A 57671-nucleotide genomic window follows, 5' to 3' on the forward strand; every position below is an offset into this window, starting at 1 on the left:
AGATAATGATTTTGAAATGTATGCCGACAAACTTTCTTTTTTAATGGAAAATGAAGAAGTAAGATTGAAATTGGGTGAAAACGCAAAACTGACTTCGGAGAATTTTTCGGTCGAAAAGATAATGAAAGAATGGAAGGTGTTTTTTGAGAATACAATCCATTATAAATAGTATTTTGACGTTTCCTGCAAGGTTTTCAAAACCTTGTAGGTATTACATTTCCATTTTTTTAATTCTAAAGGTTGGAGAATTTTAAACCTACAAGGTTTTGGAAACCTTGCAGGTTAGATTCGATATTAATTATTTTTTAAAATACAAAAATAACCCAGTTTATAAAGATCAAACAGAAATAAAGAAGGTTTTTCGGAAAGTAAATTTTGTTCAATACTTCTTTTGTTTTTCCTGAAAAGGAAGGCCAAGAATGAAACTAATTTCAGTTTCGTTAAAAGATCAAAACTTTTAATTATTTTGCTGTCTTCACTGGAAATTTTGCCTGATTGATAAAGTAAAAATAAGTTTTCTATCGCTGTTTTTGTTTTCTCTAAAAAGATTTGAGAAGTTTCGAGGTTTAAATGAAAAGTAGGGTTTTCTATTCGGGTTATTTCGAAATTATTCTTTTTTAAAACAGAAAAGAAAAGTAAATCTTCATAACCATATTTTGTAATCGATTCATCAAAAGGAAATCTCATAAAAACTTCTTTTTTGATTAATAAATTAGAAGTCAGAATAGCCAAAGATTCTCTTTTTTGCCCGTAAAACCAACGTAAAAAATGTTCTTTTTGAGGTTTTTTATCTTCATAAATAATTCCTCCAAAATAGATGTTTTTCGCTTCTGAAATTACTGAAATATAGTTTTGAATAAAATTATCCTGAGCAGGAAAAGTATCGCAATCCAGAATTAAAAGCCAATCGTATTTTGCTTTTTTAGCTAAGGAATTGATGTTTTTTCCCCTTCCTAAATTGATTTCATTTATAAAAAACGCACCATTCGTAACAGAATTGATTTCCTGATTTAAAGTGTTTTCAGAAGAATTTGAAGCATCGTCCTGACAAAAGATTTCAAAGTTAATTCCACAGCTATTACATTGCTTTACAAGTTCGTTAACGAGAGGTAAAGCATTGTAATTATAAACCGGAATTAATATGGAAAGCATTACACGCTTCTTTGCACAACTTCGAAGATTCTTTCATCTTCGCATTTCAATGTTTTAGAAGGGAATTTCATCAATAAAGCGTAATCGTGTGTTGCCATGATTACCGTTTTACCATTTGCATTGATGGTTTTTAAAACCTCTAAAACTTCTGAACTCGTCTGCGGATCAAGGTTTCCTGTTGGTTCATCGGCTAAGATAAACTCAGGATCGTTAAGCAATGCTCTTGCAATCGCAACACGTTGTTGTTCACCTCCTGAAAGTTGGTGAGGCATTTTGTTTAAGAATTCTTTCATTCCAACTTTGTCCAGAACTTCATCGATTTTGTGCTCCATAGCACCTTTTTCAACCCAGCCTGTCGCTTTTAAAACAAAAAGCATGTTGTCTTTTACAGAACGGTCCGGAAGCAATTTAAAATCCTGAAATACGATACCAATTTTACGTCTCAAATACGGGATATCGCTTTCTTTTAAAGTAGCCAAATCAAATTCAACAATGTGACCTTCACCTTCAACCAAAGGTAAATCTGCATATAAAGTTTTTAAGAAACTACTTTTTCCGGAACCAGTTTTTCCAATGATGTAGATAAATTCACCATGTTCAACCTCTAAATTAATGTGAGATATAATTTTTCTTCCTTCTTGATATATAGTGACTTCTTTAAGAGACAGTACGGTTTGTGACATAGTAAAATTGATTTGAATGGTAAAAGTAATAAGATAACGCTTGGATTCAAAATAAATTTCAATGATTTCTGAATAAAATTGCTAAAAACTGGAATAAAAAAATAAACCATATAAGTTATATAAGTTCATTTTAATATGACTCAGTTCAAGCTTCTTGCTTATAATAACTTACATTACTTATATGGTTTGAAAAAAGCGTTTTTTGAATGTTTTGCAGTGTATATTTTACGGCTTAATATCTTGTTTAATAATAACAATTAAGCGTTTTGTTCATAATAAATGCCGGAAACGTTTCGTTATACACGGTATAAAATGATACATTTGAATACTAAAATATAATAAAAATGCGTAAACTCCTCTGGTTCTTTTTACTCCCAACAGTTCTTATTTCGACCACAGTTTCGGCACAAAAATCAGCTATATACACTTACGAATTAAAGGATTTTGATAAAGCGGTGGCTTTGTATAATGACAAGCAATATGCATCGGCACAACATATTTTTGAATACATAAAAAATAATACTGCACATACTGAAGAAGTAAAGTCAGATTGTGCTTATTATATTGCCAATTGCGCTATTAGAACCAATCAGCCAAATGCTGATGCTTTGATGGAAAAATTCGTAGAAGAATATCCAACAAGTACAAAACAAAATCAGGCATACATTGAGGTAGCACAATATTTCTTTGAACAGGGAAATTATCCAAAAGCTTTACAATGGTTTGATAAAGTAGATGAAAGCTACATGAGCAAATCGGATTCGGATAAATTTAATTTCCAGAAAGGATACAGTTATTTTAATGCCAAAAAGAAAAAAGAAGCCACAACGTATTTTAATAAAGTGGTAAATTCTCCTGAATTTGGTTCTCAGGCCAAATATTATTTAGGATTTATGGCTTATGAAGGCGATGATTATAAAGAAGCTACTAAATATTTTGACGAAGTTTCGGGAGAAGAGAAATACAAAGAGAAACTTTCGTACTATCAGGCTGATATGAATTTCAAACTTGGAAATTTTCAAAAAGCGATTGATTTGGGTCAGAAAGCGATGGCAAAATCAAACGAGTTAGAAAAATCAGAATTGAATAAAATTATCGGGGAAAGTTATTTCAATTTAAAACAATATGATAAAGCAATTCCATATTTAGAGCAATATGCCGGTAAAAAAGGAAAATGGAATAATACCGATTTTTATCAGTTAGGTTATGCGTATTATGAGAAAAAGGAATACGAAAAAGCCATTTCTCAGTTTAATAAAATCATTGAAGGAAAAGATTTCGTAGCCCAAAATGCTTATTATCATTTAGGTTTGAGTTATTTGAACACAGGAAAAAAGCAAGAAGCTTTAAACGCTTTCAAGAATGCTTCTGAAATGGAATTTAATGCTCAAATTCAGGAAGATGCAGCTTTAAATTATGCGAAATTAAGTTATGAAATTGGAAATGCTTACCAAACAGTTCCGGGAATTTTACTTGATTTCTTAAAAAAATATCCAAATAATTCGAGCAAATCTGAGGTTGAAAAACTATTAGTAGATTCTTATATTTCGACTAAAAATTATAAAGAAGCTTTAACTTTATTAGAGAAGAACAGAACGGCTGAGAATAAAGCAGCTTATCAGAAAGTTTTATTTTACAGAGGATTAGAATTGTATAATGAATCTAATTATGCTGAAGCAGGAAAGATGTTTAAAAGCGCCATGAGCGAACAAAAAACACCTGAGTTTACAGCACGCGCAACTTTCTGGAAAGCAGAAACAGAATATCTGGCTGATGATTTTCAGAATGCATTACTAACTTACAAACAGTTTGCAGGTCAGGCGGCAGCAAAATCTACAGACGAATATAAAAACATCAATTACAATATTGGTTATACTTATTTTAAGCTGAAAGAATATGATCAGGCGGCAAATTCATTTCAGGCTCAGATTGATAATTCGCCTTCTGATAAAACACGTTTAAACGATTCTTACTTGCGCTTGGGAGATTCGAGATTTGTAACTTCAAAATATGCTCAGGCTAATGAAGCTTACGGAAAAGCGATTGATGCAAAAGGAGTTGATGCCGATTATGCTCAATTTCAAAAAGCGCTTTCGTATGGTTTTATGTCAAAAAATGATCAGAAAATCAATGAGCTGAATAACTTCCTGAAAATGTATAAAAAATCAGCGTATCGTGATGATGCTTTGTTTGAATTGGGAAATACGTATGTAGCGGATAAGAAAAATGATTTAGCAATTAAAACATACGATCAGCTGATTTCTGAATATAAAGACGGTTCTTTTACTTCAAAATCGATTTTAAAACAAGGTTTGATTTATTATAATTCAGATCGTGACGAATTGGCTTTATCAAAATTCAAAAAAGTTGCTGCTGAATTCCCTAAAACACCGGAAGCTCTTGAAGCGGTTTCAACAGCAAGATTAATTTACGTTGATTCTGGAAAAGTAGATGAATACGCAACGTGGGTTCGTACGTTAGATTTCGTCTCAGTTACAGATGCTGAATTAGACAACGATACTTATGATGCAGCATTTAAACAATACAGCCAAAACAATAACAAAGCCGCTATTACTGGTTTCTCTGGGTATGTAAGTAAATTTCCAGCTGGCTTGCATGCGCTGGAAGCTAATTTTTATTTGGCACAATTAACTTATGCAGATGGTTCAGAAACGAAATCAATTTCAAATTATCAATATGTAATTGATCAGCCAAGAAGCGAGTTTACAGAACAAGCATTAAACAGATTGGCTCAGATTTACTTAAAAGCTAAAGATTGCGACAAAGCAATTCCGGTTTTGGTACGTTTAGAAAACGGTGCTGATTATCCTCAGAATAAAAACTTCGCACAAGCTAATCTGATGAAATGTTATTATGACAAGAAAGACTATGACAATTCAGTTATTTCTGCCGAGAAAGTTTTAGAAAATCCAAAAGCCGATGCAGGCGTAAAAGCTGATGCGCAAATTATTGTTGCCCGTGCTGCGATGCAGACAGGAAATGAAGACAAAGCAAAATCTGCTTATGCAAAACTGCTAACAACGTCTAAAGGAGAATTAGCAGCAGAAGCTTTGTATTATGACGCTTATTTTAAAACTAAAGAAGGCAAATTTGATGCTTCTAATACAGCTGTTCAAAAATTAGCCAAAAATTATTCAGCCTATAAATATTATGGTGCAAAAGGTTTGGTGTTAATGGCGAAAAACTTCTACGGATTAAAAGACAGTTACCAGGCCACATATATTTTAGATAACGTAATCAACAATTTTACAGATTATCCTGATGTGGTTGAAGAAGCTAAAAGAGAGTTGGGTGCGATTAAAGTAGAAGAATCAAAAACGAATTCGTCAATTAGTAAATAGAAGAAAGATGCAAGAAGCAAGACAGAAAAAGTCTTTTCTCTTTCTTCTTGATTCTATTCTTTCTGAAAAAAAAGAAAAAAATATGAGTTTACCTTTTTATATAGTTGACGTTTTTGCTGATAAAAAATATGCCGGGAATCAGTTGGCAGTTTTTATGGATGCAGAAAAATTAAGTTCAGCCGAAATGCAAAATATTGCCCGTGAAATCAATTTTGCGGAAAGCACTTTTGTAACTAAACTGGACAAAGAAAATAATAAAGCCGAGATTAGAATATTTACTCCGGCACATGAAATGCAGTTTGCGGGTCATCCGATAATTGGTACTTCGTGGGTTTTAATGAATAAGATTTTTGATAATGCTGCTGATGAAATTAAACTGGAAGTTCCGATTGGGCCAATTGCGATTCATAAATCAGAAGGATTGATTTGGTTAAAAGCCGCACAGCCAAAGTTCTGGGATATTTTTTCGAAAGAAGATTTCACATTATTCAGTAATCTGAAGATAAGCGATTTCGAAAATCAATTTCCAATTCAGGAAGTAACCACAGGAAGCGCTTTTGTAATGGTAGGTTTAAGTAGTAAAAGAGCTTTGGAAAATTTGGTTTTAGATAAAGATAAAGCAGATAACTGGATGAAGCAGCATTGTAAAACAGATCACAGAGGCTTATATTTTTATTATTTAGAAGGTTCAAAATTGTTCAGTAGAATGTTGTGCGTAGAACATAATCAACTGGTTGAAGATGCTGCAACAGGAAGTGCCAGTACATGTTTACAGGCTTTTTTACTAAAATATCATAAACCTGAATTAGAATTAACCAATCATCAGGGAGATTATATCAATCGTCCGTCTGAAATTTATTTCAAAGGAAAACTAACAGATGATAAGTATGATATTGAAATTGGTGGAAACGCTCAGTTTGTTGCCAAAGGAGAGTGGGAAGCTTAAGCTTTAGAAGCAAGAGTCAAGAAGAAAGAATTTAGATTTTAGAAAAGAAAATAGAATATAGAAAATAGAATATAGAGAATAGAACAAAGAGTTTGAGGAGACGAAAATAAGATAGGATTATATGTCTTTTCTCTTTTTTCTTTCCTCTATTCTCTAAAAATAAATAAATATGAAATTAAACTGCCGAAATAAAATATTCATTTTACTGCTGTTGTTTGTTGCTCAGGTTTCGTTTTCGCAAAAGAAGAACGAAAATATCGGAACAGAAACGGTAAACGTAGTAAAACCATACTCGCCAACAATATCTGATGCGTTTAAAGTGAAAGAAACTCCTTCGCTTGACGATGCAGGAAACCAGCCAAAAGAAACCATTAAATATAGTATTTTATCGGTTCCCGTTGCGTCAACTTTTACGCCTTCAAAAGGAAAAGCGGAAGGGGTTGAGAAATCTAAAAAAGAACGATTGTTTAATAATTATGCGACTTTAGGAGTTGGAAATTATGGTACTTTAAATGCTGAGTTATTTGTAACACAGGATTTGGGTAATAATGATTACATAGCGGGAATGCTTCGTCACCACTCTTCGCAGGGCGGAATTAAAGATGTTAATCTTAATGATGAATTTTACGATACTGCACTAAATGTAGGTTATGGCGTAATTAATCGTGATGTGTCCTGGGGCGTTGATTTAGGATATCAGAATCAGGTTTACAATTGGTATGGTTTACCTTCAGATTTCGGAATGACTTTGCCACCAGCTACGCAGGAAGATTTAATAAGAGGAATTAATCCAAATCACTCCTACAACACCATATCTTTAGGTGGAAATGTAGAATTCAACGAAGGGATTTTTAGTAAAATTTCGACAAGATTTACGCATTTCTCAGATAGTTTTTCTTCATCAGAAAATCGTTTTTATGTTAAGCCAACATTCAAAGTTGATGTAATGGATCAGGCGATAAATACCAATATTATTGTAGATCATGTTAGCGGTTCTTTTGAACATAATTATGCGTATGATAACGTAGAACCTTTGAAATACAGTCTGACTAATTTTGGAATTGAGCCAAGTTTTGTGGTTCATGAAAATGAATGGACGCTTGAACTTGGGGCTGGATTGTATTATGCATTAGATTCTGAAAATAGCGGAAACAAATTTTATATTTATCCAAAAGTGAATGCATCATACAAATTGGTTGGTGATTTAATGATTTTCTATACTGGAGTAAACGGAAGCTTAAACCAAAACTCTTATGCAGATTTTGTGACCGAAAATCCATTTTTGTCTCCAACTTTAAACATGAGGCCAACAAGTAATCAATATACTGTTTTTGCAGGGTTGAAAGGGAAATTGGCAAACAATATTAACTATAATTTGACAGGTTCTTACCTGAATGAAAAAGATAAAGCGTTGTTTAAAAGCAATGATTATACAGAAGATTTTGCGAATCAGAATTATGCTTTCGGGAACTCTTTTGGTGTAATTTATGATGATGTGAGAACATTTCGTTTTTACGGAGAATTAAAAGCAGATTTCTCTCAAAATGTTTCTTTCGGAATTAATGGAACTTTCAATAGCTATAAAACAGATGGTTTAGAAGCATGGAATTTACCTTCAATGAAATTAAGTTCAAATCTTGACGTTAGTATTACTAAGCAATGGTATGCCGGTTTAAATGTGTTTTTTGTGGGTGAGAGAAAAGATATGCAAACCAACCTGAATTTGGGTACAGATCCGGTTATTTCGACTTTAAAAAGTTATTTTGATGCCAATGCACACGTGGGATATAAATACAACGAGCGATTGACCTTTTTCTTAAAATTGAATAACATTGGAAATCAGGCTTACGAAAGATGGTTAAATTATCCTGTTCAGGGATTCCAGGTTCTTGCCGGAGGAAATTACAAATTTGATTTTTAATACAATTTTGTATCAAAGATACTAGGGCACAAAATCTAGTTTAAAAAATGTGCCTTTTTTTTTAGTCGTGAGTTCATGGATTTTTTGGAGTAAATTCGTGAATTCGCGACTAATTTTTTTAAATTTATTTTATGGAAATTAAATTAAGACAAGAAAATAAGGAAGATTACAAGAGTGTTTTTCAATTGATAGAAAAAGCTTTTGAAAAAGAAGAATACAGCGATCATAGAGAACAGTTTTTGGTAGAGAGATTAAGAGATTCTAATGCTTTTATTCCTGAACTTTCTATAATTGCCGAAGTTGAAGGCAAAATTGTCGGACATATTTTATTTACCAAGCTCGAAATTAAGAATCAATCCCAATCGTTTCAGTCTTTGGCATTGGCTCCGGTTTCTGTATTACCGGAATTTCAGGGAAAAGGTATTGGTTCAAAATTAATTTTGCACGGTCATGATGTTGCTAAAAAACTAGGTTATAAATCGGTTATTTTACTCGGACACCAGGATTATTATCCAAGGTTTGGTTATGAACTTTGTGAAAAACACGATATTAAAATGCCATTTGAAGTTCCTGCAGAAAATTGTATGGTAATCGCTTTGATAAAAGACGGCTTAAAAGATGTAAGAGGAGAAGTAGTTTATCCAAAAGCTTTTTTCGAATAAATCTTAGACAAAGAAAAAAACTTTGCACCTTTGTAGCTTAGAACCTCAGTACTTTAAAAAAAATGACTTTCAAAGAAAAAATATATTCCCATTATAATCAAATGGTCCAGGATCGAATCGATGTGTTCAGAGATATGATTTCAAATCTGACTGAAGATTCTAAAAATGATGCTAAAGGTTCTGCCGGTGACAAACATGAAACTGCTTTGTCGATGATGCATATTGAGCAGGAAAAACTGACCAACAAATTAAAAGAAGCAATTGCTCAAAAAGCAATTTTAGATAAAATAGACCCGCTTAAAAGCACAGAAAATATAGTATTAGGAAGTTTGGTAAAAGCAAACGGAATCTATTTGTATGTAAGTGTGGCGCTTCCAAAAATTGCAATTGACGGAATTAATGTTATTGCGCTTTCACCGCAATCTCCACTGGGAAATCATTTGATGGGGAATAAGGCTGGTTTTCAGTTTGAAATTAATAAAACACATTATACTATAGAAAGTGTAGTATAATTGTGGAATGAAATTATATTCTAGTATGGAAGTTTTTGGAATTGGTTTTTTAATGAGCGCTCTTTATTTAATGTTATTATTTGGTGTTTATAGATGGGCAAAAATCAAACCGCTGAAAATTTTACTTACTGCTATTTTTGTTTTGCCATTTCTGTCTATAATCTTGTTCTGTCTAAATGGCTTGGTTCGGTTTCAGGATAAATATCAAGGCCTGTTGAATGTTTATTCTATTTGGATAATGTCTGCTTTTACTTTTGCAGTATTACTGGCTGTACTTCTTTTTGTTTTATTTAAAAGAAGTTTTAAAGCTTAAAGAATATTGCCAAAGTTCTATTTCTAAGTTTTCTGTGTAAGCCTTTCATGATTGTATTAAATACAATTCAGGAACAACTTTTATGCTTCTCTTTACGAATCTTTCATTTGTAACGAAATAACTCAAAATTTAATTCAAAAAATGCGATTAAACTTTAAATTTTAAAGCGGTTTTATAGTCAAAATTAAAATTTTCAAGTTTAGAGCTTTTTTTTGCTTGTAAATTTTACATTTTATATGTAAAAAAGGTTTTATAGTTTTAAAATGTAATCGATATTGTGGTTTGTGTTTTTCAATTGTAACTAATATCACATCTTTGCCTTGTAGAAATGAAATTTATTAAAAATTAAAATATAAAATTATGTGTGGAATTGTATGTGCCTTTGACTTAAAGCAAAAAGCAGAAGCTTTAAGACCTCAAGTATTAGAAATGTCAAAAATCATTCGTCACCGCGGACCAGACTGGAGCGGGATATTCAGTAATGATAAAGCAATTCTTTCTCATGAGCGTTTGGCAATTGTAGATCCGGCTTCAGGGAAACAACCTTTATTTACAGAAGACAAAAAATTAGTTTTGGCTGCAAATGGTGAAATTTACAACCACAGAGAATTGCGTAAACAATTTGAAGGAAAATACAACTTTCAGACTGAAAGTGATTGCGAAGTAATTTTGGCACTTTATAAAGAAAAAGGACCACACTTTATTGATGAAATGAACGGAATCTTCGGATTTGCAATTTACGATGTAGATAAAGATGAGTATTTTGTTGCTCGTGACCATATGGGAATCATTCCATTATACATTGGATGGGATCAACACGGAACTTTTTATGTTGCTTCAGAATTAAAAGCTTTAGAAGGATATTGTACAAAAATTGAGTTATTCCCTCCAGGACATTATTTATCAAGCAAAGACGGAGAATTTGTACAATGGTACAAAAGAGACTGGACAGAGTATGATGCAGTAAAAGATAACGAAACAAGTATTCCAGAAATCAAAAAAGCACTTGAAGCTGCAGTTCACAGACAATTAATGAGTGATGTTCCTTACGGAGTTTTACTTTCTGGAGGTTTAGATTCTTCTATTACTTCGGCAGTAGCTAAAAAGTTCGCACAAAAACGTATTGAATCTGATGATACTACAGAGGCTTGGTATCCGCAATTGCACTCTTTTTCAGTTGGATTAGATGGTTCTCCTGATTTGGCTGCTGCACAAGTTGTTGCAAAACACATCGGAACAATTCACCATGAAATTAAATTTACTATTCAGGAAGGTCTAGATGCGGTAAGAGATGTAATTTACAACCTTGAAACATATGATGTAACTACTGTAAGAGCGTCAACTCCAATGTGGTTAATGGCGAGAGTTATTAAATCAATGGGAATCAAAATGGTTCTTTCAGGAGAAGGAGCAGATGAGTTGTTTGGAGGATATTTATATTTCCACAAAGCACCAAACGCAAGAGAATTTCACGAAGAAAACGTTCGTAAATTAGGTAAACTTCATATGTACGACTGTTTACGTGCAAACAAAAGTTTAGCAGCGTGGGGAATTGAAGGTCGTGTACCATTCTTAGATAAAGAGTTTATGGATGTTGCGATGCGCATCAACCCACAAGATAAGATGATCAACAAAGAACACCCGATGGAAAAATGGGTAGTTCGTAAAGCTTTTGAAGACATGCTTCCTGAAAGTGTTGCATGGAGACAAAAAGAGCAATTTTCTGATGGAGTAGGATACAGTTGGATTGACACTTTGAAAGAAGTAGTGGCAAAAGAGGTTTCGGATGAGCAATTAGCAAACGCGAAATACAAATTCCCATTGCAGACACCAACTTCAAAAGAAGAGTATTACTACCGTTCTATTTTTACGGAACATTTTCCAAGTGATGCAGCGGCTTTATGTGTGCCTCAGGAAGCAAGTGTTGCTTGTAGTACAAAAATTGCATTGGAGTGGGATGAGGCTTTCAAAAACATGAACGACCCATCTGGAAGAGCTGTAGCAAGTGTACATGATGATGCTTATGCAAAAGCTTAATACGTAATTTTTAGAATTAGTATATATTTAGAAAGACGTTCTCTTTAAGAGAACGTTTTTTTTCTTGTCTGTATTGGTTAAAATGTTAAATATTAATGGATTGAATTGGATTTTGCAGCATCATTGTACTTTCTTTTTTATATTTGACACTTACTGATGCAAAAAAGTTAAATCGCCTATATTTTAAGAGGTGTATCAGAAAAAAGCAGAAAATTATCTTTAGTTTTGCTTTGAAAATTAAAATTAGAATTAATTTTTCATTTAGTCGTTTCATGAGGGAAACGTTTAAAATATTAAAAAAATAGAATAGTATGTCTGGATTATTGGCCGTTATCGGTAAAGGTAAAGACCCACAACTTGTAAAAGAACTTTCGGAAAGAATGGCCTATCGTGGCCCTGACGAGAGTGATTTGCATATTATGGAAAATGGAAGCGTAATTTGTCACGAAGGCTTATCAATTATTGATTTGCAATCGGGAAAACAACCTATTCAGGGAACAAACACAGCCTGGATGATTCATGATGGTGAAATTTATAACTATGAGGAGTTAAAAAACACGGTCTTAAAAGAACATTCGTTTAGAACTAAATCAGATTCTGAAGTTATTGTTCATTTGTATGAAGAATTTGGCTATAAGTTTTGCAATATGCTTGATGGTGCTTTTGCATTTGTAGTGATTAACGGAGATGATTACATCGCGGGAAGAGACCCGATTGGTGTAAAGCCTTTGTACTACGGATTGGATGAAAGAGGGAGAATTTATTTTTCTTCAGAAATGAAAGCGATTGCAGATCAGTGTAAATCATTTTCAACTTTTCCTCCGGGACATTATTATACAGCAAAAACAGGTTTCGTTAAATATTACCAACCGGAATACGAAGACCATAAAAAAGCAGTCGAAAGTCTGAATTTAGAATTAATTCGTGAGACTTTAATCGAAGCAACGCGTAAACGTTTAATAAGCAATGTACCGTTAGGAGTTGTATTATCTGGTGGTTTAGATACTTCTTTGGTGTCGTCTATAGCTTCTAGACTTTTAAAAGGAAATGGAGAAAAATTACATTCATTTTCTATTGGTTTAGATGAAAATGCTCCTGATAATATTGCAGCAAGAAAAGCAGCCGCTTTTTTAGGAACAGAACATCATGAAATTCATTTTTCTGTAGAAGAAGGTGTTCAGGTTTTAGAAAAAGTAATTTACCATATCGAAACTTACGATGTTATCTCGGTAAGATCTTGCGTTCCAATGTATTTATTGTCTAAAGCTATTGCAGAGACCGGAATAAAAGTAGTGCTTTCAGGTGAAGGTGCCGACGAAATTTTTGGTGGATATTTATATTTCAGAAACGCTCCGTCAACAGAAGAATTTCAGGATGAAACAATAGAAAGAGTTCAAAAGTTGTTTACTGCCGATTTGTTGCGTGTGGATAAAACAACAATGGCTCACGGATTGGAAGCCAGAATTCCGTTTTTAGATAAAGATTTCTTAGATGTTGCGATTCGAATTAAAACCGAAGAAAAACAACCAAAGAATTATGACGGAATCGAAAAATATATTTTAAGAAAAGCATTTGATACACCGGAAGATCCGTATTTGCCGTCAGAGATTTTATGGCGCCAGAAAGAGCAATTTTCAGATGGAGTAGGTTATAACTGGATTGATGAATTAATAGAATATTGTTCGTCTCAGGTTTCAGATGAGCAAATGGCCGGAGCTGCTGCAGAATTTCCATATAATTCACCTGCGACAAAAGAAGCATACTTGTTCCGATCTATTTTTCATAAATTTTATCCACAGGTTAGTGCTGCTCAAACAGTACGTAAATGGATTCCGAAATGGCAGGATAATCAAGATCCGAGCGGAAGAGCAAATGCTGCACACGTAAAAGCCGGAACTGAAAGATCAAAATCTACAGTATAAAAAATAAAGATTAAAATTTTAAGAAGCACTCCAATTTGGGGTGCTTTTTTTTTAGAATTAAGTAAAAGAAGATTTGTCTTATTCTGTCTAAAATAAAACTTTTAGAGGATTTAGGTTTGTTTATATTTTTTATCGAGTTTTCTGTTGTAAAAGAGCTTTAAAAACCGAAAATATCTTGTCTAGCCCCAATAGAAGCGGCATCCTTTTGTGGTTCCCGATAACTATCGGGATGCCACAAAAGATATAGCGGATAGCGGGACAAAATGTGTAATGAAAACAGAAATTGATGCTTCAAAATTAAAATATAATAAAGATGATTTTTGTAAAAGCAGCAATTGATGGAATAAGAGATAAAGGGTTAAAGTAATCTCATCTTGTAAAGGGGAAATCTTATTGTGTAAATAGATTCAGTTTTTAATTTTCTAAAAGTAAGTTAATAGGAGATTATTGTATTTAAGAAAAATACTATATTTGATTACCAAGAATAACTAAATAACATAATTTATGAGAAACCTTTTAATGAGTGGAATTTTGTGCTGCTCGCTGGCAGCAATGAATTCAGTTTATGCCCAAAAAAAACCTGAACTACCCAAATACATTACAAATGTTGAAGGAATTAAAGAATATTCATTAAATAATGGATTAAAAGTTCTTTTAATTCCGGATGCTTCACAAAGCAATATGATTGTAAATATTGTCTACAACGTAGGCTCCAGAAATGAAGGCTATGGAGAAAAAGGGATGGCTCATTTACTGGAGCATATGCTTTTTAAAAGTACCAAAAATTTAGGCGACATAAAAAAAATGCTTTCAGACAAAGGTGGAAATGCAAATGGAACTACCTGGTACGATCGTACAAATTATTATGAAATATTTCCATCAAGTGACGAGAACTTAAAATGGAGTCTTGAAATGGAAGCAGATCGAATGATTAATGCCACGATTCTGCAAACTGATCTTGATAAAGAATTTTCCGTGGTAAGAAATGAATTTGAAATTGGCGAAAATAATCCTGATGGCGTTTTGCAGGAAAGAATTATTTCGACTGCTTATTTATGGCATAATTACGGAAATAGTACAATTGGAAGCAAAGAAGATATTGAGCGCGTAAAAGCGAACAGACTTCGTGTTTTTTATGAAAAATATTATCAGCCGGACAATTCTACTTTAGTGATCGCTGGTAAGTTTGATGAGAAAAAAGCATTGCAATATGTAGGGCAGTATTTTGCTGTAATTCCGAAACCTAAAAGAGTTTTAGATAAAACCTACACCATTGAGCCTGCGCAGGACGGAGAGAAATTTGTTGAACTGAAAAGAGCAGGTGACAGTAAAAATGTTGGAGCTCTTTATCATACTGCTCCGTATGCCGATAAAGATTATGCAGCAATTGATGCTTTGGCAGAAATTTTAACCGCAGATCCATCGGGATATTTGTATAAATCTTTGGTAGAAACTCAAAAAGTATCCAGCATATATTATTGGCAACCAACGGTGCGTGATGCAAGTTTTATGTATTTTGGAGTTGCGGTTCCAAATACTAAAGATATTAAAGCGACCGAGGATATTGTAAGAGCAGAGCTGGATAAAATTGCGACAACAAAATACACCGATGAGGATGTTAGCAGAGCTAAGGCAAAAATTATCAAACAAATTGAAGATGTAAAAAACAATACCATTTCATATGCCATTAATATTACAGAAGTTATAGGATCTGGGGATTTCAGACTTGGTTATTTATATCGTGATACGGTAGAAAAATTGACTAAAGAAGATATTCAGAGAGTAGCTGAAAAATATTTTAGAAGCAATAATAGAACAGTAGGTGTATTTATTCCTTCAAAAGAAGAAGCAAGAGTTAAATCTGTTGAATATACTGATGAACAGATAGCAGCGATCACTAAAGATTACAAAGGAAAAGCTTTAGAAAAAGAAGCCGCTCCTTTTGAGGCTTCGATTAAAAATCTAAAACAAAACTTAACAGAAGGAAAGTTAAGTAATGGTGTGAAATACGGACTAATTAAAAAAGAAATCAAAGGAGGAAAGGTTCAGGCAAACTTTAAATTTCCTGTAAGTAATGAGAAAGAATTAGCAGGAAAAGTTGATACAGGCGGGATTTTGGCTCAATTGCTAACAACCGGAACTACAACAAGAACAAAAGAGCAAATTCAGGATCGATTAGATCAGTTAAAATCAAGTATTAACTTTAATTTTTCAAGACAAATCCTTTCGGTTAATATTGCTACTTATAAAGATAGTTTTAAAGAAGTGATGGAGATTTTAGGAGATTTGTTGGTTAATTCTACTTTTCCCGAAAATGAACTGAATAAAACAATTACAGAATATAATACGTATCTCGAATCTAATCTGAATGATCCACAAACAATTGCAGTTACTGAAATTGCAAGACAAACTGGAAATTATAGTAGAGAGAGTATTTTTTATACGCCTACAATTTCAGAGCAAATAGAGGCTTTTAAAAAGATAAAACAGAAGGAGATAGTCGATTTTTATAAAAATATCTTAGGAGGGAATAACGGGGTAGGAAGTGTAGTTGGAGATCTGGATGCTAAAACAACAGCTCAGATTTTGGAAAATACTTTTGGAAAATGGAATTCAAAATCAAAATATGAATTAGCTAAACCAACTTATTTTGAAACCAGTAAACTAGATAAAGATTATAGTACTCCGGATAAGGAAAATGCTATAGCGCTGGGAAAAATAAATTTTAAAATGGATCGTAATAGTCCTGATTATCCTGCATTTGTGATGGCTAACGAAATTCTGGGCAGTGGAGGTTTCTTAAGTGCGCGTATTCCGATGCGATTGAGAGAAAAAGAAGGGATAAGTTATGGAGCGGGATCTTTTATAGAGGTGCCACTAACAAATGATGTTGCTTTTTGGGAATATTATGCATTGCTAAATCCTACAAAGAAAAATGCTGTTGAGGTAGCTGTTAAAGAAGAAATTTCAAAGGCTTTAAAAGATGGATTTACCGCTGAGGAATTAAAATCTAATTTGGTTAGCTGGCAAAATGAGAGAAAAACAAGATTAGGAAGCGATGATACTTTAATGAATTTGGTTAATACATATTTGCAGTTCAATGTTCCTTTAGAAGATTATGATGATCTTGAAAACAAAGTAAAAGCTCTAAAAGTTGAAGAAGTTAATACTGCATTGAGAAAGTATTTAAGTTTAGATAAAATGACTTCGATTTATGCAGGTGATTTTAATAAGAAATAAACAGAGAATTATTTTTTGAGTTTTAGATGTTGATTAAGCTTCTGAAATTTTAAAAAGAGTCAAATAAAAATCCGAAACAACATCTTTCTTGTTTGTTTCGGATTTTGCTTTTTTAACAGAAATTGGGATTTTATTTTTTTTTGAATGCTAATTTTTGGAATTTGGAATTTATTTTTTGATTTTTCACACAATTGTGTTAATAACTTAAGTGCTTTAAACAGGATTTTAAGACATATATAGTCTGCGTTTTTATATATTTGCGTGTTAGACAATAATTACATTTTTTTAGGATAAATTATATGAGCGAAGAAATCAAGAAGAACAATTATTCAGCAGATAGTATTCAGGCATTAGAGGGGATGGAGCACGTAAGAATGCGTCCGTCGATGTATATTGGAGATGTAGGAGTTCGAGGACTACACCATTTGGTTTATGAGGTTGTTGATAACTCGATTGATGAGGCGATGGGCGGACACTGTGACGCCATTAGTGTTGCAATCAACGAAGACGGTTCGGTTACAGTTGAAGATAATGGTCGTGGTATTCCGGTTGATTTACATAAAAAAGAAGGAGTTTCTGCACTTGAGGTTGTAATGACTAAAATTGGTGCAGGAGGTAAATTTGATAAAGATTCTTATAAAGTTTCAGGAGGTTTACACGGGGTTGGAGTTTCTGTTGTAAATGCACTTTCGGTTCATATGAAATCGACTGTATTTAGAGAAGGTAAAATCTACGAACAAGAATACGAAAGAGGAAAATCATTATATCCGGTAAAACAAATCGGAGAAACAGAAAAAAGAGGTACACGTCAGACTTTTTACCCTGACAATACGATCTTTACACAAACTACAGAGTTCTCTTATGATACGTTGTCAGCGCGTATGCGTGAGCTTTCTTTCCTGAATAAAGGAATCACAATTACGTTTACAGACAAGAGAGAAGTAGATGAAAAAGGAGAATTCAGAAGTGAGGTATTTCATTCTACAGAAGGATTAAAAGAATACATTCGTTATCTGGATGGAAATCGTGAGCCAATTGTTTCTCACGTAATCAGTATGGATCACGATAAAGGTGAAATCCCTGTTGAAGTTGCTTTAATTTATAACACAAGTTATACTGAGAATATTTTTTCTTACGTAAATAATATTAATACACACGAAGGAGGTACGCATTTACAAGGTTTTAGAAGTGGTTTGACAAGAACGCTTAAAAAATATGCGGATGCTTCTGGTTTGCTGGATAAATTGAAATTCGAAATTGCAGGAGATGACTTCCGTGAAGGATTAACAGCGATTATTTCGGTAAAAGTTTCAGAGCCTCAATTTGAGGGACAAACTAAGACTAAACTTGGAAACAGAGAGGTTGTTTCTCCGGTTTCTCAGGCTGTTGGAGAGATGTTAGAGAATTATTTGGAAGAAAATCCAAATGATGCAAAATTAATCATCCAAAAAGTAATCTTAGCAGCTCAGGCTCGTCACGCAGCGAAAAAAGCGCGTGAAATGGTACAACGTAAAACCGTTATGGGCGGTGGTGGATTACCAGGAAAATTATCTGACTGTTCAGAACAAGATCCAGCAAGATGTGAGGTTTACCTTGTCGAGGGAGATTCGGCTGGTGGAACAGCAAAACAAGGTCGTGATCGTAATTTTCAGGCAATTTTACCATTACGTGGTAAGATCCTGAACGTTGAGAAAGCGATGCATCATAAAGTATTCGAAAACGAAGAGATTAGAAATATCTTTACTGCTCTTGGAGTAACGGTTGGTACTGCCGAAGATAGTAAAGCACTAAACCTTGAAAAACTAAGATATCATAAGGTAATCATCATGTGTGATGCCGACGTCGATGGTAGTCACATTTCTACCTTAATATTAACGTTCTTCTTCCGTTTCATGAAAGAATTAATCGAAGAAGGTCACGTTTATATCGCAGCGCCACCTTTATACTTGGTTAAAAAAGGAAATAAAAAAGAATATGCGTGGAACGATGTTCAACGTGATCAGGCGAACGAAAGAATGGGTGGAAGTGCCGGTATTCAGCGTTATAAAGGTCTTGGAGAGATGAATGCAGAACAATTGTGGGAAACTACAATGGATCCTAACTTCAGAACTTTACGTCAGGTAACAATCGATAGTCTGGCAGAAGCTGATAGAGTTTTCTCTATGCTAATGGGAGATGAAGTTCCGCCACGTAGAGAATTTATCGAGAAAAATGCGGTTTACGCAAACATCGATGCTTAATAAAATGCAACATTCAATTCGTTTAATTGTTTAGATTTACTTAAACGATTAAACGAATTGTTGATTTAAAACATAAACAAATTAATTAATAACCGATAAAGTATAAAATATGAAAGTTACTATTGTAGGAGCAGGAAATGTTGGAGCTACCTGTGCGGATGTTATTTCTTATAGAGGAATTGCAAGCGAAGTAGTGTTGTTGGATATTAAAGAAGGTTTTGCCGAAGGTAAAGCGTTGGATATTATGCAATGTGCAACAAATACAGGTTTTAATACCAAAGTATCTGGTGTAACCAATGATTATTCTAAAACTGCCGGAAGTGATGTAGTAGTGATTACATCAGGAATTCCAAGAAAACCAGGAATGACACGCGAAGAATTAATAGGTATAAATGCAGGAATTGTAAAAACAGTTGCTGAAAATGTATTGAAACATTCTCCAAACACTATAATTGTTGTAGTTTCTAATCCAATGGATACTATGACTTATTTAGCTTTAAAAGCAACAGGATTACCAAAAAATAGAATTATAGGTATGGGAGGAGCTTTAGATAGTTCTCGTTTTAGAACTTATCTTTCTCTAGCTTTAGATAAACCAGCAAACGATATTTCTGCTATGGTTATTGGAGGTCACGGTGATACTACAATGATTCCATTAACTCGTTTGGCATCTTATAACGGAATTCCGGTAAGTGAGTTCCTTTCAGAAGAGGTGTTGCAAAAAGTTGCAGCAGATACAATGGTAGGAGGAGCAACGCTTACAGGTTTGCTTGGAACTTCAGCATGGTATGCTCCAGGAGCTTCTGTAGCATATTTAGTTGATAGTATTTTGAACGATCAAAAGAAAATGATTGCTTGTTCTGTATTCGTAGAAGGTGAATATGGTCAAAACGATATATGTATAGGTGTACCTTGTATAATTGGTAAAAACGGAGTAGAAGAAATTTTAGATATTCAGTTAAACGATAACGAGAAGGCTTTGTTCGCTAAAAGCGCCGATGCTGTTCGCGGTATGAATGATGCTCTAAAGGCTATTTTATAATAACAATTTTCGTAAAAAAAGAAAAAGGCTGCACTTTTGCAGTCTTTTTTTTGAGATTAATTAATAAATATATTGCTTAATCATTTCGAGAATTATATATTTGCTCGGTTTAAAAAAAATGTTGTAATTCGTGATCTCGATTTTTTAGTTTTAAAAACTCATGTCAGGGCTTATTTTATGGGAATTTAAAGCAAAAACAAACAATAAAACATAATTAATTTTTAGTAATAATGCAGAATAAAGGACTTATTAAATTTTTCGCAATTCTATTTGCATTGGTAAGTATTTACCAACTATCCTTCACTTTTGTGGCAAATAGTGTCAAAAGTGAAGCTAAGGCTTTTGCAGGAGACAATCCTGATAAAGAGCTAAAATATTTAGATTCTATTGGTAAAGAAAAAGTGTTTAATCTTGGTTTTACGGATTTTACTTACAATGAAGTAAAAAACAAACAACTAAACAAAGGTCTTGACTTAGAAGGAGGAATTAACGTAATTCTTCAAATTTCTATTAAAGACGTTTTAAAAGGATTAGCAAATAATTCTAAGAACCCAGTATTTAATAAATCATTAGCTGATGCAACTGCAAACTTAGAAGGAAACAAAACGTATTTAAATAAGTTTTTTGAAGCTTTTGAGGCTAACTCAAACGGAACTGTAAAATTGGCTTCGCCAGATATCTTTGCAAACAGAGGTTTACAAGGAGAAGGTGGAATTGATTTTCAAATGTCTGATGCACAAGTTCAAAAAGTAATTAAGAAAAAAGTTGATGAGTCTGTTGAAAGTGCTTATAAAGTATTAAGAGAGCGTATTGACAAATTTGGAGTAACACAACCTAATATTCAAAAATTAGGAGAAACAGGAAGAATCTTAGTTGAGCTTCCAGGTGCTAAAGATGTTGACAGAATTAAAAAATTATTGGGAGGTAAAGCTCAATTAGAGTTTTGGGAAACTTTCAAAATTGAAGAAATTGGTAACTTCTTAGTAGCTTCTAATGAGGCTTTGAAGAAAACTGAAGTTAAGAAAACAGAAACTAAAACTGTTGCTAAAGATTCATTGAATGCATTATTAACTGATGCAAAAGATTCTGTAGATACTAAAAAAGGAAACAATCCATTATTTGACAAAATGATCGGTCAGGGTGGTGGACCAGTTTTAGGTTATTTTGCTCCTAAAGATACTGCTACTGTAAATGCTTATTTCAAAAGAGCAGATATTAGAATTTTATTAGGTTCAGACCAACACAATGCAAAATTTGTTTGGAGTAAACCAACTACTTTAAAAGATGCTAAAGGAAAAGAAGTTGAAGCAGTAGAATTATACGCTTTAAAAGGTAACAGAGACAATGTTCCTGCTATGAGCGGTGGAGTTGTTACTGATGCAAAAGATACTTTTGACCAATTAGGTAAACCAGCTGTTTCTATGCAAATGAACAGTCAGGGTGCTAAAGTGTGGGAAGAATTAACAGGAAGAGCATTCTCTCAAAAAGGATATATCGCTATTGTTTTAGATGATATCGTTTATTCTGCTCCTGGAGTTACTAGCGGACCAATCGCTGGAGGAAGATCTGAAATTACAGGTTCTTTTGATGTTGCTGAAACTAAAGATTTAGCTAACGTATTAAATGCAGGTAAATTACCAGCTTCTGCAGATATTATTCAATCAACTGTTGTTGGACCATCTTTAGGTCAGGCTGCAATTGATGCAGGTACAGTTTCTTCTGTATTAGGATTTTTATTAGTTTGTTTATGGATGGTATTCTATTATGGTAAAGCGGGTTGGTATGCTAACCTTGCGTTATTATTAAACTTACTTTTCTTGTTTGGAATTATGGCAAGTTTTGGTTTTGTATTGACATTACCAGGTATTGCAGGTATCGTATTAACATTAGGTACGGCAGTAGATGCAAACATTATTATATTTGAAAGAGCAAAAGAAGAATTACGTGAAGGTAAATCATTATCTGAGGCTGTTGTAGCATCTTACGGATGGCACGGAGCAATGCGTTCTATTATTGATGCAAACGTAACACACGTTTTAACTGGAGCGATCTTGTTTATTTTTGGAACAGGACCAATTAAAGGTTTTGCTTTAACTTTATTAATTGGTATCGTAACTTCATTGTTTACATCAATCTTTATTGCAAGAATTTTTATTGACAGAAATATTGCTGGAAAAGCTGATTTGACTTTCTGTACAAACATTACTAAAAACTGGTTTACAAACTTCCACTTTGATTTCATTAAAATCAAAAAATTCACTTATATCTTCTCTTCTATTGTAACAGTAGTAAGTTTAGTTTCTATCTTCTTCGTTAACGGATTAGATGAAGGTGTAGATTTTGTTGGAGGAAGAACATTCCAGGTTAAATTTGAAAAACCAGTTGATGCAACAGTTATTTCTGATGAATTATCAACTGCTTTCGGAACTCCGGTTGAAGCTAAAGTATTAGGTGATGATGATCAGTTGAAAATCACAACTAAATACAAAATTAAAGAAGACGGTGTTGCAATTGACGAAGAAGTGAATCAAAAGTTATACAAAGCTTTAGAGAAATATTTCCCTAATGTTACTTATGAGAAATTTATAAATTCTTTTGATGGTAAAACTGTTGGAGTTGTACAACAATCTAAAGTTGGAGCTTCTATCTCTGAAGATATTAAAACAAATTCATACTGGGCAGTTCTTGGTGCGATGGCAGTTATTTTCTTATACTTAATGGTTTCTTTCCGTAAATGGCAATATTCATTAGGTGCGATTGCAGCTGTTGCGCATGACGTAATCTTTGTATTAGGAATCTACTCTTTATGTTATAAATTCATGCCTTTCCATATGGAAATGGATCAGCACTTTATCGCTGCAATTCTTACAGTTATCGGTTATTCTATGAATGATACTGTAATTGTATTTGACAGGGTGAGAGAGTTTATCATCGGTAACCGTAAAGGTAGCTTTGAAGATATCGTAAACGCTTCTATCAATACTACATTATCAAGAACATTGAATACATCATTGATGATGATCATCGTATTATTAACGATGTTTATCTTTGGTGGAGAATCAATCAGAGGATTTATCTTTGCTATGTTAATTGGTATTGTTGTAGGTACTTATTCTTCATTATTTATCGCTACACCAGTATTGGTTGATACGATTTCAAGTGATGAAAAACATAATATCGAAGACAAACACAATAAAGCTTAATTTAAAGCTTATCTTAAATAGAAAAAGATCCAGTGAAAACTGGATCTTTTTTTTATATTTAAAATTCAAAAGTTAGCTATGGTGAAAAAGGTACTTTTCTGTTTAATATTATTCCTGGTCGTATTGCAAGTAAAAGCGCAATATAAAAAGGAAAATTTTAGACTTGGAGTGGGGTACGGATTTGGGAGTGAATTTAGTAACAAAGACTATACTTTTGAAAATCATTTTTACAAAATGCAATTGTATTATGTCTTGAAGAAAACAAAGCATTTTCAGTATGAAATTTTGGTTCAGCCTGAAATTAATTTTGCCAAACATCAATTATTGAATTTTTACTTTGTTAAGCCAGAGGTACCAAATTTTGAAGAGAAAAGAACGGAGTATACTAAATTAAAGGATATTCGGGAATATGTCTTAAATGTTGGATTTTTAGTTAGAAAACCTTTTAATGAAACCTATTCGGTTTATGTTCTGGGAAGTGTAGGACCTATGATTACAGATACCGAAACAGAAAGAATGTCTAATGGATTTGCCTTTGCTGATGTTTTGGCTCTTGGGTTTAGTGTAAATGTAAAAAAGCTGCAATTTGATGTGCGACCATCAATAAGACACGTTTCAAATGCTGGATTGACAAGTGATAATGCGGGTTATAATACTAAAAATATAGAGTTTGGTATTTTATATCAGCTATAAAAAAAAGCCCAATATTTAAAATATTGGGCTTTTGTATTTTGTAGGCTTTTTTATTATGAAGCTGCTAAAGGGTTTCTTTGCGCTCTGATGATGAAAAAAGCACCAATTATGATAAAAGGTATGCTTAACCATTGTCCGGTCGAAAAATAGCCTCCTAATTCGCTTTCAAAGCCGCCTTGACTTTCTTTTACAAATTCAACTATAAAACGAACAACAAATAACAGTACTAAAAATAATCCGAATAAATAGCCTGATTTAAGTCTTGCATTTGTTTTCCAGTATAAGAAATATAAAACAGCAAATACAAATACATAGCAAATTGCTTCGTATAACTGTGTTGGGTGTTTTGCCGGTACCTGAGCTAATAAATCAGCAAATTTTGGATCTGTTGCAATTGCATTATAAGCCTCTTTTGGATCTGCAATCTGAGTTGCATTTACAGCTTCAGATTTACTGAACTGATCATGTAAAAAACGGATTCCGAATGCAGAAGTCGTATCGTGTCCGATAATCTCAGAATTGAAAAAATTGCCTAAACGAACAAAGATGGCGCCACTTGCAACTGGAATAACTACACGATCTAAAATCCATAATAACGGACGTTTTAAGATCATTTTGCTGTAATAATACATGGCAATTATGATTGCGATTGCAGCTCCGTGACTTGCGAGTCCCTGGTATCCTGTAAATTCAAATTTTGGTTCAAATCTAAAAGGCAAAATGATTTCAAGTAAATGATTTCTGAAATATTCCCAGTCGTAAAAGAAAACATGTCCTAAACGTGCGCCTGCTAATGTGGCTAAAACAGTCCAAACAAATAAAGAATCCAGTTTATCAATTGATTCATTTTCGCGTTCGAAGATCTTTTTCATTAGAAACCATCCTAAACCAAAGGCAATTACGAACATTAAGCTATAATAACGAATCATAAAAAATCCCAGATTGATTCCTTCTGATGGGTTCCAAACCAAGTTTAAGGCGTGTGTCATGTAGTATTGTATTTTTTTATTGGTTGTAAAAATAAATATTTAAAGTAGAGATCCTCTTTATAAAAAGTTAATGTTTATGTGAACATTTCTTTTCCGGTACAGGGTCGTAGCCGGTTCTTCCCCACGGATGACAGCTTAAAATACGTTTTATTCCTAAATATCCACCATAAAATAAGCCGTGAATTTGCAATGCCTGAATCATATAGGTTGAGCATGTTGGCTCAAACCTACAAGATGCAGGAGTAAAGGGTGAAATCGCATTTTGATAAAAGCGCACTAATAAAACAAACGGAGTTATGGCTTTCATGGTTTATTAGCTTTTGTGTATCTTAGATAGAGAAACTTGTTCCTTCTTTTCCGTCTTTCAATTGAATGCCTAAAGCAATCAACTGGTCACGAATTTGATCAGAAAGTGCAAAGTTTTTATCTGCTCTGGCTTGATTTCTCATCCCGATAAGCATGTTTACAACGCCTTCCAGTTTGTCGTTATTGCTGTCAGTAGCTTTTTCGTCGCTTAGACCTAAAACATCAAAAACAAAAGCATTTATTGCAGCTGCAAAAGTTTTTAGATCTTCAGATGTAAGTGTTTCTTTTCCTTCTTTTAGTAAATTGATATAACGAACGGCTTCAAATAACTGCGCAATTAAAATTGGCGTATTAAAGTCGTCGTTCATGGCATCGTAGGATAATTGTTTCCATGATGCAATATCTATAGAACTTGTATTGCTTGCCTGAATAGTTGGTAATGCATCTACAGCTTCCATCAATCTTTTGTATCCTTTTTCTGCAGCAACGATAGCATCATCAGAAAAGTCAAGAATGCTTCTGTAATGTGCTTGTAACATAAAAAATCGCGTTACCGAAGCAGAAAAAGCTTTACTAAGAATAGTGTTGTCTCCGCTTAAAATTTCTCCCGGTAAAATATTATTACCAGTTGATTTTGCCATTTTTTTACCGTTTAAAGTTAGCATGTTAGCATGCATCCAGTAATTTACCGGAGATTGACCTGTACAAGCTTCATTTTGTGCAATTTCGCATTCATGATGTGGGAACTTTAAATCCATTCCGCCACCGTGAATATCAAAATGATTACCTAAATATTTAGTACTCATTGCAGTACATTCAAGATGCCAGCCCGGAAAACCATCGCTCCAAGGTGAAGGCCATCTCATGATATGTTGAGGCTCTGCTTTTTTCCAAAGAGCAAAATCCTGCGGATTTCTTTTGTCTGACTGACCATCAAGATCACGGGTATTAGCAAGCATGTCTTCGATATTTCGACCACTTAAAACGCCGTAATTGTTAGTTTCGTTGTATTTTACAACATCAAAATAAACAGATCCATTGGCTTCATAACCAATTCCGGTATCCATAATTTTTTTGATGATTTCAATTTGTTCGATAATATGGCCTGTTGCCGTAGGTTCAATACTTGGTGGTAAAAAATTGAAAGATTTTAGAATATCATGAAAATCGACAGTATATCGTTGTACAACTTCCATTGGTTCTAATTGTTCTAAACGTGCTTTTTTTGCAATTTTATCTTCACCTTCATCAACGTCATCTACAATATGTCCTACATCCGTAATATTACGAACGTAACGCACCTTGTAATCCAGATGTAAAAAATACCTGAAAATAACGTCAAATGACATAAAAGTTCTCACATTTCCTAAATGCACATTACTATAAACCGTTGGTCCACAAACATACATTCCAACATTTCCCTCATGAATAGGATTGAAATTTTCTTTTTCACCTGAAAGTGAATTGTATATTTTTAGCGGTTGACTTGTATATAAAGGCATAGTGTTAAGTTTAATCGTTTAATCGTTTAATCGTTAATTTGTTTAATTGTGATTGTCGGATTTATTCTTGTGAAAGATAATATTTTTTTATATTATTTATTTGATTACAAATTTTTTCAAGTTTTTCACGACATTGTGTATTCATTTTCTGAAATATAATTTAAATCTTTTGAAATAATTAAATGATTTAATGTTTCCATGGCAGATGAATAGGAAATCGTTAAAAAATGAGCTTTATCTTTATTTGTATTTCTAGATGTTCCTTCCGCAATATTTGTTACTATAGAAGAAGAACTTCTTTTTATCTGTGAAGTTATTCCAAATGATTCATTAGAAGGAAATTGAGAAGTCAGTTTATAAACTTCTAAAATAAAAATTCTTGAATTTTGCCAAACTTCTAATTTTTCAAACGAGAAAACGTACATTTTTTTTATTTAACCGTTTATTTGTTTAACTGTTTCGATTAAACGATTTAACAAATAAACGATTAACCAAATATCTAAAATTGAGTTTCTAATTTAATGTAATCAAGAAATTCTCTTTTGGTTTGAGGATCTTTGAATTTTCCGCCGAATTCAGACGTTACGGTGCTGCTTTCGATATCTTTAATTCCTCTTGAATTTACGCAAAGGTGTTTTGCATCAATTACGCAGGCTACATCTTCTGTTCCTAAAGCTTTTTGTAATTCCTGAACAATCTGCATAGTTAAACGCTCCTGTACCTGAGGTCTTTTAGCATAATATTCAACAATTCGGTTCATTTTAGATAAACCAATTACTCTTCCGCTTGAAATATAAGCTACGTGAGCACGACCAATAATTGGAAGTAAGTGGTGTTCGCAAGTAGAATAAACAGTGATGTTTTTTTCTACCAACATTTCACCATATTTGTAATTATTGTCAAAAGTAGAAGCCTTTGGTTGTTTTGAAGGATTTAAACCACCAAAAATTTCTTTTACAAACATTTTTGCAACTCTGTTTGGAGTGCCTTTTATGCTGTCATCAGTCAAATCCATTCCAAGCGTTTGCAGAATATTTTCGACATCTTTTTTAATTTTTTCTATTTTCTCGTCATCAGTTAAGTCAAATGCATCCTCTCTTAAAGGGTTTTTAGCATTACTGCTGAAATGACTGTCACCTATTTCGTCTAAAAAATCTTCGTTATTTATCATTAAGAACTACTATTATAATGTGGTATATCTTTTTAAGGCGGTAAAGATAATTAATAAATAGGAAACCTTTTCTATGCTTTTTACTATTTAATTGTTCCTTTTTGGATATAATTTAAATTAAGCTCAAATACAGGTTTACTTAAAATACAAAAGACAATAACACAAATGGTTATTGTCTTTTGAAAGATGAATTAAGTTTAACGTTATTTTGAATTGTAAACTTGTAACGCTTCTTTTAATATATTTACCGCTGTAATTAAATCTTTTTTGTTCAGAACATACGCAATACGCACCTGATTTAAACCCATTTCTGGTGTAGAATAAAATCCTTTTGCGGGAGCAATCATTACAGTTTCACCGTTTAAGTCATAACTTTCCAAAAGCCATTGTGCAAAATCGTCTGAATCTTCAATTGGTAATTGTGCAATACAGTAAAAAGCTCCTTTTGGTTTGGTGACAATAACACCTTCAATTTTATTTAATTCAGTGATTAAAGTGTCTCGGCGTTCTTTGTATTCTGAAATGACTTCGTCAAAATAACTTTGTGGTGTATCTATTGCTGCTTCGCAAGCAATTTGCTCAATTGTTGGCGGACTTAAACGTGCCTGAGCAAACTTCATTACAGTTGCCAGTACGTCTTTATTTTTAGTAACCAAACAACCAATCCTTGCACCGCACATACTGTATCTTTTTGAAACAGAATCTACCATGATTACATTTTGCTGTACGTCTTCTAAATTCATTACAGAATAATGCACATCATCTCCGTCATATAAAAATTCGCGATATACTTCATCAGCGATTAAGTACAAATCATATTTTTTAATTAGACCTGCCAATTGTTTAATCTCAGATTCTGAGTATAAATAACCAGTTGGGTTTCCAGGATTACATATTAAAATTGCTTTTGTTTTTGGTGTAATTAGTTTTTCAACTTCTTCAATACTTGGTAATGCAAAAGCTGTTTCGATAGTCGAAATTACTGGAACTACTGTTGCGCTTGTAGAGGAAGCAAATGCATGATAATTAGCATAAAAAGGTTCAGGAATAATGATTTCATCTCCCGGATCTGTAATCGTGGCCAGTGCAAACAATAAGGCTTCAGAACCACCAGTAGTAATAATGATGTCTTCTGAGTTAACGTTTACATTTTGGCGCTGGTAAAATTTTGCTAATTTTTTTCTATAACTTTCATATCCTGCAGATGGACTGTATTCTATAATCGTTAAATCAATATTTTTTACCGCCTCGATGGCCACTTCGGGTGTCTTGATATCCGGTTGACCAATGTTTAAGTGATACACTTTGTGTCCTTTTTGCTTTGCTAAATCTGCGTAAGGAGCAAGCTTGCGTATCGGTGATTCGGGCATGTTTCTGCCTTTGCTTGAAATTGTTGGCATGAGATTAAATTATTGAAGTGCAAATTTGCATTTTTTTTTCGAATTTAACGTAAACATTATCGGGTGTTATGAAAATGTAACAATTATCAATATTTTTATTAATTTTATATTAAAATATTATCAATGAAAAAATATTTCTTGTTGTTTTTTGGGCTTTTAGCATCTTTTACTAATCAGGCACAAGATGATTTTATGGTCTCTAACCATAGTAATAAGGTTACGATTCCTTTTAAATTGATTAATAACCTCATTTTTATTCCAATTAATGTAAATGGAGTTGAATTGAACTTCTTGCTGGACTCTGGTGTCGAAGAAACGATTTTGTTTAGTATGGAAGAGAAGCAGGAAGTGAGTTTTAAAAATGTCGAAAAAATAAAACTTCGCGGATTGGGAAGTGAACAAGAAATTGAAGGCTTAAAGTCTACCAATAATGTTTTGGAGACTCATGGATTAAAATCTGAAAACCATTTATTGTACATTATTTTAGATCAGGGATTTAATTTGTCTTCGCACATTGGAATTCCTGTAAATGGTATAATTGGATATAAATTTTTCAAGCATAATTTGGTAGAAATAAACTATCTGAAAAAGAAGATTTGTATTTATCAGGATAATAAATCAATTAAAGAAACACTTAAAAAGAAATTTAGAGCGGTACCAATTTCTATTGAAAGATCAAAGCCGTATATAAGTGCAACAGCTATTGTTGACAGTGTTGCTGTTGATGCAAAATTGCTTATTGATATTGGTAACAGTGATGCTTTTTGGATTTTTGAAAACAAGAAAATAAAATTACCAAAAAAGAATTTTCCGGATTTTCTGGGTAAAGGTTTTAGTGGAGATATAGAGGGGCATCGGGCGAAAATTTCAAAATTTTCTATCGATGAATTCGATTTTAAAAGTCCGATAGTTTCATTTCCGGATTCTACATCAGTTAGAAATGTTAAAATGGTTCCTGGACGAATAGGATCGGTAGGTGGTGAGATCTTAAAAAGATTTACGTTAGTATTAGATTATGCAGATCAAAAATTGTATCTAAAAAAGAATAGTAAATTCTCAGAACCTTTCACGTACAATAAAAGTGGTATTACTGTACAGCATAATGGATTACAATGGGTTCAGGAGACAGTTCACTTAGAAACAGTACAAGTTGCTACAACTGCGAGGGAGGTTGAGGATAATAAGAAAGATGATAATTTTAGATATAAATTTTCGCTAAAACCAGTTTATGAAATAGTGAATATTCGTAAAAAATCTGCAGCAGAAAAATGCGGACTTAAACAAGGAGATATTATTGTGAGTATAAATAATGCTATTCCGTATAAATACACATTGCAACAAATAAATAATCTCTTAAAGTCTGAAAATGATACCTGGATTACACTTGAGGTAGAGCGAAATAGCCTGATTTTAAAATTTAGGTTTAAGCTTGAGGATGAATTATAAACCTGTCTTTTTTATTGTATTTATAAATTTTAGATTTGTTGTTGTTTTTTATCATTTATTTGAGTTTTATGTGAATTAATAAGAAAATTATGTTTTTTATTTAAATAAGACTATAATTTTCTTATGTTTATAAAAAAATAAATCTATGCTAAAAAACTACATTGGGTCCTCATATTTTGTGCTTTTTTTTCTTTTTTTATCATTTTTTCCGTCAAAATCTAATGCACAATGCGCAGGTACGGATAATGTAAATGAACTTATTTGTGATGTTTCAAATCCAATTTATCAGTACATAAATTTATTTTCTTTGTTAGGTGGTTCTCCAGTTCCCGGCGGAACTTGGACAGGTACTAATAAAGAGGGTTTAAATGCTTCTACAGGTATTCTGAGTGTGCAGTTTATTCGTGCTGGCGGAACTTATAAATATACTTATACAGCTCCAGCCACTTCAGGATGTACAAATAATAAAGCAGTAGTCACCATTACAATAGGTGCTTATGTAGGAGTGGGATCTGAAGCAACAATTTGTAATGAAGATGATGCTTTTAATCTTTTTACCGCTTTTGACAGTAAAGTAATGGGACCACATGTAAATGGAACTTGGACTACCGATACCGGACAGCCTGCATCGGCTATAATACATGTTAAGGATCTTAAAGTCAAAACCACGTTTCATTTTGTTTATACCGTACCCCCAGTATTAGCATGTTCTCCTAATAGTAAGTCTACCAATGTGCAAGTGACCGTTTTAATAGGGCCAAAAGAAGGTGAACCACAAGATTTGATTTTATGCGGTACTACTGATTTGGGCGGATATACCGATTTAGATTTATTTGACCAACTTACCGGTGAAGACAGTGGCGGTACATGGAGGGGTTTAGGACTAACTTCTGACACGGATCATAATATTAATCTTCAGGAATTGTTTGATACATATGGCCAAGGAAAATATTCCTACACCTATAGAGTTTTAGCACTTCCGGATAATAATATTTGTGAAGATAAAGAAGCTACTGTAATAATTACTCTTGAAAAAAGACTTGATTTTACTGGAGCAAAAATTGAAGTGAGTAAAGATATCTGCGTATCGGATATTCCAACAGCCACTTATTCAGTAAAAATTACCCAGGGTCCTGACAGTATTCCAGATGGAGCATATGAAGTTAGTATAAGCGTTGCAGGACCAGGCGCATTAGGAGTTGAAAGAACAACAGCAAATTTTGTCAATGGAGTGGTTAATTTTCCAATACGAGCAAGTTATTTTAAACAAGTAGGCCAATACACTATTACTGTTACAGGCATAGTATCAACATCGACTAAAGGAAAATGTACAGACATATTTAGTCCGTTTTCTACCGTTTTGACTATTTATCCGTTACCGCGTTTGACCAATGCTACATTAACTGCACTTGCGGTTTGCCAGAACGATGCAGCAACGATTCAAGTGACTGCACCTCAATTGACAGATGGCACTTATCGTATTTCTTACAATATAAATGGAGATAATCTGGCAATGGGAGAAACAGCAGATATGATTGCAGTTGGGGGAAAAGCATCTTTTAGCATTCCGGGAAACCTGAATGTAAGAAGCGGATTATCAGTAATTACCATTTATAATATTGTTGACATTACAAATCCAGCACCACAATGCACCAGCTCTGCGAATGTTGCCGGAAATTTATATATCAATCCGTTGCCAAATGCTGTTACTGTAACCGCAGCAGTTAGTGACTATTGTTTGAATGCGCCTGTGACTGTAGCAGTTTCGGGTTTAGGAAATTTAACCAATGCCAGTATTTCGTATGCGCTGTCAGAAAGCAATGTTTCTGCCGTACAAACCGTTACCAAAGCCGTAACAAATGGCAAACTTGATTTTATTATCCCTGCTGAATTGCTTTTAAATTCGGGTGCAACAAAAATCACGTTATTAAATGTAACCAATACCGTTACAAATTGTGTGGCAGTCTTAAGCAATAGTGCAGATGATTTTGTAATAAACCCAATTCCGCCGGCACCAGTTGCTTTAGATCAGCAGTTCTGTAAAGTTGATGAAGCGGTTATTGCCAATTTAGATCCAAAAGGAACGCAGTACAAATGGTACAATTCTGCAACAGCAACAACGCCACTTGCAACCGATTATATTTTAAAAACCGAAGATTATTATATTAGAGAAACTTCTGCGGAAGGATGTATTTCAGCACCAGCAAAAATTTCAGTAATTGTATACGATACGCCAGCACCAGAAATGAATGGAGCAGCAGATTTCTGTGGATTGGCCAATCCGAAAATAAGCGATTTGTCTGATAAAACAAACGTTCCTTCAACAGTTTCCTGGTATGATGCAGTAGACGGAAATTTACTGCCTTCAACAACATTATTGGTTCATAATGCAACATATTACGGTTATGATTTAAATGAAACAACAAGATGTCTTTCTGATAATTATAAGGAAGTAAAAGTTTCATTGCAGGACTGTGAGGTTGCACAATACGAATTTTTTATTCCAGACGGATTTTCGCCAAACGGAGATGGTGTAAATGATTCGTTTGTGATAAAAGATATCGAATTTTTATACCCGAATTATACGCTTGAAATTTATAACAGATATGGAAATGGAATGTATAAAGGAGATAATAATAAACCGGCTTGGGATGGCAAAAATTACGAGAAAAGCGGCATCGCTGGCGGTATAGCGCCCAACGGAGTTTATTTTTATGTACTGCATTTTAATAAAGACAACAAACCGCCAAAACAAGGCCGTCTTTATTTAAATCGCTAAATCTCTTTTACATTTTTAATATAGTTTTTCAAATGAAAAAAATAATACTCCTCATAAATTTTCTTTTCTGTTTGTCTATTTCTGCCCAGCAAGATCCAGAATATACACATTACATGTACAATATGAGCATTGTTAATCCTGCGTATGCTACAGGAGTTCCCGCCATGATGAATTTTGGAGGACTGTATAGAACGCAATGGGTGGGTGCTAATGGAGCTCCAAAAACATTTACATTTTTCGGACATACTGCTATTTCAGATAAAATAGAAGCAGGGATTTCCTTCGTTTCAGATGATATTGGAGACGGTGCCAAAAAAGAAAATAATGTCTATGCAGATTTTGCCTATGTTTTAAAACTGGCTGGAACAAATAAACTGTCGCTGGGTTTAAAGGCGGGATTTTCTTCTATGCAAAGTAATTTCAATGGCTTTCGATTTACAGATCCTCAGACCGATTTTGCTTTTGCTGAAAATATAAATGCAACAAAACCAAATATCGGGGTTGGGGCTTACTATTTTAGAGATAATCTATATGTCGGACTTTCTGTGCCGAACTTGCTAAAGTCGAAATACATTCAGGAAAAATCAGGTATTAATGCCTTTGGTTCTGAAGAAATACACACTTTCTTGACCGCTGGTTATGTTTTTCAGCTTAATGACAGGTTGAAATTAAAACCTGCATTTATGTCAAAATTTGTAAAAGGAGCGCCAATTACTTTAGACGTTACAGCCAATGTTCTGTACAACGAAAAATTTGAGTTTGGAACAGCATATAGAATTGATGATTCTGTAAGTGCAATGTTTAATATTAATGTGACGCCTACGCTACGAGTGGGTTATGCCTACGATTATACGCTTACGAACTTCGGACAGTTTAACTCGGGAACGCACGAGATTATGCTGCTATTTGATTTGGACTTGTTAGGAAAAGGATTTGATAAATCTCCAAGATTCTTCTAAAATGAAAAATATGAAAAAATTACTCGTTATTATATTCGTATTTTCAATACAGTTTATAAACGCACAAGATCAGGAACTCGCCAGAGCAAAACGTTTTTTTGACAAAACGTATTACAGCGAAGCGATTATTCTATATCAAAAATTAGCTGACGAAAAACCGTCACAAGAAGTCATTAAAAATCTTGCTGACTCTTATTTCTATACCAACGACTTGATTAAAGCACAGCGTTATTACCGTCTTTTGGTTTCTAATTACAGCAATAATTTAGACAGGGAATATTATTTTAGATACGCGCAGACATTAAAAGCAACAAACCGTTACGATGATGCAAATGCCAATTTAAAAGAATATTATGCCAAATCGGCCAATTCTGAAGATATAGTCAATTTTGAAAAAGAACTGAAGACTCTAGAAAATGTCACTGCAATTGGGAAACGTTTTGAGATTAAAAACCTTGCGATAAATACGCCCAATTCTGAGTTTGGAGCTGTAAAATACAAAGAGAATTTAGTTTTTGCGGGTGTAAAATTGAAACCAGGTTTGTTTGATAAAAAGTATAAATGGGATAACGAAACGTATTTGAATTTGGTTTCGATTCCATTAAAAAACATAAATTCAGCAGACTCTATTGTTCATTATTTTGCTAAAGAATTAAAAACAGGAATGCACGAATCGAATGCCGTTTTTACGAAAGATGGTAAAACGATGTATTTTACGCGTAACAATTCAAAAGGAGGAAAGAAGAAAAAAGACGACAAGAAAATCTCAAATCTTCAAATTTTTAAAGCAGAATTGGTTGAAGGAAAATGGACAAATGTTACTTCGCTTCCGTTTAATAGTCCGAATTATTCTGTAGAACATCCCGCTTTAAGCGCAGATGAGAAAATATTGTATTTTGCTTCAGATATGCCGGGATCTTTCGGTTCTTTTGATATTTATTCGGTTAATATCAATAAAGGAGCATTTGATACCCCGAAAAATTTGGGTTCAGAAATTAATACCGATAAAAGAGAACAGTTTCCTTTTGCATCGGCAGATAACAAACTTTATTTTTCTTCAGACGGACATTTGGGTTACGGGTCTTTAGACGTTTTTATTTCTGAAATTAAAGCAAACGAATATTCAAAACCTACAAATGTTGGACTTCCGTTAAACTCCAATTCAGATGATTTTGCGTTTAATATAGATTCAGATACCAAAGAAGGATTTTTTGCTTCTAATAGAGAAGGAGGAAAGGGAAGCGATGATATTTATCAATTTAAAGAAATAAAAGACTTAATCGTTGAGGATTGCAAGCAGTTTATTGCCGGAATCATTACTGATATTGATACACAATTGGCGCTAGAAAACGCTACTGTTTTGCTGCAAGATTCAGAGGATAAAACTTTAAATACCATCACGACTTCTGCCGACGGAAAATTTAGTTTTACAGTTGCTTGCGAGACTTCGTATAAAATTTCAGCATCCAAAGAAAATTATACCAATGCCTCCAAAATTTTGACTTTAGACAAAACAAGAGATAAAGTAAATGATGGTTCTTTGGCGCTTAAATCTTTAGAAGTTATCAAACAAGAAGAAAAACAAGTTGCCGAAAATAAGAGAAAGCAGGAAATTATTATCGAAGAAGAGAATAAGAAAAAAGAGGCTTTGGCGGCTATCGAATTAAAAGAAAAGGAGAAAAAAGCCAAAGCCGCAGCCATTGTTGCAGCTGAAGTTAAAAAGAACGAAAAGGTAAAAGAAATTTTAGCGCAAGAGAAAGATGTGGTAAAAGACAAAGATCGCTTAATTATCAAAACAGACCCGATTTATTTTGATTACGATTTGTGGTACATTCGTAAAGAATCAAAAGTGATTTTAGGAAGAGTTGTCGAACTGATGAAAAAATATCCGGGAATGGTAATCGAAATTGGATCACATACCGATTCACGAGGAAGCGCAAAATACAATGCAGATTTATCTCAGAAAAGAGCTGATTCAACAAGAGAATTTATCATTCAATCTGGAATTGAAGCCAAAAGAGTTTCTGCAAAAGGCTATGGCGAATCGGTGCCAATTGTAAAATGTAAAACAGACGAATCTTGCTCTGAAGAAGAACACGAACTAAACAGAAGATCTGAATTTGTAATTAAAAATTTATAAAATAATTGAAAAAAGAAAAACCTTTTTTCTCTACTTTTATAGCTATATCAACCAAATGAAAAATAGTATGAGAAATCTAACCTTGTCTTGTTTGCTTTTATCCTTTATCGGATTGCAAAGTTGTAAAAATGAAGAAAAACAAAAAGCTGCAGAAGCTGCAAAAGCGGAAGGTGAAAAAGTTGTAAGTACGGCATGTTACAAAGCAATTTATGAAAAGGATACAGTAGATTTAAAATTAAATAGTTTAAAAAACGGAAAGTTAGCTGGAGATATGGTTATGAAAGTAGCGCCTTCGACAGTTAGAACCGGAGAAGTTACGGGTGAATTTCGTGGTGATACTTTATTTATAGATTATACTTTTAAAGACAATGAAAATAAAGACAAAATATTCAAAAATCCGATGGCGCTTTTAAAACGCAATAATCAGCTTATTTTAGGTAACGGAACCATGCAGACTACTATGGGAGTTACATATTTAGTAAAAGATAAGCCAATTGATTTTGAACGTGTAAAATATAAGTTTGATACCGTAGAATGCGCTAAATAAGAAGAAAGATGTGAGAAGTAAGATTTCTGACGTATCTATAAAAATAAAGCCGTTTCTAATATTAGAAACGGCTTTTATTATTTTTAGTTTTTAAATTTTTATTGAACTTCACCCTTAATTTTAAGAGCAACACGTCCGTCAGGATAATTTACTGCGTTTGTTTCAACAGTAATTGTTTTACGAATAGGTCCTGCGACCATATTATATTTTACATCGATTTTTCCTTTTTTGCCCGGCTGAATTGCTGCAGCAGGTTTAGTTACAACAATAGAACTTACTGTAGACTCTGCACCAGTAACTAATAGAGGAGCATCTCCCGTATTTGTAAATTCAAAGGAGCGAACTCCATTATCACTTTTCGAAATTTTTCCATAATCAATAGTATTGTCAGGGGCTGCAAATTCAATTTTTGGACCATTTTGAGCATACCCTATTGCACTAAACAACACGATTGCAAGAAAAGAGGTAACATTTTTCATTTGAAATTATTTTAAATTGTAAGTAAATATACATTCTTTTAATTAACACACAAATTATTAATTCGCTTTTTATACTGTCTTTAATTATTTACTTTTGCTGTGAGTTATAATTACAAAAATTGAACCAAAGTTTCGTTTAACTGTTTAATCGTTTATTTGTCAAATCGTAAAGATTGATTTATAAATGATAGTATTAAGACAGAAAAACAATTTGACGAATCAATTAATTCCAATTATCTAACCGATTAATCGATTAAACAAATAACCGATTAACCGAATAAACAATTAAACATATATAAATGACAATTCCAGCACAATTTGACGCTAAGACGATTGAGAGTAAATGGTATGATTACTGGATGAAAAACAACTATTTTCATTCAGAACCAGATCATAGAACACCGTACACCATTGTAATCCCGCCGCCAAACGTCACTGGAGTCCTTCACATGGGACATATGTTGAATAATACGATTCAGGATGTTTTAATTCGTCGTGCACGTCTTAAAGGATTTAACGCTTGTTGGGTTCCGGGAACGGATCACGCATCTATTGCAACTGAGGCAAAAGTTGTGGCGAAATTAAAAGCAGAAGGAATCAATAAAAATGATTTAACTCGTGAAGAATTCCTAAAACATGCTTGGGAATGGACCGATAAATACGGCGGAACAATCTTAGAACAACTTAAGAAATTAGGAGCTTCCTGCGATTGGGAACGTACTAAATTTACAATGGATCCAGATATGTCGGCTTCAGTAATTAAATCATTTGTAGATTTATACAACAAGGGATTAATTTACAGAGGATACCGAATGGTAAACTGGGATCCGGAAGCAAAAACAACTTTATCTGATGAAGAAGTTATTTACGAAGAACAACAAGGAAAATTATTTTTCTTAAAATATAAAATCGAAGGAACTGAGGAATTTTTGACCATTGCCACAACTCGTCCTGAAACTATCTTTGGAGATACTGCAATTTGTATCAATCCAAACGATGAGCGTTTTACACATTTAAAAGGTAAAAAAGCGATTGTTCCAATTTGCGGAAGAGTTATCCCTATTATTGAAGACGAATATGTAGATGTAGAATTCGGAACAGGATGTTTGAAAGTAACGCCTGCGCATGATATGAACGATAAAACGTTGGGTGAAAAACACAATCTAGAAATCGTTGATATTTTTAATGAAGATGCAACTTTAAACAGCTTCGGATTACAGTATCAAGGAAAAGACCGTTTTGTTGTTCGTACTGAAATCGCAAAAGAATTAGAAGAAATTGGAGCTTTGGCGAAGACCGAAATCCATTTAAATAAAGTGGGAACTTCTGAAAGAACCAAAGCGGTAATCGAACCAAGATTATCTGACCAATGGTTCCTGAAAATGGAAGATTTAGTAAAACCAGCCATTAAATCAGTTTTAGAAACAGGAGATATTAAATTACACCCAAAACGTTTCGAAAACACTTATGCGCACTGGTTAAACAATATTCGCGACTGGAATATTTCTCGTCAATTGTGGTGGGGACAACAAATTCCGGCATATTATTACGGAGATGGAAAAGAAGATTTCGTAGTTGCTAATGATAAATATGAAGCTGCTGCAATATTAGAGGAGACAAAAGGAATTATTATTACTGATTTTGATGAATTACGTCAGGACTCAGATGCATTAGATACTTGGTTCTCATCCTGGTTATGGCCAATGTCAGTTTTTGGTGGAATTATGGATCCGGAAAGTCCGGATTTCAAATATTACTATCCAACAAATGATTTAGTAACTGGTCCGGATATTTTATTTTTCTGGGTAGCGAGAATGATCATTGCAGGTTATGAATATGCAGGTGAAAAACCATTTACAAATGTATATTTAACCGGTTTGGTTCGCGATAAACAACGTCGTAAAATGTCTAAATCATTAGGAAATTCTCCTGATCCTCTAGATTTGATTGAAAAATTTGGTGCAGACGGAGTTCGTGTAGGATTACTTTTAAGTGCTTCTGCAGGAAACGATATTATGTTTGATGAAGAATTATGTCTTCAAGGAAAATCATTCACAAACAAAATTTGGAATGCCTTCAAATTGATTAAAGGATGGGAAGTTTCAGAAACTATTCCACAACCGGAATCTTCAAAAGTGGCAATCGAATGGTACGAAGCGAAATTGCAACAAACTTTAGTTGACATTGAAGATAATTTTGAGAAATACAGAATTTCAGATTCTCTTATGGCAATCTATAAGTTAGTTTGGGATGATTTCTGTTCTTGGTTCTTAGAAATGATTAAACCAGGATATCAACAGCCAATTGACAGCGTAACTTTCGCGAAAGCGATCGAAATGTTAGAAAACAACTTAAAGTTATTGCATCCGTTTATGCCTTTCTTGACTGAGGAAATTTGGCAGTTAATTGCTGAAAGAACTCCAGAAGAAGCGTTAATTGTTTCCACTTGGCCAGAAGTAAAATCATTTGACGCAAAATTGATTGCTGATTTTGAAAACTCAATTGAAGTAATTTCTGGAATCAGAACGATTCGTAAAGACAAAAATATTCCGTTTAAAGATGCAATCGAATTAAAAGGAATCAACAGCGAAAATGTTTCTGTTTATTTTGATTCGATTATCACGAAATTAGGAAACGTTTCGGCTTTTGAATATGTTTCTGAAAAAGTAGATGGTGCATTGTCTTTCCGCGTGAAATCAAATGAATATTTCATTCCGATTACAGGAAATATCGATGTTGAAGCTGAAATCGCAAAACTAACAGAAGAATTGAATTACACAAAAGGATTCCTGAAATCTGTTGAAGCAAAACTTTCTAACGAGAAATTCGTAAACGGAGCTCCGGAAAAAGTATTAAACATAGAAAAACAAAAACAAGCCGATGCATTAGCAAAAATCGCTACCATCGAGCAGAGTTTGGCTGGTTTGAAATAAGAAATCAAACTTAGTTTATATTAAAATTAAACCCGACAGGTTTCAAAACCTGTCGGGTTTATTGTTTTTTAGGTACAGTTTTGTCATTCCGAGGAACGAGGAATCACACTAGTGGCTCGACAAAGATTGGTGACACTCTGTGCGGAGTTTCGTGTGTGATTCCTCGTTCCTCGGAATGACAAAACTGGCGTGTAAAAATTAAATGATTTATCTTTTTTTCTTCAAAACCAAAAACAAAGGATAAGAAACTATTGTGATTCCAATAATTATAGTAAAAGCTTTAGGATCACTATAAATAAACCCTAATAATAAACCAATTGAAATAATTATTGCAATTATAGTAGTCCATGGATACCAAAACGAACGGTATGGTCTTGGCAAATCGGGTTCTATAGTTCTTAATTTCAAAAGCGAATAATACGCCAGCCCCCAAACAATAATGGAGATAAAAGCGGCGAATGAAAACAGGACTTCAAACGAACCGATACAAATTAAAAATAGACTAAAAAGTGATGAAATTAAAAGCGCTACAATTGGTGTTCCGCCTTTATTTACTGTTGTTCCTTTTTCGATAAAAAAACCATCACGGCTTAATCCGTAGAGGATTCTTGGCGGAATCATCATAAAAGCATTCAGAATACTAATTAAAGAAAAAATTGAAATTACGGTTACGATTTTGGCTCCATTTTCTCCAAAAAGAATTTTGGCAACATCTGCAGCGGCAAGATTTGATTTGGCTAAAGTTTCGATTGGTAATACATGAAAAAACGCTGCATTTACCAAAATATAGATCGCGATAACCAATAAAACGCCACTGTATAATGATTTCGGAATGTTTTTGCCAGGATCTTCGTTTTCTTCAGCAAAAAAACAAACACCGTTCCAGCCATTATAAGTTCCGATAATAAGTTGTAAAGATTTAAAGAATCCAAAAATAAGTCCGATTTGAAAAATTGAACTATCCGTTTTAATTTTTGGTACTTCGGCACCGGAATACATAAAGCACGCAACAACCAGAGCTACAAAACAAATCACTTTTAAGAAACTTGTAATTTGCTGAATAATGCTTCCGTTTTTCACACCGCTTAAATGCAGTAATACAAATGCTGCCAATAAAGAGATTGATATTACAGTAGAATAGGAGGCAAGACCAGGAAATAAAATAATAGTATATTCACTAATTACGATACAGTAAAATGCAGGCGGAATGGCATTGACAATATAATCATACCAGCCAGATAAAAATCCTGCATAATCTCCCAGAGCTCGTTTGATATAATTATAAGATCCTCCTGCTTTGGGCAACATTGTTGCTAATTCTGAATACGAATTGGCGCCCAGCAAAACATACAAACCACCAAAAAGCCATGACGCAATAATAAGCCAGTAATTATTAAGCATTTCTGCAATAGTTCCGGGTGTTCTTAATATTCCTACTCCAATTGTCCCCCCAATTAAAACAGCGATATTAAAACTAAAGCCCAGACTTTTCTTTAATTGGTTTTTTGTAGAATTTGACATGCTTTATTTTAGTTTTTTTAAATAGATTACTCCATCAAAAGTAATTATAAAAAGGAGATAGATTTTTTTGCAAAAGAAAAAACCTCATTTTATTTAAAATGAGGTTTTGGATTGAAATTTAACAATCAAAACTTTTTTGAATTTTTAAATGAAAATACAGAAAAGCTTTGATGGATTATAAACTAATTCAAAAGTTTAGAATTTATAACGCAAACTTGTCATAACCTGACGAGGTGCGATTGGGTTTACACTGTAATTTTCGTGTACAGTATAATTTAATGTATTTGTGATATTAGATAATTTGCAAAGAATTGAGAATTTTCTCCATGTATAACCAACAGATGCGTCAACTGTAACATAACCGTCTAATGGAATATCACGATCTCTGATAGTCACAATGTAAGCAGGATCTGGTTTAGGATTCGTAGGTGTTGGTTTAACAGCTGTCCATAAATAATCATCATTCCATCCGCCTAAACGATCTCCAACATAGTTTCCGATTGCTCCAAAAGATAAACCTTTTAAAACTCCTGAAGGCAAAGTATAGAAGAAACTTAAATTTGCTGTGTTTAGAGGTGTTCTAGCTACACGGTCGCCTTCAACAAAACTTCCATTTAATCCTGAAGTTTTAGTATAACGCATATCATTATAACTATAACCAGCGATAATATTTAAACCATCAACAGGTCGTGCAGTAACATCAATTTCAACTCCTTTACTTTTAGTTGCTCCGCTTAACACTTTTAAGTTTGCATCAAAATTGTCGCTTCCATCAGCTTTTGTTGGTGCCATTTGTGCCAAATTGCTGTTTGTAATTTGGTAAACAGTTACGTTTGTACTTAATAATCCTTTAAACCAATCTGTTTTTACTCCAGCTTCGTATTGGTCAATAATAGAAGCTTCAATAGGTTGTAAGTCTACAGTTGTTCCAGTATTTGGTGTGAAAGAAGTTGAATAACTTCCGAATACAGAAACATCTTTTGTTGGCTGATACACTAATCCGGCTTTAGGAGAAAATGCATTATCTAAACGTTTTGGAGTGATTACAGGAACTGCATCCTGTGGGTTTCCGGCACCAGTTTTAGTCTCTTTATAAGTACTAACTTCAGCTTCTTGCCAAGACCATCTTATACCTGCCAAAACTTTAAATTTATCTGTGATCGAAATGAAATCCTGAAAATAAACTCCAAAACGATTGGTATCTGTTTTTGTAATTTGAGTTGCTCTATCTGTTGTCGGAATATCCATTCTTTGATTAGCAGGATCAAATGTGAATAAATTGATTGTATCATAAAGAGTTGGTCCATATACTGGTTTACCATCTTTTGTACCTGTAATTACATATTTTTCATCAAATGTAAAAGTGTAAGCCGTTGCAAAAGAGTTCTCCCAGTCAACACCTGTAAAAATTTGATGTTTTACAGATCCTGTATTAAAGTTTCCTTGCAGACTTAATTGATCACCAAGGATTTGCTCTAAGTTTTTATTTTTTGTTAAACCTCTGTTCCAGTCACCAGGAGTAGGGTAAGTATCCAGACCTGATAATTGTGCTGTAGAGTAACTTCCTCTGTCATAGTTTTGAAAAGAGGAATTGAAGTTAAGTTTCCAGTTTTTATTAAAATCATGGTTTACCAATACAGATGCACTGGCAGATTTAGTGGTTCCGTTTGACCAAAGCGATCCGTAGAAAGCATTACGTGGTAAATCTAAAATTTCTTTTCCGATAATTCCGGTTCCAAAATCAGGAGTCCAGTCTGCGCTTAAATAATCTCCCTGAACAGTAATTTGTGTTTTTGGACTAACGATAAAAAGTAAAGACGGATTAATGTATAAACGTTCGTTTTTTACCACATCTCTAAAGCTTTCTGAATTCTCGTAAGAACCATTAATTCTAAAAGCGATTGATTTAGTAAGCCCTCCGTAGAAATCAAATGCAGGCTTGTAGAAAGCATAACTTCCAAATTGCATAGAGATTTCTCCTCCACTTTTAAATTGAGGAGTTTTAGTTACTAAGTTTAAGATTCCACCTGGGGCAACATTTCCAAATAATAAAGCAGAACTTCCTTTTAAAAATTCTACTTTTTCTAAACCTGAAACATCGGGAATAGAACCTGAGTTATATCTAAAGCCATTTTTAAACATGTTGTTGTTGGACATATCATATCCTCTTGAGTAGAAAGATTCTGTAGCACCACCACGAGCAGAACTTACGTAAACACCATTAGCATTTTTTAATACTTCGCTTAATCTTATTGCTTGTTGTTGTTCGATAACTTCTGAACCAATAACCTGAATAGTTTGCGGATTATCCATTGGTTTTAAACCAGAGCGTACTGCTGTTACTGGTTTTGGCTCTTTAGTCTTAGTAACAATTACTTCGTTAAGAATTTCTCCTTTTCTATTTTTTACCGTGTCATTTGCAATTGAAGTGTTTTCAGCACTTGTATAATCCTGACTATAAGCGGCAAAACTTATAAAAGATAAAGCAAGTAGTAAACTATTTTTCATGTTATTTATTTAGATTTAATAAAAATAAGTTTTTTTGCAAATATAAGGGCTCATAAAGGGTTTAACAAAATTTTTAGAGGTGTTTTATTTCTTAATTTTTGATTAATTTTTACTTAAGATTAGCTTAATATTTTGTATTATTCGTTTGCTTTTTATATTTATTCTAAATAGAAATAAGATGGTAATTGAATTATTTTAGCATAAAAAAACCTCGCTTTTTGGGCAAGGTTTTGATTATGACTAAGTTTTCTTAAAAATGGGTAGTATTATTTTACTGTAATTTGGTAAGTAGCCATTTTCCAGATCTCGTCGTATTTTTTACCATTGTGTTCTCCTGCAGATTTATCGGTATGAGCGTACTCTACCATGTAATTTCCTGACCAGATTGGAGTAAAAGAAAATTCACCTTTATCGTTTGTCCATAATTCTTTTTCCCAGCCATTTGGAGCAATTACTTTAATTTTAGTTTCTTTTGCAGATGCTCCTTCGTAAAGTGCAAAGCCGGAGATTTTCTCATTCTTTTTTGCTACATCAGCATTTTCAGAAAATAAACCAATCTGATTTTTATTTGCAGTAGCGTAATTACCTGCCGTTTTATTTCCAACAACAACCGTTGCGCTTGAGTTGTAATCTAATTTCATTGTTCCGTATACATCTCCTACAGTATGGTGCATTACAATCGTGTATACTCCATCTTCATCTGGTGTAAAAAAGGCCTGGTATTTATTATCTAAAGCTTTTGCAGTTAGTTTAGTCTCTTTCTTTGAAGGAGAAATTACAACCAATGAAAAATCTTTTAAATCAGAAAACCATTTGTCGGCTTTTGTAATGTCGTTTTCAGAAAACTCTCCAAAATAAACTGAAATTTCCTGTGCTTTTCCTTTTGTTCCGGTTGCTTTTGTATCAATCCAAAGCGCGTGAGCAAAGATTTGCGGCGCAGTAAAAAGCATTATAAAAGCAAATGTTATTAATTTAAAAGTTTTTGATTTCATGATAAATAGTATTTAAAAAATTTGTAGAATGATATTTTATACAAACATAATGTTTATTTAGAATAGTTAAAAATTAATAATTAAAAAACCTTCTGATTTGTTTTTTGTAAATAGTAAAACGAATTGGTTTTGTCTTAAATTAAAGAGAAAAACAAGTTTTTGTGAAAAAAGGATAAAGCAGGATACTTCCGCTGAAAAAAGCCCTAATTTTGCAACTCAGAAAAATGACTTCATGATTTTATCATTCTTTAAAAAAATCCAGAATACACCTAGAGGTTATCGAATTGCCAATACTGTTTTTTTCTTTCTTTCGGGTTTTGGATATTCGTCGTGGGTTTCCAGGATACCACATATACAAGCGCAACTTCATTTATCTGAAGCAGAGTTTGGTGCAGTATTATTTGCTTTTCCGATTGGTTTAATGCTGACCATGCCTTTTACAGGGAAATTATTAAACAAGTACAGTAGCCGTTATATCATGCTGCTAGGTGCCGTGATGTTTAATATTGCACTGGCTTTACCTGGATTAGCGGCCTTTGTCTGGCAATTGGTTATTATACTTTTATTCTTTGGGGCTTCGCGTAATATTTTTAATTTATCTATAAATTCACAATCTCTTGAGGTTCAAAAGCTCTATTCAAAATCGATCATAACACGTTTTCATGCCGTTTGGAGTATTGCTGTTTTTTCTGGAGCAGGTTTAGGATATGTTATGGTAACACAACATATTACTCCTTCCTACCACTTATTGGGCGTTAGTATTTTTATGATGGCACTAACATTCTGTTTTTATCCAATGAGCATTCATACAGAACCGGTGTACGTAAAAAAGAAATTCTTCTCGATGCCGGAAAAGAATTTGGTAAAATTTGCCCTGATTTGCTTTGTTTCTATGGCTTGCGAAAATACGATGTACGACTGGAGTGGTATTTACTTCGAAAATATACTAAAAGCTTCGCCAAAAATGACGAGTGCTGCATTTGTATTTTTTGCGACAGCTGTAACTTTAGGGCGTTTGTTAGGAGATTTTGGCGTAATGAAATTCGGAACAAAGAAAATCCTGTTATATAGCGGAATTCTAATCACCTTAGGTTTCGGGATTTGTTTCTTGTTGCCGTATGTTTATCCTACTATTTTTGGTTATGTTTTGATAGGGTTTGGGGTTTCTTGTGTAGTTCCGTTAGTATTTAGTATTGCCGGACGATCATCAAAATTAAGCAGCGGGTCGGCACTAACTTCTATATCTACTATTGGTTATCTCGGATTTTTATTGGTTCCGCCAATGGTAGGTTTTATCTCTGAATATCTAAGTATGAAATGGGCGTTTTTAATTATGGCGCTTTTAGGTATACTGATGATTTTTATGGTGAATAAAATCGGGGAAAATGAGTAGGTTTTTTTTTAAAGGTACTAAGGTTCTGAGATGCTGAGGTTCTGAGGTTTTTGCTTGGGTTGTATTAATCTCGCAAAGACGCAAAGTTTATGAATTCCGGAGGAATGCAACATATTGTAGGGACGGATTTTAATCCGTCAGACGTTTTTGTTTGTTATTTTTAATCTTTGATTAAGCTGGACTGAAGTCCAACTCTACAATATTTATAGAACCTTTGGTTCTTTTTTTTTTGGAATTTAAAAATTCCGGAGGAATGCAACATATTGTAGGGACGGATTTTAATCCGTCAGATGTTTTGTTTGTTATTTTTAATCTTTGATTAAGCTGGACTGAAGTCCAGCTCTACAATATTTATAGAACCTTTGGTTCTTTTTTTTTGGAATTTAAAAATTCCGGAGGAATGCAACATATTGTAGAGACGGATTTCAATCCGTCAGAGGTTTTGTTTGTTATTTTTAATCTTTGATTAAGCTGGACTGAAGTCCAGTTCTACAATATTTATAGAACCTTCGGTTCTTTTTTTGGAATTTAAAAATTCCGGAGGAATGCAACATATTGTAGGGATGGATTTTAATCCGTCAGACGTTTTTGTTTGTTATTTTTAATCTTTGATTAAGCTGGACTGAAGTCCAGCTCTACAATATTTGTAGAACCTTCGGTTCTTTTTTTTGGAATTTAAAAATTCCGGAGGAATGCGGCATATTGTAGAGACGGATTTCAATCCGTCAGAGGTTATATAGTAGGAATGCAACATATTGTAGAGACGTCCCGAGACTTCGGGATCAATCCGTCAGAGATTATACAGAACCTTCGGTTCTTTTTTAAATTCTTTTTACTCTTTACATCTCACTTTTCACAAAAAAAACAAATTACTTCTTCGTCATAACAAACTTCTCAGAACTCGGCTTCCCGTTTAAATTCCCCGAAATTTCAGCCGTTAAAGTATTATTAGCACCTTTTGTATACGTGATTTTTTGTGGATAATCATGCTTCGGATTCTCGAAAACCAATTGTTTATCTGATTCTAAAGTCGACGGAAACGAAACCGGTTTATCGTCGTTTTGTCCTTTTACAGTTGCTTTGTAAGTTAATGTTTCGCCCAATTGCGCCAGAACGATGCTTTCAAAATGTAAAGTATCTTTTCCTTTTATAAAGTACGAAGCAGCACTAAAAGTACTATCGTTTAGTTTTTGCCAGTTCTCCGTTAAAACACCATCAGCAGAAGTATTTTCCCAGTTCCCGATAAGCCAGTCCGCTTTTTTGATTTTGTCTTTTTCGACAGTTTCTTTTTTCTGGCAGGAAACAAAAGCTATAGTAAGGGCGATAAGAGTAATTTTCTGAAACATATCTTTAGGTTTTGGTAATGTGCTACTAAAGTATGAAAAAAAAGTAGTTTGCCACGAATTCCACTAATTTTCACGAATTAATTATTTAAAAAATTATTGAAAATGTTTCGCAACTCCAAATAAGTATTGGTTTAAAAGATTGGAATGATTTTATTTCACGCAGATTAGGCAGATTTAGGCAGATTTAACTTTGATCTGTTATTAAGCAAATCTGCGATCATCTGCTTAATTTTTTTTAATCCCGATAGCTATGAGAGCATAAAAAAAATTAGCGAAAATTAGTGGAATTCGTGGCAAAAAAAAATCCATCTAATCTTTTAATCTGTGGCTATAAAAAAAAATTACACGCTGGCACTCAAAATAGAGTAAACCAATTCCTTAGTTGGTTTTTGATCTTTTAGTTGGGCTCTTACTTCATCAAAAGTGACTTTAAAATCACAGCCCGATTTATATTCAGCACAACCGTAAGCGGTTTTTCCTTTTAGGATCGTTCCTTTTTTACATTTAGGGCAAACCAATTCATCAGAGGTTTCTTTTGCCGCTTTTTTAGCCTCGGTTTTCTTTGGTTCTAATTTCAGTTTGTAGTTTTCTTCAAAACGAATTAAACCTTCAACCGTTCCGGCTTCGGTTTTAAAACCTTTTATATTTACGGTAGAACCTTTTTGAACCAATCTCAAATACTGACTTTCGGTGATTTTTTTCTCCAGGAAAACATTCGGCAAAACAAAATCACAGCCCGATTTGTATTCACTACATCCAAAAGCCGTTTTTCCTTTTATCAGATTTCCTTTTTGACATTTAGGGCAGGTTTCTGCCAAGAGTCCTGCGGCTTTCTTTTTCTCAGCCTTTACAACAGGTTTCTGAATCGTTGCGGCATGCGAAATATTAGCGTGTCTCGTTTCGCTTCGAACTTCGGTAACCAAAGCTTCAACCATTCGTTTCATGTTTCTAATGAAGGCTGCGGCGGTAAAAGTTCCTTTCTCGATATCTTTCAGTTGTTTTTCCCAGCTTCCGGTAAGTTCAGCCGATTTAACCAATTCATTCTGAATCGTATCAATAAGCTGAATTCCTGTTGTAGTAGGCAAAACCTGCTTTTTATTTCGAACAATATATTGGCGTTTAAAAAGCGTTTCAATAATATTCGCACGTGTTGACGGACGCCCAATTCCGTTCTCTTTCATGAGTTCGCGTAAATCCTCGTCATCAACCTGTTTTCCTGCGGTTTCCATCGCGCGTAGTAAAGTTGCTTCCGTAAACTGATTCGGCGGTTTGGTTTCTTTTTGAAGAAACGACGGTTCATGCGGACCTTTTTCGCCCACCACAAAACTCGGCAATAAATCGGCTTCTTTTTCTTTGGCGTTCGGGTCTTCAAACACAACGCGGAAACCTTTTTTCAGGATTTCTTTTCCGGTGGTTTTAAACATTACATCGGCGGCTTTTCCAATCACGGTTGTATTGGCTACTAAACAATCATCGTAAAATACGGCAATAAAACGTTTAGTAATAATATCGTAAACCTGCTGCTGATTGTAAGCCAGATTATTTTGTACTCCCGTTGGAATAATCGCGTGGTGATCTGTAACTTTTTTATCGTTGAAAACCTTTGGCGATTTTTTTATTTTTTTCTGTAAAATAGGTTGGGTCAATTCGGCATAACTAGTTAATTTTTGCAGAATTCCCTGTACTTTGGGGTAAATATCGTTGGGTAAAAAAGTCGTATCAACTCTGGGATACGTAATTACTTTTTGTTCGTATAAAGTCTGGGCGATTTTAAGCGTTTCTTCTGCCGAAAATCCAAACTTCTGGTTGCAATATACCTGTAAACCAGTTAAGTCAAAAAGCTTTGGCGCATATTCGTTTCCGTTCTTTTTATCAACCGAAACAATTTCGAAATCACTTTCTTTAACTTTTTCAGCCAGAATTTCTCCGTCTTCTTTTTTCAGGAAACGGCCTTCTTCATAACTAAAAAGCGTTTCTCTGTATAAAGTTTGTAATTCCCAATAAGGCTGAGGTTTAAAGTTTTCGATTTCTCTAAAACGATCTACAACCATTGCCAGGGTTGGCGTTTGTACACGACCAATAGACAAAACCTGTTTGTAACCGCCATGTTTTACGGTATACAAACGCGTCGCATTCATACCTAATAACCAGTCGCCAATAGCTCTGGAAAATCCGGCGTAGAATAAATTATCGTAGTTTTCAGAAGGTTTTAAGTTGTCAAAACCTTCTTTGATAGCTTCTGTAGTCAGGGACGAAATCCATAAACGCTGTACTTCGCCTTTGTAATGTGCTTCGTTTAGTACCCAACGCTGAATCAGTTCTCCTTCTTGTCCGGCATCCCCGCAGTTTATAACTACTTCGGCTTTGTCAAAAAGACTTTTAATGATTTTAAACTGTTTCTGGATTCCCGAATTCTGAACCACTTTGGTTTCAAACTTTTCAGGAAGCATGGGTAGATTGTTCAAATCCCAGCTTTTCCAGTGTGGGCGGTAATCGTTGGGTTCTTTTAAGGTGCATAAATGCCCAAAAGTGTAAGTTACTGCATAGCCATTGCCTTCGTAATAGCCATCGTGCTTGGTATTGGCACCCAAAACGGATGCGATTTCTCGTGCTACACTTGGTTTCTCGGCAATACAGACCTTCATTTTTTCCTTGCTTGATTATTTAGCGAAATTAGGAATTTTTGGAGAAAGGGGCAAAGATTCATTAGGACAAAGAAGTATAGATGTATATTGAATTGACTTAAAGTGATAGGGAGGCTTAGAGCATAGAATAAAAAAAACCGTTGAAAAAATTGTCTTCAACAGTTTTTAACTTTAAGAATAAATGAATTAAAAATTCAATTTAAAATTATGTTTGTTAACTTCTTCCAGCTTATCAGATTTAAATTTTATATCTTTTATTTTATCTAATTTCGGTTCAATTGTTACTTTAGAATCTGTTTTAATTTTTTTATTAACCACCGTATGTGTTTTCATATTATTTTCTTTTAATAATAAATCCATAAAAATCACCATTTGAGTCAAAAGGAACATTAAATATATTTCCATTCTCATCTTCTATTGCTCCAAAGATATGAAATGTTTCTGATAATTCCTTTATATTTAGAGATATAGCTCTTCTGTATAATCGTGTCCTGCTTTTAGTACTACCTTTAAAAAAGATTTTCCTTTCATGATACTTTTCGGTAAAAATATAGACAGATTTAGCCACTGTGGCAAGAACTGCATTTCGATCTCCGTTATCACTTACAATTAAATCATCAATAATATATTCTTTTTGGATAGGATCAAATATTAAATCTCCAAAACCTAAATTGTATATACTCTCATTTTTTGTGGCTTTATAAGCGATACCCTTATCTATCTCTCCATTAATTCCGTTACTTTTAAATTTGAATAGCGTAACATCTGTATTTGTTAGTAAATCATATTTCGGAATATTCATTATCTAAGAATTTATCTTGCGAAGATATAATTTTAAAGTAAGAATAAACTTATTTTTATTGATTTGTTATTGCCTTTTTTTATAAGGGATTTTATATATTACATCTTAAAAATAGCAATATTTTCCATCCAGAAAATGTCCGATTCTAAAAACTGAAGCTTTGTTTTAACGACTTTATCGCTTTTATCCCTTGGGTTTTTGGTTACAAATCGCGCTACGGAATTAGTAAAATCTAAAGTATATTTTTCGTCAAAATCTTCTTTTTTGTTTGCAGAAAAAGTAATCAGATTATCTTTTGCGCTCCATTTTCCTTTTCCGTATTTATTGACTTCCGGCGGAGTTGCACCTTGTAGTTTTGTGTACGAATGAAATACAAAAGTTCCGTCCTCGTTTAAGGTTAGTTGATATTTAATAGTGTTGTGTTCTTCCTCAGTAACTGAGCGTGTGTAATTGCCAGCAAATTGATTTGATTGTGCAAATAAGGTTAAGTTGGTTATAAAAAGTAAAGTGGTAATTACTAGTTTCATAAAGTTTTAATTATTTATTAAAGCGTTAAAGTATTCTTTTATTTAGTAAATATAATCTGTCTTAGTAAATATATTGAAGAAAGTGTAAGAAAATTTTCTTACAGCTTTTTGCCCGGTTTACTCTCTGATAAATTTTGAAAAAAAGACCATTACGATTGGTCTTTGTAACGATTTTGTCAACTTTAGAATAAAAAAAGTACTCAAAGTATTTTTTTTAACAATATATAACTCATTGAGATATTAGTGATTAAGTCTTTTTAAGGATTTTTATAATTATATTTATAATATTTGTAAGTTTTGTTTTATAAATTTATTGTAAATTAGTACAATAAAACTACAAAATTTCAAAAACGAATATTTTCCTGCTAACTAGAATAGTGTAAAATATTTCGTTTCATGACTGTATCCCACCAAGAAACAAAATTTTGCCGCCAATAAAATAATAAAGGATAATTATTGCCATTTATGAAAAATTGGAAAAAGAATCAAAACTAAATAATGGTGAATATAAAATTTTAAAATCATGAAAAAAATTGTACTTACAATACTTACTTGTATTGGTGTTGCAGTAACAACAAATGCGCAACAAAAACTGGGAAAAGAAACCAATAACTGGACATACGGTGAAAATGCTGGTTTAACATGGAATATCACGCAAACAAAAGGGGTAACTAGAATAAGTGCCGGAGCTAAAAACAACACTCTTTCTGGGCTTCCTACCGTCATTACATCGGCTTTGAGTACAGCTGAAGGCTGTTTTACTTTATCCGATAAAAACGGAAACTTGTTGTTTTATTCTGATGGTATGACCGTATGGGATAAAACCAATACTCCAATGCCAAATGGCACAGGACTTGTAGGAGATGCTTCTTCGGCGCAATCAGGAATTATTATGCCTTACCCTAAAAGCCCAGGTAAGTATGTAGCCATAAGCATTGGTGCGGCTGGAGTTATGACTGACGCAACTAATAATAATTTTAATAGATTAGCCTATTCGGTGATAGATATGACAAAGCATGGAGGTTTAGGTGATGTAGTGGAGGGACAGAAAAACATTGATCTTCCGCGACTGCCAGGATCCGGAAGTTTTAGTGAAAGTGTTTCGGCTATTATGATTCCGGGTACGTCTGACTTTTGGATTGTAGCGCCAGGAAAAGGATTAAACCCTACAGTAATGAATGCTTGGAAATTTACCGCTGACGGTCTTGCGGCACAGCCAGTGCTTTCGCCATTGACTGGTACAGGCACTTTTTCTGTTTCTAGTGCGAACGATATTAATGGTTATCTAAAATTTACTACTGATGGCAAACATTTTGTATGGCCTACCTGTAGAACAAGTCCTTCTCTTATTTATGGTGATTTTGATGCCACTACCGGAATTTTTAGTAATGCTAAAAAATTAGCAGATAGTGGTTTTGGTATTAACACAGGAATGCCTTATGGAATAGAATTTTCTCCAGACGGTAAACTATTGTATGTAAGTAATATGTCAGGAACTGGCGGTTCTACAACAGGAGTGTATGTGTACAAATGGGATGATGTGTTGACAAATCCTACACTTGCGATTAAAAATAAAAAAACTTGGTTAGCAGATAGATCAGGATCTGCAATACAGTTGGCTCCAGACGGCAGAATATATGTAGTGGTGCTTAAAGGTGGATCATTGTATGCTTTTGATGACCCGAACAATTTTACCGATCCAGCAATATACTCTGTATCGCCAGGAATGTCAGGAAAAGGAATGTATGGGCTTCCTAACTTTTCTGCTTCTTGGTTTAGTATGAATGTCGTGCAGAACAGTATAGCCTGTGCAGGAAACAATTCTAAATATACTATTGATATAGATGGATCTGATTTGTCTCAAACAGCAAAATTGTCTTGGAATTTTGGAGACGGTACAACGGCTGTAGACCAGCCTATAGTTTCTGGAACAGCAAAGTATACTCTAACACATAAATATGCAAATTCTGGAGATTATACTGTTACCGTTACGCCTTATACATCGGGCGGAGCTGCCTTAGTTCCTAAAACAATGAATGCCCATGTTGACAATTGTGTAATACAGGTAAACCGTAACATACGTGTCAATTTAAAAAACACAACTGAGCAAAATTTAAATGCAAATTAAAAGATAATACAGAGATCATCTTGTTTACAAAAAAAGAGCTGCAGGATGTATTTTCTTGCAGCTTTTTTACGCTATGCTATTAAAAAATTTCTTTTAAAAGGTTAATTATTAAAGTATAAGAATGTTGTTTTAAATCTAATCTTCAACATTAGAAATCTAATTTAAGATTAGTTAAAATGATGAGCCGTTTTTTTAAATGATTATCATTCAGAAACGCATAATGACAAATTTATTTAGAAAATATGTGAGTTTTTTCATTACAATACAAAGAAGTCTTATTCTACAATAATTTAATCTTTTAGTGGTAAAACGATCTGTTGTTTGAATCTAATTTTGCCACGGTTTCAAAAAAAAATTAAAAAAAGAAACAAGTAAATATTAAAAAGACGAAAAATGAAAAAAATATTACTTACGCTACTCATAATTCAGAGCGGTTTTATGATGGCACAAACTAAGACTTTGGTTACCATAAATGGAGAAAAGGTGCAAATAAATCCTAATGCTCCTGGTACGGCAGATAACGGATTAACGGTTACAAGTGGTAATATACAATTGGGAGGCGCATTATTGCAGCCTACAACCTTAACTACTACTTCTGCAGCAACATTGGCTTTAAAAGGATTACAAGATGGTTCGAGCACTGACAATGTTTTGGTAGCAGATGCAAATGGCGTTTTAAAATGGGTAAACAGATCTTCATTTCTCGCTGCTGGCGATAACCTAGGAAACCATACTGCGACGACCAATTTGGATATGACCAAACACAATGTAAACAATGTAAACACGGCTAACTTTGCAGATCAAGTAACGGCAAATACCAATACATATGGTTTATCTAAAAACAATGGTAATTTTACACTATACAATGGTTTAAAATCAGGTAATGATTTATTGGTAAACGAAACAACCAGAAAAACATCTGTAAACAATTTGGCTATCACCACAAGTACAGATGGTAATTTGCCAGCGGCTAATTATCTGGCTACTTCTGCAGATGCAAACGGTAATGTGGTTTGGAAATCTCCTGCAAATATTGTGTCTGACAACCAAGTACAGGCAGACTGGAATACAACAACAGCAACAGACCCTTCTTATATCAAGAATAAACCAGCTATTACCGGAGCAGGTGATAACTTAGGAAACCATACTGCGACTACTACGCTTAATATGGCTAAAAACAATATTAGTAATATAAACAACGCTTATTTTGCAGATCAAATAGGAGGAAATGCAAACACTTATTACTTTTACAAAAATAATGGTAATTTAGGATTGTACAATGGTTTAAAAGCAGGTAACGATTTATTGATCAACGAATCTACCAGAAAGACATCTGTAAACAATTTGGCAATCACAACAAGTACTGATGGTAATTTGCCAGTAGCTAATTATCTGGCAACTTCTGCAGATGCAAATGGTAATGTGGTTTGGAAATCTCCTGCAAGTATTGTGTCTGCAAACCAAGTGCAAGCCGACTGGAACACAACCTCTACTTCTGATCCTTCTTATATTAAAAATAAACCCTCTATTACTGGAGCAGGTGATAACTTAGGTAACCACACCGCTACAACTACGCTTAATATGACTAAGCATAATGTGGATAATATAAACGCCGCTTACTTTGCAGATCAGGTAGCAGCTAATACCTATAAATATGGTTTTTATAAAAATAATGGTGTTTTGGGGTTATGGTCTGATAGAAGCAACGGAAATGATTTTGCTATTAATGAAACAACAAGAAGAACGTCTGTAAATAATTTATCTATTGCGACAGGTACAAACGGTGTTGCGCCAGCGGCAGGAAATGTGGCCACTGCTGCAGATGCAAGCGGTAATGTAATCTGGACAAAAACAGAAGATTTTGGAAATATCATTTACACTAGCCCAAGTGTAGCTCCGGGTGCTAGTTATACATTTCAACTTACAGGAGGTGCTGGTTATTCTGTTTATACAATAACAAGTTCAAATATTTGTACGATACCAATGATTGCCAATTTTATTGCAGCAGCAGGAGGTATGGCATTTGTTGGAGGTGCATCGGCAGGTCAGCCCTATACTGTAACTTCACTTGACATCTATTCACAACAGTTTAAATTGACAGCAAATGCTTCTGGTTGCGTTGATGGAGGAAATAATACACAATTTAATTTTACTATTGTTAGATATCCACAACCTAATACAATAATGATTACTAATGACGGTAATTTGCCAAGAGTTTATACTTTAAGACAAAAAATCAACTAATGTATAAAAAGGTCTTATAAAACGAAATCTTATTTATTCAAACCTATAGATATTGCAATCCACCCTGTGCATTATTTTTTTCATGCCTGAAAAGGTAAAGCTGCAAAGATTGATTTCTTTGCAGTTTTTTTTTAATGTAAAAAGCTGCAATAATTAAAAAAAACACTACGGTTATTTTTAATTATTAATCATAGGGTTTAAGTTAGAATCTTTGTTTCGTAAATCTAATCCGCCCTCGTAAATTGATTTCAGATTGGTCAGATAAAAATGCCAGCCGTTTGAACAGCCCAGTCTAATGTATTGTTTAGAATAATCATCGGTAGGAATGTTATGATGGCGAAGTTCTACAATAGTATTGCCATTTTCTTCGCTCAATTTTATATCTACCAGACATTCTCCCTCAAAAGTAAATTGAAGCTCGTCTTTTCCGTTTGCAGAAGTAATTTTACCAATCATAGGGTCTTGGTACAAATACCAAAGCCATTCGTAAGCAGTATCTTGCGTTGCGTTTTTATCTTTGCTTATTAATTCTTTGTTGGCATCAAAAAAAGAGACTTTCTCAAGAAACCATTTTTCGAGTTCATTTGCTTTGGTCCAGGCATTATAAAGGTCTGAAAGCTTAGCCCTAACGGCTATTTTTTTTGTGAATGAAGTCCAGTCGAAATTTTCCATAATCAAGTAATTTTATTGATTTAATGCCCACGTCTTTCTTATATATTTATACAAATCTTCACTTACACCCGCAGGGTCTGTAAAAATTTCTGTTCCAGAATATCTAATTACATCATAGCCATTCATTTTTAATAAACGATCTCTTTTTCTGTCATTTATAAATGATTTTTTTGAATTATGAAATTGAAATCCATCACATTCAATAATTAATTTTAACTTTTCATTTCCGGGACACCATATTAAGATATCAGGTCTAATACTCTTATTATCTATTTTTAAGTTTGGGAATTCAGGTTGTAATGTTACATAATAGA

The 57671-nt window shown here is 33.6% G+C and carries 42 protein-coding genes (2 of these 42 only partly in view); 23 read left to right on the forward strand and 19 right to left on the reverse strand.

The features are described 5' to 3' along the window. A protein-coding gene (locus tag KHA98_RS18390) for a glycosyltransferase family 4 protein (RefSeq protein ID WP_213259352.1) crosses the window boundary here: on the forward strand, window positions 1–169 show its 3' end. Its footprint begins 908 nt before the window's first position; 169 of the gene's 1077 nt are visible here — the last part of the coding sequence; its start codon lies beyond the left edge, outside the window; it ends in the stop codon at window positions 167–169. 125 nt (window positions 170–294) lie between these two features. Here the strand turns inward: KHA98_RS18390 and KHA98_RS18395 are convergent, their stop codons facing one another. Together KHA98_RS18395 and KHA98_RS18400 are read right to left on the reverse strand one after the other, a co-directional pair. Continuing rightward, window positions 295–1152, reverse strand: coding sequence for a glycosyltransferase family 2 protein (locus tag KHA98_RS18395; RefSeq protein WP_213259353.1), 858 nt, complete (start codon window positions 1150–1152; stop codon window positions 295–297). Then, window positions 1152–1835, reverse strand: coding sequence for a cell division ATP-binding protein FtsE (locus KHA98_RS18400; RefSeq protein WP_213259354.1), 684 nt, complete (start codon window positions 1833–1835; stop codon window positions 1152–1154). The genes KHA98_RS18395 and KHA98_RS18400 overlap by 1 nt, the downstream gene beginning before the upstream one ends. Window positions 1836–2179: 344 nt before the next feature. On the opposite strand from KHA98_RS18400, the gene KHA98_RS18405 reads away from it, so the two are divergent. The 13 genes from KHA98_RS18405 (at window position 2180) to KHA98_RS18465 (ending at window position 23928) form a co-directional block, all read left to right on the forward strand. Beyond that, window positions 2180–5197 (forward strand): tetratricopeptide repeat protein, encoded by a 3018-nt coding sequence (locus tag KHA98_RS18405; RefSeq protein ID WP_213259355.1) that lies wholly within the window; start codon window positions 2180–2182, stop codon window positions 5195–5197. An 82-nt stretch (window positions 5198–5279) separates the two neighbouring features. Next, a complete protein-coding gene (locus KHA98_RS18410) occupies window positions 5280–6143 on the forward strand; it encodes a PhzF family phenazine biosynthesis protein (RefSeq protein WP_213259356.1) in 864 nt (287 codons plus the stop codon). A 169-nt stretch (window positions 6144–6312) separates the two neighbouring features. Beyond that, a complete protein-coding gene (locus KHA98_RS18415; RefSeq protein ID WP_213259357.1) occupies window positions 6313–8064 on the forward strand; it encodes a TonB-dependent receptor in 1752 nt (583 codons plus the stop codon). 131 nt (window positions 8065–8195) lie between these two features. After that, a complete protein-coding gene (locus tag KHA98_RS18420; RefSeq protein WP_213259358.1) occupies window positions 8196–8726 on the forward strand; it encodes a GNAT family N-acetyltransferase in 531 nt (176 codons plus the stop codon). A gap of 62 nt (window positions 8727–8788) precedes the next feature. Next, a complete protein-coding gene (locus KHA98_RS18425) occupies window positions 8789–9238 on the forward strand; it encodes a hypothetical protein (protein ID WP_213259359.1) in 450 nt (149 codons plus the stop codon). Window positions 9239–9245: 7 nt separating this feature from the next. Then, on the forward strand, window positions 9246–9551 hold the full coding sequence (locus KHA98_RS18430; protein WP_213259360.1) for a hypothetical protein: 306 nt from the start codon (window positions 9246–9248) through the stop codon (window positions 9549–9551). A gap of 360 nt (window positions 9552–9911) precedes the next feature. Next, a complete protein-coding gene (gene asnB / locus KHA98_RS18435) occupies window positions 9912–11588 on the forward strand; it encodes an asparagine synthase B (protein ID WP_213259361.1) in 1677 nt (558 codons plus the stop codon). A gap of 311 nt (window positions 11589–11899) precedes the next feature. After that, a complete protein-coding gene (gene asnB / locus KHA98_RS18440) occupies window positions 11900–13510 on the forward strand; it encodes an asparagine synthase B (RefSeq protein ID WP_213259362.1) in 1611 nt (536 codons plus the stop codon). A 504-nt stretch (window positions 13511–14014) separates the two neighbouring features. Next, on the forward strand, window positions 14015–16750 hold the full coding sequence (locus KHA98_RS18445) for a M16 family metallopeptidase (protein ID WP_213259363.1): 2736 nt from the start codon (window positions 14015–14017) through the stop codon (window positions 16748–16750). Between the two features lie 299 nt (window positions 16751–17049). Further along, a complete protein-coding gene (gene gyrB / locus KHA98_RS18450; RefSeq protein ID WP_213259364.1) occupies window positions 17050–18990 on the forward strand; it encodes a DNA topoisomerase (ATP-hydrolyzing) subunit B in 1941 nt (646 codons plus the stop codon). A 109-nt stretch (window positions 18991–19099) separates the two neighbouring features. Next, entirely contained in the window at window positions 19100–20032 is a 933-nt protein-coding gene (mdh, locus tag KHA98_RS18455) for a malate dehydrogenase (RefSeq protein WP_213259365.1), read from the forward strand. Window positions 20033–20262: 230 nt separating this feature from the next. Beyond that, a complete protein-coding gene (gene secDF, locus KHA98_RS18460; protein ID WP_213259366.1) occupies window positions 20263–23235 on the forward strand; it encodes a protein translocase subunit SecDF in 2973 nt (990 codons plus the stop codon). 78 nt (window positions 23236–23313) lie between these two features. Continuing rightward, the gene (locus KHA98_RS18465) at window positions 23314–23928 is read left to right on the forward strand and encodes an acyloxyacyl hydrolase (protein ID WP_213259367.1); all 615 of its coding nucleotides are present in this window, start codon (window positions 23314–23316) and stop codon (window positions 23926–23928) included. Window positions 23929–23981: 53 nt separating this feature from the next. On the opposite strand, the gene lgt is transcribed toward KHA98_RS18465, so the two are convergent. The 6 genes from lgt to KHA98_RS18495 all read right to left on the reverse strand — a co-directional run bounded on the left by lgt (window position 23982) and on the right by KHA98_RS18495 (window position 29296). Further along, window positions 23982–24917, reverse strand: a complete 936-nt coding sequence (gene lgt, locus KHA98_RS18470; RefSeq protein WP_213259368.1) for a prolipoprotein diacylglyceryl transferase — start codon at window positions 24915–24917, stop codon at window positions 23982–23984. 67 nt (window positions 24918–24984) lie between these two features. Next, window positions 24985–25224 (reverse strand): membrane protein insertion efficiency factor YidD, encoded by a 240-nt coding sequence (gene yidD, locus KHA98_RS18475; protein WP_213259369.1) that lies wholly within the window; start codon window positions 25222–25224, stop codon window positions 24985–24987. Between the two features lie 22 nt (window positions 25225–25246). After that, on the reverse strand, window positions 25247–26725 hold the full coding sequence (gene cysS, locus KHA98_RS18480) for a cysteine--tRNA ligase (protein ID WP_213259370.1): 1479 nt from the start codon (window positions 26723–26725) through the stop codon (window positions 25247–25249). A 125-nt stretch (window positions 26726–26850) separates the two neighbouring features. Further along, on the reverse strand, window positions 26851–27150 hold the full coding sequence (locus KHA98_RS18485) for a four helix bundle protein (protein ID WP_317192581.1): 300 nt from the start codon (window positions 27148–27150) through the stop codon (window positions 26851–26853). Window positions 27151–27224: 74 nt separating this feature from the next. After that, on the reverse strand, window positions 27225–27896 hold the full coding sequence (gene folE, locus KHA98_RS18490; RefSeq protein ID WP_213259371.1) for a GTP cyclohydrolase I FolE: 672 nt from the start codon (window positions 27894–27896) through the stop codon (window positions 27225–27227). 203 nt (window positions 27897–28099) lie between these two features. Beyond that, the gene (locus tag KHA98_RS18495; RefSeq protein WP_213259372.1) at window positions 28100–29296 is read right to left on the reverse strand and encodes a pyridoxal phosphate-dependent aminotransferase; all 1197 of its coding nucleotides are present in this window, start codon (window positions 29294–29296) and stop codon (window positions 28100–28102) included. 123 nt (window positions 29297–29419) lie between these two features. On the opposite strand from KHA98_RS18495, the gene KHA98_RS18500 reads away from it, so the two are divergent. The 5 genes from KHA98_RS18500 to KHA98_RS18520 all read left to right on the forward strand — a co-directional run bounded on the left by KHA98_RS18500 (window position 29420) and on the right by KHA98_RS18520 (window position 37167). Beyond that, entirely contained in the window at window positions 29420–30742 is a 1323-nt protein-coding gene (locus KHA98_RS18500) for a PDZ domain-containing protein (RefSeq protein WP_213259373.1), read from the forward strand. A gap of 145 nt (window positions 30743–30887) precedes the next feature. Further along, complete coding sequence (locus KHA98_RS18505) at window positions 30888–33521, forward strand: gliding motility-associated C-terminal domain-containing protein (RefSeq protein WP_213259374.1); 2634 nt, start codon at window positions 30888–30890, stop codon at window positions 33519–33521. 32 nt (window positions 33522–33553) lie between these two features. Next, complete coding sequence (locus tag KHA98_RS18510; RefSeq protein WP_213259375.1) at window positions 33554–34480, forward strand: PorP/SprF family type IX secretion system membrane protein; 927 nt, start codon at window positions 33554–33556, stop codon at window positions 34478–34480. A gap of 10 nt (window positions 34481–34490) precedes the next feature. After that, a complete protein-coding gene (locus tag KHA98_RS18515; RefSeq protein ID WP_213259376.1) occupies window positions 34491–36620 on the forward strand; it encodes an OmpA family protein in 2130 nt (709 codons plus the stop codon). Between the two features lie 67 nt (window positions 36621–36687). Beyond that, window positions 36688–37167 (forward strand): hypothetical protein, encoded by a 480-nt coding sequence (locus tag KHA98_RS18520; RefSeq protein WP_213259377.1) that lies wholly within the window; start codon window positions 36688–36690, stop codon window positions 37165–37167. Window positions 37168–37265: 98 nt separating this feature from the next. On the opposite strand, the gene KHA98_RS18525 is transcribed toward KHA98_RS18520, so the two are convergent. Beyond that, the gene (locus KHA98_RS18525) at window positions 37266–37646 is read right to left on the reverse strand and encodes a DUF1573 domain-containing protein (RefSeq protein ID WP_213259378.1); all 381 of its coding nucleotides are present in this window, start codon (window positions 37644–37646) and stop codon (window positions 37266–37268) included. Between the two features lie 299 nt (window positions 37647–37945). On the opposite strand from KHA98_RS18525, the gene KHA98_RS18530 reads away from it, so the two are divergent. Further along, window positions 37946–40579 (forward strand): valine--tRNA ligase, encoded by a 2634-nt coding sequence (locus tag KHA98_RS18530; protein WP_213259379.1) that lies wholly within the window; start codon window positions 37946–37948, stop codon window positions 40577–40579. 207 nt (window positions 40580–40786) lie between these two features. Here the strand turns inward: KHA98_RS18530 and KHA98_RS18535 are convergent, their stop codons facing one another. The 3 genes from KHA98_RS18535 to KHA98_RS18545 all read right to left on the reverse strand — a co-directional run bounded on the left by KHA98_RS18535 (window position 40787) and on the right by KHA98_RS18545 (window position 45600). Next, window positions 40787–42100, reverse strand: a complete 1314-nt coding sequence (locus tag KHA98_RS18535; RefSeq protein WP_213259380.1) for an APC family permease — start codon at window positions 42098–42100, stop codon at window positions 40787–40789. A 195-nt stretch (window positions 42101–42295) separates the two neighbouring features. Beyond that, complete coding sequence (locus KHA98_RS18540) at window positions 42296–44608, reverse strand: TonB-dependent siderophore receptor (RefSeq protein WP_213259381.1); 2313 nt, start codon at window positions 44606–44608, stop codon at window positions 42296–42298. A 266-nt stretch (window positions 44609–44874) separates the two neighbouring features. Beyond that, on the reverse strand, window positions 44875–45600 hold the full coding sequence (locus tag KHA98_RS18545; protein ID WP_213259382.1) for a DUF4198 domain-containing protein: 726 nt from the start codon (window positions 45598–45600) through the stop codon (window positions 44875–44877). A 232-nt stretch (window positions 45601–45832) separates the two neighbouring features. Between KHA98_RS18545 and KHA98_RS18550 the strand changes: the two genes are divergently transcribed. After that, window positions 45833–46993: an MFS transporter gene (locus KHA98_RS18550; RefSeq protein WP_213259383.1), complete on the forward strand. Its 1161-nt coding sequence runs from the start codon at window positions 45833–45835 to the stop codon at window positions 46991–46993. 869 nt (window positions 46994–47862) lie between these two features. Here the strand turns inward: KHA98_RS18550 and KHA98_RS18555 are convergent. The 5 genes from KHA98_RS18555 to KHA98_RS18575 form a co-directional block, all read right to left on the reverse strand. Continuing rightward, on the reverse strand, window positions 47863–48339 hold the full coding sequence (locus tag KHA98_RS18555; RefSeq protein ID WP_213259384.1) for a DUF6265 family protein: 477 nt from the start codon (window positions 48337–48339) through the stop codon (window positions 47863–47865). 341 nt (window positions 48340–48680) lie between these two features. Continuing rightward, window positions 48681–50984, reverse strand: coding sequence for a type IA DNA topoisomerase (locus KHA98_RS18560; RefSeq protein ID WP_213259385.1), 2304 nt, complete (start codon window positions 50982–50984; stop codon window positions 48681–48683). Between the two features lie 186 nt (window positions 50985–51170). Further along, window positions 51171–51344 carry a hypothetical protein gene (locus KHA98_RS18565; protein WP_213259386.1) on the reverse strand — a complete coding sequence of 58 codons (174 nt, stop codon included), beginning with the start codon at window positions 51342–51344 and terminating at the stop codon, window positions 51171–51173. Then, window positions 51319–51786 (reverse strand): DUF6934 family protein, encoded by a 468-nt coding sequence (locus tag KHA98_RS18570; protein ID WP_213259387.1) that lies wholly within the window; start codon window positions 51784–51786, stop codon window positions 51319–51321. The genes KHA98_RS18565 and KHA98_RS18570 overlap by 26 nt, the downstream gene beginning before the upstream one ends. Window positions 51787–51884: 98 nt before the next feature. Beyond that, window positions 51885–52313, reverse strand: a complete 429-nt coding sequence (locus KHA98_RS18575; RefSeq protein ID WP_213259388.1) for a copper resistance protein NlpE N-terminal domain-containing protein — start codon at window positions 52311–52313, stop codon at window positions 51885–51887. A 523-nt stretch (window positions 52314–52836) separates the two neighbouring features. Here KHA98_RS18575 and KHA98_RS18580 point away from each other — a divergent pair. After that, window positions 52837–54441 (forward strand): PKD domain-containing protein, encoded by a 1605-nt coding sequence (locus KHA98_RS18580; RefSeq protein WP_213259389.1) that lies wholly within the window; start codon window positions 52837–52839, stop codon window positions 54439–54441. A gap of 393 nt (window positions 54442–54834) precedes the next feature. Then, complete coding sequence (locus KHA98_RS18585) at window positions 54835–56685, forward strand: hypothetical protein (protein WP_213259390.1); 1851 nt, start codon at window positions 54835–54837, stop codon at window positions 56683–56685. A gap of 177 nt (window positions 56686–56862) precedes the next feature. On the opposite strand, the gene KHA98_RS18590 is transcribed toward KHA98_RS18585, so the two are convergent. Then, on the reverse strand, window positions 56863–57357 hold the full coding sequence (locus KHA98_RS18590) for an SRPBCC family protein (protein ID WP_213259391.1): 495 nt from the start codon (window positions 57355–57357) through the stop codon (window positions 56863–56865). Between the two features lie 12 nt (window positions 57358–57369). Next, window positions 57370–57671, reverse strand: partial view of an endonuclease domain-containing protein gene (locus tag KHA98_RS18595; RefSeq protein ID WP_213259392.1) — the end only. Its footprint extends 517 nt past the window's final position; 302 of the gene's 819 nt are visible here — the last part of the coding sequence; the start codon falls outside the window, past its right edge; the stop codon is at window positions 57370–57372.

This window comes from Flavobacterium branchiicola (genome assembly GCF_018383905.1).
GTDB lineage: Bacteria > Bacteroidota > Bacteroidia > Flavobacteriales > Flavobacteriaceae > Flavobacterium > Flavobacterium branchiicola.

What these genes read in the sequence shown, in the direction of transcription:
- KHA98_RS18500 (WP_213259373.1), top strand. Translation starts at nt 29,420, where the DNA reads ATGAAAAAATATTTCTTGTTGTTTTTTGGGCTTTTAGCATCTTTTACT.
- KHA98_RS18585 (WP_213259390.1), top strand. Translation starts at nt 54,835, where the DNA reads ATGAAAAAAATATTACTTACGCTACTCATAATTCAGAGCGGTTTTATG.
- mdh (WP_213259365.1), top strand. Translation starts at nt 19,100, where the DNA reads ATGAAAGTTACTATTGTAGGAGCAGGAAATGTTGGAGCTACCTGTGCG.
- KHA98_RS18405 (WP_213259355.1), top strand. Translation starts at nt 2,180, where the DNA reads ATGCGTAAACTCCTCTGGTTCTTTTTACTCCCAACAGTTCTTATTTCG.
- KHA98_RS18520 (WP_213259377.1), top strand. Translation starts at nt 36,688, where the DNA reads ATGAGAAATCTAACCTTGTCTTGTTTGCTTTTATCCTTTATCGGATTG.
- KHA98_RS18495 (WP_213259372.1), bottom strand. Translation starts at nt 29,296, where the DNA reads ATGCCAACAATTTCAAGCAAAGGCAGAAACATGCCCGAATCACCGATA.
- KHA98_RS18570 (WP_213259387.1), bottom strand. Translation starts at nt 51,786, where the DNA reads ATGAATATTCCGAAATATGATTTACTAACAAATACAGATGTTACGCTA.
- KHA98_RS18555 (WP_213259384.1), bottom strand. Translation starts at nt 48,339, where the DNA reads ATGTTTCAGAAAATTACTCTTATCGCCCTTACTATAGCTTTTGTTTCC.
- cysS (WP_213259370.1), bottom strand. Translation starts at nt 26,725, where the DNA reads ATGCCTTTATATACAAGTCAACCGCTAAAAATATACAATTCACTTTCA.
- KHA98_RS18415 (WP_213259357.1), top strand. Translation starts at nt 6,313, where the DNA reads ATGAAATTAAACTGCCGAAATAAAATATTCATTTTACTGCTGTTGTTT.
- KHA98_RS18560 (WP_213259385.1), bottom strand. Translation starts at nt 50,984, where the DNA reads ATGAAGGTCTGTATTGCCGAGAAACCAAGTGTAGCACGAGAAATCGCA.
- KHA98_RS18535 (WP_213259380.1), bottom strand. Translation starts at nt 42,100, where the DNA reads ATGTCAAATTCTACAAAAAACCAATTAAAGAAAAGTCTGGGCTTTAGT.
- yidD (WP_213259369.1), bottom strand. Translation starts at nt 25,224, where the DNA reads ATGAAAGCCATAACTCCGTTTGTTTTATTAGTGCGCTTTTATCAAAAT.
- KHA98_RS18420 (WP_213259358.1), top strand. Translation starts at nt 8,196, where the DNA reads ATGGAAATTAAATTAAGACAAGAAAATAAGGAAGATTACAAGAGTGTT.
- KHA98_RS18430 (WP_213259360.1), top strand. Translation starts at nt 9,246, where the DNA reads ATGAAATTATATTCTAGTATGGAAGTTTTTGGAATTGGTTTTTTAATG.
- KHA98_RS18515 (WP_213259376.1), top strand. Translation starts at nt 34,491, where the DNA reads ATGAAAAAATTACTCGTTATTATATTCGTATTTTCAATACAGTTTATA.
- folE (WP_213259371.1), bottom strand. Translation starts at nt 27,896, where the DNA reads ATGATAAATAACGAAGATTTTTTAGACGAAATAGGTGACAGTCATTTC.
- KHA98_RS18410 (WP_213259356.1), top strand. Translation starts at nt 5,280, where the DNA reads ATGAGTTTACCTTTTTATATAGTTGACGTTTTTGCTGATAAAAAATAT.
- KHA98_RS18550 (WP_213259383.1), top strand. Translation starts at nt 45,833, where the DNA reads ATGATTTTATCATTCTTTAAAAAAATCCAGAATACACCTAGAGGTTAT.
- KHA98_RS18510 (WP_213259375.1), top strand. Translation starts at nt 33,554, where the DNA reads ATGAAAAAAATAATACTCCTCATAAATTTTCTTTTCTGTTTGTCTATT.
- lgt (WP_213259368.1), bottom strand. Translation starts at nt 24,917, where the DNA reads ATGACACACGCCTTAAACTTGGTTTGGAACCCATCAGAAGGAATCAAT.
- KHA98_RS18425 (WP_213259359.1), top strand. Translation starts at nt 8,789, where the DNA reads ATGACTTTCAAAGAAAAAATATATTCCCATTATAATCAAATGGTCCAG.
- KHA98_RS18465 (WP_213259367.1), top strand. Translation starts at nt 23,314, where the DNA reads ATGGTGAAAAAGGTACTTTTCTGTTTAATATTATTCCTGGTCGTATTG.
- KHA98_RS18505 (WP_213259374.1), top strand. Translation starts at nt 30,888, where the DNA reads ATGCTAAAAAACTACATTGGGTCCTCATATTTTGTGCTTTTTTTTCTT.
- KHA98_RS18530 (WP_213259379.1), top strand. Translation starts at nt 37,946, where the DNA reads ATGACAATTCCAGCACAATTTGACGCTAAGACGATTGAGAGTAAATGG.
- asnB (WP_213259362.1), top strand. Translation starts at nt 11,900, where the DNA reads ATGTCTGGATTATTGGCCGTTATCGGTAAAGGTAAAGACCCACAACTT.
- KHA98_RS18545 (WP_213259382.1), bottom strand. Translation starts at nt 45,600, where the DNA reads ATGAAATCAAAAACTTTTAAATTAATAACATTTGCTTTTATAATGCTT.
- KHA98_RS18445 (WP_213259363.1), top strand. Translation starts at nt 14,015, where the DNA reads ATGAGAAACCTTTTAATGAGTGGAATTTTGTGCTGCTCGCTGGCAGCA.
- KHA98_RS18575 (WP_213259388.1), bottom strand. Translation starts at nt 52,313, where the DNA reads ATGAAACTAGTAATTACCACTTTACTTTTTATAACCAACTTAACCTTA.
- KHA98_RS18400 (WP_213259354.1), bottom strand. Translation starts at nt 1,835, where the DNA reads ATGTCACAAACCGTACTGTCTCTTAAAGAAGTCACTATATATCAAGAA.
- asnB (WP_213259361.1), top strand. Translation starts at nt 9,912, where the DNA reads ATGTGTGGAATTGTATGTGCCTTTGACTTAAAGCAAAAAGCAGAAGCT.
- KHA98_RS18565 (WP_213259386.1), bottom strand. Translation starts at nt 51,344, where the DNA reads ATGGATTTATTATTAAAAGAAAATAATATGAAAACACATACGGTGGTT.
- KHA98_RS18580 (WP_213259389.1), top strand. Translation starts at nt 52,837, where the DNA reads ATGAAAAAAATTGTACTTACAATACTTACTTGTATTGGTGTTGCAGTA.
- KHA98_RS18395 (WP_213259353.1), bottom strand. Translation starts at nt 1,152, where the DNA reads ATGCTTTCCATATTAATTCCGGTTTATAATTACAATGCTTTACCTCTC.
- KHA98_RS18485 (WP_317192581.1), bottom strand. Translation starts at nt 27,150, where the DNA reads ATGTACGTTTTCTCGTTTGAAAAATTAGAAGTTTGGCAAAATTCAAGA.
- secDF (WP_213259366.1), top strand. Translation starts at nt 20,263, where the DNA reads ATGCAGAATAAAGGACTTATTAAATTTTTCGCAATTCTATTTGCATTG.
- KHA98_RS18590 (WP_213259391.1), bottom strand. Translation starts at nt 57,357, where the DNA reads ATGGAAAATTTCGACTGGACTTCATTCACAAAAAAAATAGCCGTTAGG.
- KHA98_RS18525 (WP_213259378.1), bottom strand. Translation starts at nt 37,646, where the DNA reads ATGAAAAATGTTACCTCTTTTCTTGCAATCGTGTTGTTTAGTGCAATA.
- KHA98_RS18540 (WP_213259381.1), bottom strand. Translation starts at nt 44,608, where the DNA reads ATGAAAAATAGTTTACTACTTGCTTTATCTTTTATAAGTTTTGCCGCT.
- gyrB (WP_213259364.1), top strand. Translation starts at nt 17,050, where the DNA reads ATGAGCGAAGAAATCAAGAAGAACAATTATTCAGCAGATAGTATTCAG.